General features: G+C 60.6%; 61 protein-coding genes, 4 tRNA genes, 1 pseudogene and 1 riboswitch (2 of these 67 running past the window's edge). Of the genes and pseudogenes, 47 read left to right on the top strand and 19 right to left on the bottom strand.

The genetic code is table 11. The features are described 5' to 3' along the window. Positions 1 to 307, top strand: the 3' portion of a protein-coding gene (locus tag I6J72_RS09630) for a demethylmenaquinone methyltransferase (RefSeq protein WP_204099019.1). 383 nt of this gene lie to the left of the window's left edge; only the last 307 of its 690 coding nucleotides appear in the window; its start codon lies off the left edge, out of view; its stop codon occupies positions 305 to 307. A gap of 21 nt (positions 308 to 328) precedes the next feature. On the opposite strand, the gene I6J72_RS09625 is transcribed toward I6J72_RS09630, so the two are convergent. Further along, positions 329 to 1,567 (bottom strand): geranylgeranyl reductase family protein, encoded by a 1,239-nt coding sequence (locus I6J72_RS09625; RefSeq protein ID WP_204099018.1) that lies wholly within the window; start codon positions 1,565 to 1,567, stop codon positions 329 to 331. Between the two features lie 94 nt (positions 1,568 to 1,661). Here I6J72_RS09625 and I6J72_RS09620 point away from each other — a divergent pair, with 94 nt between their 5' ends. The 9 genes from I6J72_RS09620 (at position 1,662) to rplA (ending at position 6,296) form a co-directional block, all read left to right on the top strand. Continuing rightward, positions 1,662 to 2,666, top strand: coding sequence for a polyprenyl synthetase family protein (locus I6J72_RS09620; RefSeq protein WP_204099017.1), 1,005 nt, complete (start codon positions 1,662 to 1,664; stop codon positions 2,664 to 2,666). 76 nt (positions 2,667 to 2,742) lie between these two features. Then, a tRNA-Tyr gene (locus tag I6J72_RS09615) sits at positions 2,743 to 2,824 on the top strand. A gap of 243 nt (positions 2,825 to 3,067) precedes the next feature. Next, positions 3,068 to 3,143, top strand: a tRNA-Thr gene (locus I6J72_RS09610). Between the two features lie 34 nt (positions 3,144 to 3,177). Then, positions 3,178 to 3,249, top strand: a tRNA-Met gene (locus I6J72_RS09605). 128 nt (positions 3,250 to 3,377) lie between these two features. Then, positions 3,378 to 3,453, top strand: a tRNA-Trp gene (locus I6J72_RS09600). A 24-nt stretch (positions 3,454 to 3,477) separates the two neighbouring features. Then, the gene (secE, locus tag I6J72_RS09595) at positions 3,478 to 3,804 is read left to right on the top strand and encodes a preprotein translocase subunit SecE (protein WP_204099016.1); all 327 of its coding nucleotides are present in this window, start codon (positions 3,478 to 3,480) and stop codon (positions 3,802 to 3,804) included. A 125-nt stretch (positions 3,805 to 3,929) separates the two neighbouring features. Beyond that, entirely contained in the window at positions 3,930 to 4,883 is a 954-nt protein-coding gene (gene nusG, locus I6J72_RS09590) for a transcription termination/antitermination protein NusG (RefSeq protein WP_204099015.1), read from the top strand. A gap of 165 nt (positions 4,884 to 5,048) precedes the next feature. Next, positions 5,049 to 5,492, top strand: coding sequence for a 50S ribosomal protein L11 (gene rplK / locus I6J72_RS09585; RefSeq protein ID WP_070520976.1), 444 nt, complete (start codon positions 5,049 to 5,051; stop codon positions 5,490 to 5,492). A gap of 99 nt (positions 5,493 to 5,591) precedes the next feature. Continuing rightward, complete coding sequence (gene rplA, locus I6J72_RS09580; protein WP_070821634.1) at positions 5,592 to 6,296, top strand: 50S ribosomal protein L1; 705 nt, start codon at positions 5,592 to 5,594, stop codon at positions 6,294 to 6,296. A 103-nt stretch (positions 6,297 to 6,399) separates the two neighbouring features. On the opposite strand, the gene I6J72_RS09575 is transcribed toward rplA, so the two are convergent. From I6J72_RS09575 to I6J72_RS09555, 5 genes and pseudogenes are all read right to left on the bottom strand, one after another. Next, a complete protein-coding gene (locus I6J72_RS09575) occupies positions 6,400 to 7,788 on the bottom strand; it encodes a Y4yA family PLP-dependent enzyme (RefSeq protein WP_204099014.1) in 1,389 nt (462 codons plus the stop codon). Next, positions 7,785 to 9,086 carry an FAD/NAD(P)-binding protein gene (locus I6J72_RS09570; protein WP_204099013.1) on the bottom strand — a complete coding sequence of 434 codons (1,302 nt, stop codon included), beginning with the start codon at positions 9,084 to 9,086 and terminating at the stop codon, positions 7,785 to 7,787. The genes I6J72_RS09575 and I6J72_RS09570 overlap by 4 nt, the downstream gene beginning before the upstream one ends. Then, positions 9,083 to 10,099: a pyridoxal-phosphate dependent enzyme gene (locus I6J72_RS09565; protein WP_204099012.1), complete on the bottom strand. Its 1,017-nt coding sequence runs from the start codon at positions 10,097 to 10,099 to the stop codon at positions 9,083 to 9,085. Before I6J72_RS09565 ends, I6J72_RS09570 begins: the two co-directional genes overlap by 4 nt. Before the next feature lie 40 nt (positions 10,100 to 10,139). Then, a pseudogene (locus tag I6J72_RS09560) lies at positions 10,140 to 10,409 on the bottom strand (FAD-binding domain-containing protein); the annotation flags it as partial. Positions 10,410 to 11,021: 612 nt separating this feature from the next. Continuing rightward, on the bottom strand, positions 11,022 to 11,816 hold the full coding sequence (locus I6J72_RS09555) for a siderophore-interacting protein (protein WP_204099011.1): 795 nt from the start codon (positions 11,814 to 11,816) through the stop codon (positions 11,022 to 11,024). A gap of 124 nt (positions 11,817 to 11,940) precedes the next feature. Between I6J72_RS09555 and I6J72_RS09550 the strand changes: the two genes are divergently transcribed. From I6J72_RS09550 to I6J72_RS09500, 11 genes are all read left to right on the top strand, one after another. Then, complete coding sequence (locus I6J72_RS09550) at positions 11,941 to 12,885, top strand: ABC transporter substrate-binding protein (protein WP_204099010.1); 945 nt, start codon at positions 11,941 to 11,943, stop codon at positions 12,883 to 12,885. After that, positions 12,886 to 13,953, top strand: a complete 1,068-nt coding sequence (locus I6J72_RS09545; RefSeq protein WP_239107311.1) for an iron ABC transporter permease — start codon at positions 12,886 to 12,888, stop codon at positions 13,951 to 13,953. Then, a complete protein-coding gene (locus tag I6J72_RS09540) occupies positions 13,950 to 15,002 on the top strand; it encodes an iron chelate uptake ABC transporter family permease subunit (RefSeq protein WP_204099009.1) in 1,053 nt (350 codons plus the stop codon). The genes I6J72_RS09545 and I6J72_RS09540 overlap by 4 nt, the downstream gene beginning before the upstream one ends. A 6-nt stretch (positions 15,003 to 15,008) precedes the next feature. Further along, a complete protein-coding gene (locus tag I6J72_RS09535; RefSeq protein ID WP_204099008.1) occupies positions 15,009 to 15,815 on the top strand; it encodes an ABC transporter ATP-binding protein in 807 nt (268 codons plus the stop codon). A gap of 332 nt (positions 15,816 to 16,147) precedes the next feature. Continuing rightward, positions 16,148 to 16,669, top strand: coding sequence for a 50S ribosomal protein L10 (rplJ, locus tag I6J72_RS09530; protein ID WP_039673585.1), 522 nt, complete (start codon positions 16,148 to 16,150; stop codon positions 16,667 to 16,669). Positions 16,670 to 16,757: 88 nt separating this feature from the next. Then, positions 16,758 to 17,144, top strand: a complete 387-nt coding sequence (gene rplL, locus I6J72_RS09525) for a 50S ribosomal protein L7/L12 (protein ID WP_039673587.1) — start codon at positions 16,758 to 16,760, stop codon at positions 17,142 to 17,144. A gap of 65 nt (positions 17,145 to 17,209) precedes the next feature. Further along, positions 17,210 to 17,590, top strand: coding sequence for a type II toxin-antitoxin system RelE/ParE family toxin (locus I6J72_RS09520; RefSeq protein ID WP_239107309.1), 381 nt, complete (start codon positions 17,210 to 17,212; stop codon positions 17,588 to 17,590). After that, complete coding sequence (locus I6J72_RS09515; RefSeq protein WP_239107307.1) at positions 17,568 to 17,912, top strand: HigA family addiction module antitoxin; 345 nt, start codon at positions 17,568 to 17,570, stop codon at positions 17,910 to 17,912. The genes I6J72_RS09520 and I6J72_RS09515 overlap by 23 nt, the downstream gene beginning before the upstream one ends. Positions 17,913 to 18,031: 119 nt before the next feature. Further along, positions 18,032 to 18,988, top strand: a complete 957-nt coding sequence (locus I6J72_RS09510) for a DUF3068 domain-containing protein (protein WP_204099005.1) — start codon at positions 18,032 to 18,034, stop codon at positions 18,986 to 18,988. A 294-nt stretch (positions 18,989 to 19,282) separates the two neighbouring features. After that, positions 19,283 to 22,762 (top strand): DNA-directed RNA polymerase subunit beta, encoded by a 3,480-nt coding sequence (locus I6J72_RS09505; protein WP_204099004.1) that lies wholly within the window; start codon positions 19,283 to 19,285, stop codon positions 22,760 to 22,762. A gap of 121 nt (positions 22,763 to 22,883) precedes the next feature. After that, a complete protein-coding gene (locus I6J72_RS09500; protein WP_204099003.1) occupies positions 22,884 to 26,879 on the top strand; it encodes a DNA-directed RNA polymerase subunit beta' in 3,996 nt (1,331 codons plus the stop codon). 436 nt (positions 26,880 to 27,315) lie between these two features. Here I6J72_RS09500 and I6J72_RS09495 read toward each other — a convergent pair whose 3' ends face one another. Next, positions 27,316 to 28,371 (bottom strand): acyl-CoA thioester hydrolase/BAAT C-terminal domain-containing protein, encoded by a 1,056-nt coding sequence (locus I6J72_RS09495; protein WP_204099002.1) that lies wholly within the window; start codon positions 28,369 to 28,371, stop codon positions 27,316 to 27,318. Between the two features lie 166 nt (positions 28,372 to 28,537). Next, positions 28,538 to 28,676: riboswitch (TPP riboswitch) on the top strand. Between I6J72_RS09495 and I6J72_RS09490 the strand changes: the two genes are divergently transcribed. From I6J72_RS09490 to I6J72_RS09450, 9 genes are all read left to right on the top strand, one after another. Continuing rightward, positions 28,665 to 29,294 carry an ECF transporter S component gene (locus I6J72_RS09490; protein WP_204099001.1) on the top strand — a complete coding sequence of 210 codons (630 nt, stop codon included), beginning with the start codon at positions 28,665 to 28,667 and terminating at the stop codon, positions 29,292 to 29,294. Its footprint overlaps the riboswitch before it by 12 nt. Before the next feature lie 32 nt (positions 29,295 to 29,326). After that, entirely contained in the window at positions 29,327 to 30,742 is a 1,416-nt protein-coding gene (locus I6J72_RS09485; RefSeq protein ID WP_204099000.1) for an ABC transporter ATP-binding protein, read from the top strand. Positions 30,743 to 30,836: 94 nt separating this feature from the next. Next, positions 30,837 to 31,559 carry an energy-coupling factor transporter transmembrane protein EcfT gene (locus tag I6J72_RS09480; RefSeq protein WP_204100495.1) on the top strand — a complete coding sequence of 241 codons (723 nt, stop codon included), beginning with the start codon at positions 30,837 to 30,839 and terminating at the stop codon, positions 31,557 to 31,559. Between the two features lie 57 nt (positions 31,560 to 31,616). After that, on the top strand, positions 31,617 to 32,195 hold the full coding sequence (locus tag I6J72_RS09475; RefSeq protein ID WP_204098999.1) for an isopentenyl transferase family protein: 579 nt from the start codon (positions 31,617 to 31,619) through the stop codon (positions 32,193 to 32,195). A gap of 219 nt (positions 32,196 to 32,414) precedes the next feature. Then, positions 32,415 to 32,786 (top strand): 30S ribosomal protein S12, encoded by a 372-nt coding sequence (rpsL, locus tag I6J72_RS09470; protein ID WP_039673673.1) that lies wholly within the window; start codon positions 32,415 to 32,417, stop codon positions 32,784 to 32,786. 6 nt (positions 32,787 to 32,792) lie between these two features. Beyond that, positions 32,793 to 33,260 carry a 30S ribosomal protein S7 gene (gene rpsG / locus I6J72_RS09465; protein ID WP_039673675.1) on the top strand — a complete coding sequence of 156 codons (468 nt, stop codon included), beginning with the start codon at positions 32,793 to 32,795 and terminating at the stop codon, positions 33,258 to 33,260. Between the two features lie 384 nt (positions 33,261 to 33,644). Then, positions 33,645 to 35,774, top strand: coding sequence for an elongation factor G (gene fusA, locus I6J72_RS09460; RefSeq protein WP_115021145.1), 2,130 nt, complete (start codon positions 33,645 to 33,647; stop codon positions 35,772 to 35,774). Between the two features lie 363 nt (positions 35,775 to 36,137). Further along, positions 36,138 to 37,328: an elongation factor Tu gene (gene tuf, locus I6J72_RS09455; RefSeq protein WP_115021146.1), complete on the top strand. Its 1,191-nt coding sequence runs from the start codon at positions 36,138 to 36,140 to the stop codon at positions 37,326 to 37,328. 100 nt (positions 37,329 to 37,428) lie between these two features. Further along, entirely contained in the window at positions 37,429 to 38,157 is a 729-nt protein-coding gene (locus I6J72_RS09450) for a hypothetical protein (RefSeq protein WP_204098998.1), read from the top strand. Positions 38,158 to 38,234: 77 nt separating this feature from the next. Here the strand turns inward: I6J72_RS09450 and I6J72_RS09445 are convergent, their stop codons facing one another. The 7 genes from I6J72_RS09445 to I6J72_RS09415 form a co-directional block, all read right to left on the bottom strand. After that, entirely contained in the window at positions 38,235 to 39,362 is a 1,128-nt protein-coding gene (locus I6J72_RS09445) for an HNH endonuclease signature motif containing protein (protein ID WP_204098997.1), read from the bottom strand. A gap of 87 nt (positions 39,363 to 39,449) precedes the next feature. After that, on the bottom strand, positions 39,450 to 40,016 hold the full coding sequence (locus tag I6J72_RS09440) for an alkaline shock response membrane anchor protein AmaP (RefSeq protein WP_204098996.1): 567 nt from the start codon (positions 40,014 to 40,016) through the stop codon (positions 39,450 to 39,452). Beyond that, on the bottom strand, positions 40,009 to 40,587 hold the full coding sequence (locus tag I6J72_RS09435; RefSeq protein WP_204098995.1) for a DUF6286 domain-containing protein: 579 nt from the start codon (positions 40,585 to 40,587) through the stop codon (positions 40,009 to 40,011). Before I6J72_RS09435 ends, I6J72_RS09440 begins: the two co-directional genes overlap by 8 nt. Then, positions 40,580 to 41,485: an Asp23/Gls24 family envelope stress response protein gene (locus tag I6J72_RS09430; RefSeq protein WP_239107304.1), complete on the bottom strand. Its 906-nt coding sequence runs from the start codon at positions 41,483 to 41,485 to the stop codon at positions 40,580 to 40,582. Before I6J72_RS09430 ends, I6J72_RS09435 begins: the two co-directional genes overlap by 8 nt. Next, positions 41,485 to 41,679 (bottom strand): hypothetical protein, encoded by a 195-nt coding sequence (locus tag I6J72_RS09425; protein WP_042529283.1) that lies wholly within the window; start codon positions 41,677 to 41,679, stop codon positions 41,485 to 41,487. The genes I6J72_RS09430 and I6J72_RS09425 overlap by 1 nt, the downstream gene beginning before the upstream one ends. A 9-nt stretch (positions 41,680 to 41,688) precedes the next feature. Next, a complete protein-coding gene (locus I6J72_RS09420; protein ID WP_070673484.1) occupies positions 41,689 to 42,024 on the bottom strand; it encodes a hypothetical protein in 336 nt (111 codons plus the stop codon). After that, positions 42,025 to 42,513, bottom strand: a complete 489-nt coding sequence (locus I6J72_RS09415; protein ID WP_204098994.1) for an Asp23/Gls24 family envelope stress response protein — start codon at positions 42,511 to 42,513, stop codon at positions 42,025 to 42,027. A 661-nt stretch (positions 42,514 to 43,174) separates the two neighbouring features. On the opposite strand from I6J72_RS09415, the gene rpsJ reads away from it, so the two are divergent. The 13 genes from rpsJ to I6J72_RS09350 all read left to right on the top strand — a co-directional run bounded on the left by rpsJ (position 43,175) and on the right by I6J72_RS09350 (position 49,046). Then, positions 43,175 to 43,480 (top strand): 30S ribosomal protein S10, encoded by a 306-nt coding sequence (rpsJ, locus tag I6J72_RS09410; protein ID WP_003848085.1) that lies wholly within the window; start codon positions 43,175 to 43,177, stop codon positions 43,478 to 43,480. A gap of 35 nt (positions 43,481 to 43,515) precedes the next feature. Further along, the gene (gene rplC, locus I6J72_RS09405) at positions 43,516 to 44,172 is read left to right on the top strand and encodes a 50S ribosomal protein L3 (protein ID WP_070673486.1); all 657 of its coding nucleotides are present in this window, start codon (positions 43,516 to 43,518) and stop codon (positions 44,170 to 44,172) included. Further along, on the top strand, positions 44,169 to 44,831 hold the full coding sequence (gene rplD, locus I6J72_RS09400; RefSeq protein ID WP_204098993.1) for a 50S ribosomal protein L4: 663 nt from the start codon (positions 44,169 to 44,171) through the stop codon (positions 44,829 to 44,831). Before rplC ends, rplD begins: the two co-directional genes overlap by 4 nt. Then, positions 44,831 to 45,136 (top strand): 50S ribosomal protein L23, encoded by a 306-nt coding sequence (gene rplW, locus I6J72_RS09395; protein WP_039673704.1) that lies wholly within the window; start codon positions 44,831 to 44,833, stop codon positions 45,134 to 45,136. Before rplD ends, rplW begins: the two co-directional genes overlap by 1 nt. A gap of 39 nt (positions 45,137 to 45,175) precedes the next feature. Next, the gene (gene rplB, locus I6J72_RS09390; protein ID WP_039673706.1) at positions 45,176 to 46,012 is read left to right on the top strand and encodes a 50S ribosomal protein L2; all 837 of its coding nucleotides are present in this window, start codon (positions 45,176 to 45,178) and stop codon (positions 46,010 to 46,012) included. Between the two features lie 13 nt (positions 46,013 to 46,025). Then, the gene (gene rpsS, locus I6J72_RS09385) at positions 46,026 to 46,304 is read left to right on the top strand and encodes a 30S ribosomal protein S19 (protein WP_010189646.1); all 279 of its coding nucleotides are present in this window, start codon (positions 46,026 to 46,028) and stop codon (positions 46,302 to 46,304) included. A gap of 3 nt (positions 46,305 to 46,307) precedes the next feature. After that, positions 46,308 to 46,670 (top strand): 50S ribosomal protein L22, encoded by a 363-nt coding sequence (gene rplV, locus I6J72_RS09380; RefSeq protein WP_039673710.1) that lies wholly within the window; start codon positions 46,308 to 46,310, stop codon positions 46,668 to 46,670. After that, a complete protein-coding gene (gene rpsC / locus I6J72_RS09375) occupies positions 46,670 to 47,416 on the top strand; it encodes a 30S ribosomal protein S3 (protein ID WP_070673489.1) in 747 nt (248 codons plus the stop codon). The genes rplV and rpsC overlap by 1 nt, the downstream gene beginning before the upstream one ends. A 3-nt stretch (positions 47,417 to 47,419) precedes the next feature. Beyond that, entirely contained in the window at positions 47,420 to 47,836 is a 417-nt protein-coding gene (gene rplP, locus I6J72_RS09370; RefSeq protein WP_070673490.1) for a 50S ribosomal protein L16, read from the top strand. Then, the gene (gene rpmC / locus I6J72_RS09365; RefSeq protein WP_005276944.1) at positions 47,836 to 48,066 is read left to right on the top strand and encodes a 50S ribosomal protein L29; all 231 of its coding nucleotides are present in this window, start codon (positions 47,836 to 47,838) and stop codon (positions 48,064 to 48,066) included. Before rplP ends, rpmC begins: the two co-directional genes overlap by 1 nt. A gap of 2 nt (positions 48,067 to 48,068) precedes the next feature. Beyond that, positions 48,069 to 48,350 carry a 30S ribosomal protein S17 gene (gene rpsQ, locus I6J72_RS09360; protein ID WP_039673717.1) on the top strand — a complete coding sequence of 94 codons (282 nt, stop codon included), beginning with the start codon at positions 48,069 to 48,071 and terminating at the stop codon, positions 48,348 to 48,350. A 93-nt stretch (positions 48,351 to 48,443) separates the two neighbouring features. Next, entirely contained in the window at positions 48,444 to 48,650 is a 207-nt protein-coding gene (locus tag I6J72_RS09355) for a CopG family transcriptional regulator (RefSeq protein WP_204098992.1), read from the top strand. Between the two features lie 6 nt (positions 48,651 to 48,656). Then, entirely contained in the window at positions 48,657 to 49,046 is a 390-nt protein-coding gene (locus tag I6J72_RS09350) for a type II toxin-antitoxin system death-on-curing family toxin (protein WP_204098991.1), read from the top strand. On the opposite strand, the gene I6J72_RS09345 is transcribed toward I6J72_RS09350, so the two are convergent. Continuing rightward, positions 49,043 to 49,426, bottom strand: a complete 384-nt coding sequence (locus I6J72_RS09345) for a hypothetical protein (protein WP_204098990.1) — start codon at positions 49,424 to 49,426, stop codon at positions 49,043 to 49,045. The two genes, I6J72_RS09350 and I6J72_RS09345, sit on opposite strands and share 4 nt — an antisense overlap. Positions 49,427 to 49,861: 435 nt before the next feature. Between I6J72_RS09345 and rplN the strand changes: the two genes are divergently transcribed. From rplN to rplE, 3 genes are read left to right on the top strand one after another with little or no spacing between them, the layout of a single operon-like run. Further along, positions 49,862 to 50,230, top strand: a complete 369-nt coding sequence (rplN, locus tag I6J72_RS09340; RefSeq protein ID WP_070673493.1) for a 50S ribosomal protein L14 — start codon at positions 49,862 to 49,864, stop codon at positions 50,228 to 50,230. A gap of 4 nt (positions 50,231 to 50,234) precedes the next feature. Further along, a complete protein-coding gene (gene rplX, locus I6J72_RS09335) occupies positions 50,235 to 50,549 on the top strand; it encodes a 50S ribosomal protein L24 (RefSeq protein ID WP_039673728.1) in 315 nt (104 codons plus the stop codon). 1 nt (position 50,550) lies between these two features. Beyond that, the gene (rplE, locus tag I6J72_RS09330; protein ID WP_070673494.1) at positions 50,551 to 51,102 is read left to right on the top strand and encodes a 50S ribosomal protein L5; all 552 of its coding nucleotides are present in this window, start codon (positions 50,551 to 50,553) and stop codon (positions 51,100 to 51,102) included. Positions 51,103 to 51,159: 57 nt separating this feature from the next. On the opposite strand, the gene I6J72_RS09325 is transcribed toward rplE, so the two are convergent. Genes I6J72_RS09325 through I6J72_RS09315 form a run of 3 tightly spaced genes read right to left on the bottom strand, consistent with a single transcriptional unit; the run spans position 51,160 to position 53,725 of the window. Further along, a complete protein-coding gene (locus I6J72_RS09325) occupies positions 51,160 to 51,732 on the bottom strand; it encodes a hypothetical protein (protein WP_204098989.1) in 573 nt (190 codons plus the stop codon). After that, positions 51,729 to 52,982: a hypothetical protein gene (locus I6J72_RS09320; RefSeq protein ID WP_204098988.1), complete on the bottom strand. Its 1,254-nt coding sequence runs from the start codon at positions 52,980 to 52,982 to the stop codon at positions 51,729 to 51,731. The genes I6J72_RS09325 and I6J72_RS09320 overlap by 4 nt, the downstream gene beginning before the upstream one ends. Continuing rightward, complete coding sequence (locus tag I6J72_RS09315) at positions 52,979 to 53,725, bottom strand: ABC transporter ATP-binding protein (RefSeq protein WP_204098987.1); 747 nt, start codon at positions 53,723 to 53,725, stop codon at positions 52,979 to 52,981. Before I6J72_RS09315 ends, I6J72_RS09320 begins: the two co-directional genes overlap by 4 nt. Positions 53,726 to 53,850: 125 nt before the next feature. Between I6J72_RS09315 and I6J72_RS09310 the strand changes: the two genes are divergently transcribed. Next, entirely contained in the window at positions 53,851 to 54,636 is a 786-nt protein-coding gene (locus I6J72_RS09310) for a formate/nitrite transporter family protein (RefSeq protein ID WP_204098986.1), read from the top strand. Here the strand turns inward: I6J72_RS09310 and fdhD are convergent. Further along, positions 54,605 to 55,191 carry the 3' portion of a formate dehydrogenase accessory sulfurtransferase FdhD gene (gene fdhD / locus I6J72_RS09305; RefSeq protein ID WP_204098985.1) on the bottom strand. It continues 265 nt past the right edge of the window, so only the last 587 of its 852 coding nucleotides appear in the window; its start codon lies beyond the right edge, outside the window — the gene reads right to left on this strand; it ends in the stop codon at positions 54,605 to 54,607. The two genes, I6J72_RS09310 and fdhD, sit on opposite strands and share 32 nt — an antisense overlap.

Raw genomic sequence — 55,191 nt, 5'->3', positions numbered from 1 at the left:
CGGCTTGCGCGAGATGGCCCGCGTGACCAAGCCAGGTGGGCGCTTGGTGGTGGCGGAGTTTTCCAAACCCGTCATCCCGGTCTTCGGAACGGTCTACAAAGAGTACTTAACTCGCCTGCTGCCGCCGATAGCGAAGGTAGTTTCCTCCAATCCGGAGGCCTACGTTTACCTTGCAGAGTCCATTCGCGCATGGCCGGAGCAGCACGAGCTGGCCGCAGCTATTAACCGCAATGGGTGGGAGCAGGCAGGTTGGCGCAACCTGACGTGCGGCATCGTGGCGCTGCACTCAGCGGTTAAACCTGCTTAAAGGGCCTAAGGCCCACAGGCCTTAGGCCCAGAGAGGGGTATCGCGGCGCAGCGCGGACACCGCGCCACCAGCTAAACGCCAAGCGCGGGCGATGAGGTCCTTGTCTTCTTCCGTGATGAGGTTGCCCATAAGGCGTGCGGCGGCAGGCATGAGCATGCGGCCGACCGGACCGCGCATGGCGATAGGTCCGGCAAGCGGCAGGAACTGCGGGTAGGTCAAAAGGCGCGCGGCCGTGCGAGCCAACAGGAAAGCTTCTCCGTACTCGGCGCGTAGGCGATCTGGCCAGGCCAAGGTGAGATCCTTCGTGCCGAGCATGTCGACGGCAAGAGCGGCCGTTTCCAAGCCATAGTCAATTCCTTCGCCGTTAAGCGGGTTGACGCAAGCAGCAGCGTCACCAATGAACGCCCAGTTCGCACCCGCGACACCAGAGACCGCTCCGCCCATGGGCAACATCGCCGAGGTGACGTCGCGGAGCTCGCCGAGGCCCCATTCACCGCGCTGCTGCTCGGCGTAGAAACTCAAGGCCTTCTTTGTGTTGAGGCGGGCCGGCCGGGCAGCCGTGGACAGTGCACCGAGGCCGATGTTGACCCCTTGCCCGAGCGGAAAAATCCAACCGTAGCCGGGCTGGACAACGCCATCTGAGTCCTTGAGCTCGACGTGGGAGTGCATCCACTCTTCACCATCGTGTGGGGAGTCGGCATAGGCGCGCGCAGCGATGCCGTAGACCTCATTGCGGTCCCACCGGCGGCCCAGTTGCTTGCCGAAGGTGGAACGCACGCCGTCGGCAACGATGACCCATTTAGCACTTACGCGCTGCTGGCCCACGGCGAAAGAGATGAGGCGGTTGCCTGTAAGTTGTGGGTCGGTAGCGGTGCCGGTGACAAGGCGCGCGCCCGCTTCCTGGGCGGCGGTGACCAGGAGCGCGTCAAACTCATAGCGCGGCAGGGCCGTTCCTTCCTGCGAGGGATACGTTGCCGGCCACGGCGCGGTGACTGACCCGCCAAAGCCATGCAGCTTCAGCCCACGGTTGCGGTAGGAGGCGTTGACCTCGATGCCGAGGAGATCCAGCTGATGCATGGCGCGTGGGGTGAGGCCATCGCCGCAGGTTTTATCGCGGGGGAAGGGGGAGGCGTCGATAAGCACGGTATCGTGGCCGGCTCGCGCGGCATGGATAGCGGCTGCGGCACCAGCGGGGCCCGCACCGACAACAGCGACGTCTGCATGGATGGAATCGATCTGCTCCGACATGGGGACTATCATTGCACGGGATAGTGGCCTTGAGTGTGTTGAGGGCCGTGCTATGGGCTACGGTAAGTAAACACTAGGATTTTTGAGTTAATAAGGAACGCGTTTAATGTCACACGGCCAAACTCACGCCAAGCACGTGAAATTGGGGGATGCGCAGCTCACCGAGCGTATCAACGCCGGGATGACTGCCGTTGAAGATCTGCTCAGCGCGGAGCTCGACCGCGGGCAGGACTTCCTCAAGGAGAAGGTACGTCACCTCTCGATGGCTGGTGGTAAGCGTTTCCGTCCGATGATGGCGCTACTGGCCTCCGAATTCGGTGAGCGCCCAGAGTCACCTGAGGTGATCAAGGCAGCCACGGCCGTGGAAATGGTGCACGTGGCCACGCTGTACCACGACGACGTCATGGATGAAGCTGACCGTCGCCGCGGTGTGGAATCCGCCAACTTCCGGTGGACAAATTCCGTGGCGATTCTGGCTGGCGACGCCCTTCTTGCGCATGCTTCCCGGCTGATGAGCCAACTGGATACGCACACCGTCGAGCACTTCGCCGAAACCTTTGAAGAACTCGTGACCGGCCAGATGCGGGAGACGATCGGCGCCGGTGAGGCCAATGCGGTGGAGCACTACACGGCGGTCATTCGGGAAAAGACGGCTGTGCTTATTGCCTCCGCCGGCTACCTGGGTGCTTATCACTCGGGTGCAGGCCCCGAGCAGTGCGAGGCCCTGCGTCAGATTGGCTCTGCCGTGGGCATGATTTTCCAGATTGTGGACGACATCATTGATATCTTCTCCGACCCTGAGGAGTCCGGAAAGACCCCAGGCACCGATTTGCGCGAGGGCGTTTTCACGCTCCCGGTGCTCTATGCCTTGGAGGAAGAAGGCGAGGTCGGCGACGAGCTGCGTGGCCTGCTCACGGGCCCGCTGACTGACGACGCCTCCGTGGACCGCGCCATCGAATTGTTGTGGAAGTCCACTGGCCGCGACAAGGCCATGGCGGATGTCAACGCCTACCTGCGCGTGGTGGAAGACCAGCTCTCGCTCTTGCCCGAGTGCACGGCGAGTGAAGCGCTGCGTCAGCTCGCGGATTACACGGTCCAGCGCGTGGGCTAATTGAGGCTCCTGCCAGCTGATTTGCATGTTGGGCGGTACTTCGTAGTAAAGTACATAACCGCACTCACGAGTGCATGCCAGGTTGCCCGAGCGGCCAAAGGGAGCGGACTGTAAATCCGCCGGCATTGCCTTCAGAAGTTCGAATCTTCTACCTGGCACAGAATGAATCCCGCAGACACAGAAATGTGCCTGCGGGATTTTGTGTTGCGCGGGGACGCGATCGCGGGCACACAGGGCTGGGTCGGGCAAGGGTGGCGTTGAGGGTGTGTTTAAACGCTTCTTCTAAAGGCTTAAAAACATTCACTATGCTGGCGATTTGTGTTGTTTGAGCGTTTCGGGTTAATCTTTTCAAGGCTTCAACGAGAGCACAGCGGAGATTCTCCGTGACTCACAGAGGCTGTGCCCCCTTAGCTCAGTCGGCAGAGCGTTTCCATGGTAAGGAAAAGGTCGACAGTTCGATTCTGTCAGGGGGCTCCATTCATGTTTCCAGACATTTCTGGAAGGTGAATATGGCGGTGTAGCTCAGTGGTAGAGCAAGCGACTCATAATCGCTGTGTCGCGAGTTCAATTCTCGCCATCGCTACCGGGAAGGAAAAGCGCCCGTGTTCAGGGCGCTTTTTTACTACCGACTCCCAGCCTTACACGGCAGGTGGTTTCCAACAGGGATCACCGTTCTGGTAGGGTTATGCGTTGTCCCAAAAGGGCACGCAAAGGGGCGTGGCGCAATTGGTAGCGCAACGGTCTCCAAAACCGTAGGTTGCAGGTTCGAGTCCTGTCGCCCCTGCCACATCACTTCAAGGAGGAAATCGCCGTGAGCGATGAAAAGCAGCCGAGCACCGGGGCAGCCCGCCCAACCGGCAAGCGTCAGCTCTCTGGCGCAGCGACCACCTCTACTGAGTCCTACACCGACAAGCGCGTTGTGCGCGTCGAGGACAAGAAGGAAGAATCTGCCGGTGGCTCCGTAGCCTCCTTCCCGGGTGAGGTTGCCTCCGAGATTAAGAAGGTTGTCTGGCCTACCGGTAAGGAGATGGTCCAGTACGTGCTCGTGACCTTCGCCTTCCTTGTCGTGCTGACCGCACTGGTCTGGGGCGTTGACACGCTGACCGGCCTTGGAGTTGAAGCCGTACTCGCGCCTTAGTAGAATCAACCGCATACTTTCATCCCGCCGAATCCCACTAGGGGAACGGCGGGATACTTTTTGCCCTAGCCACCCCGGGTACCCTGGTGGTGACTAGACGGATTAATACACAGATGGAGCACACAATGAGCGACGAAACCACCGGCACTTCTCTTGAACAGGCCATGATCGATAACGTCCAGGATCAGGCCGCTGAGGCAGCATCGGCAGCGGAGGCTGCCGACGAGGCCCTGGGCACGGCTGCCGTCGAGGGCTCCGAGGCCCCAGAGACTGCTGAGGAACAGCAGGAGGAGCTTTCCGCCGAAGAGAAAGAAGCAGCCGAGAAGGAAGCCGCTACCAAGGCAGCTGAAGCAGCGCTGGGTGGCGGTGCTGACGACGGTGACGAGGAGGCGTCGGAAAGCGCAGCGGCTGGTGCTGACGCCGCCGCAGTAGAGGCTGAGTACAAGACTCGCCTGCGCGCCTTTACTCGTGAGCTGAAGAAGCAGCCCGGTCAGTGGTTCATCATTCAGTGCTACTCCGGCTACGAGAACAAGGTGAAGACCAACCTGGATATGCGCGCCCAGACGCTTGAGGTGGAGGATTCCATTTTCGAGGTCGTCGTGCCGGTCGAGCAGGTCCTGGAGAAGAAGGACGGCAAGAAGAAGGTGGTGAAGCGCAAGCTGCTGCCGGGTTACGTGCTCGTACGCATGGAGCTTAACGACGCTGCCTGGTCCGTCGTCCGCGATACCCCGGGTGTGACGTCCTTCGTGGGTAATGAGGGCAACGCTACTCCGGTGAAGATTCGCGACGTAGCCAAGTTCCTTATGCCGAACGACGCGACCGTTACTCCGGAGAGCTCGGCTGCCGACGCTGACGGCGAGCAGGTCGTCGCCATGCCAGAGAAGGAAGTGGCCAAGGCTTATGCACACGACTTCGAGGTGGGCGAGGCTGTCACCATCCTGTCCGGCCCGCTAGCCTCTGTTTCTGCCACCATTTCCGAAATTGATCCGGAGACTGGCAAGATGCAGGGTCTGGTATCTATCTTCGGCCGCGAGACCCCGGTGGAGCTGTCCCCGACGGAGATCGAGCGTATCTCCTAAAAAGCGATTTTGAGCTGGGCGCACGGTGTTCTAAACTTGAACGCCGTGCGCTTTTGCGCATGTTGAAACGTTCATCCTCCGGTGGCCCACAACGCGTGAGCATCCGGACGGGGTGCTGTTATTCATCGTGGCGGCACCTCGGTACCACAGGAAAGAGGTAATTCGATGGCTCCCAAGAAGAAGGTTACTGGCCTGATCAAGCTCCAGATCGAGGCAGGCGCTGCTAACCCGGCTCCGCCGGTTGGTCCGGCACTCGGTGCCCACGGCGTCAACATCATGGAGTTCTGCAAGGCGTACAACGCTGCGACCGAGTCCCAGCGCGGCAACGTCGTTCCGGTGGAAATCACCGTGTACGAGGACCGCTCCTTCGACTTCAAGCTGAAGACCCCGCCGGCTGCAAAGCTTCTGCTCAAGGCTGCTGGCATCAAGAAGGGCTCCGGCGTTCCGCACACCGACAAGGTGGGCTCCGTGACCTGGGATCAGTGCAAGGAGATTGCACAGACCAAGTTCGAGGACCTCAACGCTCGTGACATCGAGAACGGCGCCCGCATCATCGCTGGTACCGCTCGCTCCATGGGCATCACCGTTGACGGCATCCCGGCTAAGTAAAAATCGAATCTTTAGTGCGCGGCACGTCGTGTGCCGCGCGTGGCAGGGCCAGCTCCGGCCCGCTATCACCACATCAATCCAAGAAAAGGAATTGCACTTATGAGCACCAAGTCCAAGGCATACAAGGCTGCCGCTGAGCTGGTAGACCGCTCCCGCCTGTACCGTCCGATCGAGGCCGCCAAGCTGGCCAAGGAGACCTCCTCCAAGAACTTCGACGCCACCGTGGACGTTGTCTTCCGCCTCGGCGTTGATCCGCGTAAGGCTGACCAGCTGGTTCGCGGTACCGTTTCCCTGCCGCACGGCACCGGTAAGGACGTCCGCGTGGCCGTCTTCGCTGAGGGCGACAACGCTGAGGCTGCTAAGGCTGCTGGCGCCGACATCGTGGGCACCGAAGAGCTTATTGCCGCTATCAACGAGGGCAACATCGACTTCGACGTTGCTATCGCTACCCCGGACCAGATGGCCAAGGTTGGCCGCGTTGCCCGCGTCCTGGGCCCGCGTGGTCTCATGCCGAACCCGAAGACCGGTACCGTGACCGCTGACGTGACCAAGGCTGTTGCTGACGTCAAGGGCGGTAAGATTTCCTTCCGCGTTGACAAGGCTTCCAACCTGCACGCCATCATCGGTAAGGCTTCCTTCGACGCTGAGAAGCTGGCTGAGAACTACGGTGCACTTTACGACGAGATCGTTCGTCTGAAGCCGTCCTCCGCCAAGGGCGTCTACGCCAAGAAGATCACCATCTCCACCACCTCCGGACCGGGCATCCCGGTCGACGCTTCCGTGGAGAAGAACTACACCGAGTAAATCGGTCTAGCGCATCGCGCTAAATGACAAAGGGCTTCGAGGTTTACCTTCGGAGCCCTTTTCATTTACCCAGCCAGTCCCGTGTAGATAGCGGCTGGGATCGCTAGGCGTCGATATCGTCCGGCACCCAGTCGCGGCTGTCTACGTCGAGGTAGACATTGCGCGCTAGCGGAATCTGGTGGGAGGCAGATTCCAAAATATGCATGAAGTAGCCGGCGGTGTTCGGGATAGCGAGGGTATCGCCCACCGCAATGCCCTCGGGGAAGTCGAGTTCGCGGCGCAGGATGACTTCATCTTCGATGCAATAGGCACCCACCACGAACCCGGTGCGCGGTTCGCGGTCTACCGCACCGCGGTCTCCGGCAGTGGGCACGAGGAGCGGGTCGAGCAAGATATCATCCGCCGCGGTACGGCACTGGGTGCGGTTCATAGCTGCGCCGATGAGGGGCAGGCCGTCGGAGCGCTTTTTGAGGAAGCTGACCTCAGCGAGAATGATGCCGCAGCCATCGAGCAGGCTGCGCCCTGGCTCCAAGTGAAGAGAAATATTCCGCTCGCGCAGTGCACGGGCGGCGGGGCCAAACCCGGCCACCTCACCAGAAAGGAGTTGGTCTAGCCACTGGCCGCGGGTGGGCGTCTGCCAGAAGGGGTAGGTATTAGAGAGCGGGTCGGACTTCCACGTAAAAGGCTCACCGGTGCCGGCGCGCTGGGCTGCGATGCGCTGCTGGTAATACCCCCATTGCTCGCGGGATTCGAGGTAGCTCATGGGAATACCGCCGCCGATATCGATGAAGGAAGCAGGCTGGCCAACTAAGCGCAGGTGCTCGATGAGGGCGATGGCCTCCGCGAGTGCGGTGCGGCGGTCCGATTCGCTATAACCATGCAGGTGTACGTGAACGCCGTCAGCGTGGATGGTTTCGGGCCAGGCATGGCTTTGCCATGCGTGAAGGAGCTCACCGAAGCGCGTCGGCGGAAGGTTATCCGGGTTGGGGGCAAGGCGCGGTGCGACGTGCGCGGTGTGGTGGAGGGCCTTGGCAAGGGCAGCGATGCGCTCGGCTTCCGCTCGCGAATCGCAAGAAATGGTGACTCCGCGGTCGATAGCTAGGCGCAGTAACGCGTCGGTCTTAATAGCCGCGCTGAGGATAATCCGCTCGGGCGCGAGTCCACGGTTAAGCACTTGGCGCAGCTCATTTTCACTGGCGACGTCCACGCCCAGGCCAGCCTCGCGGGCGGCGTCGACGAAGCACAAGGCTTTATTGGCCTTGCGAGCGAAAAACACCTGGGTGTCCACGCTATGAGAGGCGCCGGCATCGAGGAGCTCTTGGGCGTTGCGGCGCAGCGGTGCGGGGTTGAGCACATTAACGGGCGAGCCATACTCGGAGGTGAGGCGGGAGACTTGCTGTGGGTCAGCCACCAATTCTGACATCCATTCTTCCCACCGGGCGCGCAGCGCAACGGTGCCATGAACGGGTAACGGGGTGGTGTGGTTGGTCATGGGTTTACTACTTTCTCCGCCCAACGGGGGATGTCATCGTGCACGGAACGGTTCAACGAGTCATGGCCGGGAAGCTCAAGCTCATTCATGCGGCCGATTTCCACGACGCCGGGGACATCGTGGAAAGGGGAGGGGGTGGCTTGGGGAGCTACGGTGGCGTCGATAAGCAGGTCAATGTCACCTTGTGTGCGCCATAGGTCAACCTGGTCCGGGGCTACGAGGTAGCGGGTATCTACCACGCCTGTGCGGATGAGCTCGAGCAGGCGCCGCGCGGTGACTGGGGGTGGGCCAAAGGCCACGCGCTCGAGAGTGCGCGAGAGCTCACGGAATCCGGGCATGGGTCCATGAGCCTTGTGCCAGTCCACGCATTCTTGAAAGAGCCCCCGAAACGCCGCGCCCACAGCCGCCGCCGGGGTAAGGGGCCCTGTGCCCTCAGCGGCGTGGAGGGAGGCGTCCAGCTCCGCGACGGCATCGCCGGAAAAGTCGTGGCCGTCGAGCACTGCAGCGAGGTCCCCGGTGGAAAACTCACCCATCGATCCGGCGGCCGCTAGGAGGACGTCGCGCAATTCATCGGCATCTATCACGTCAGCACAGGCGCGCCTCACGTCGTCCGGAATCTCAGGCTGGGGCGCACTCGGAGCGGGCTTGACCTCCATGAAACGCCCGCTGCGGCTCACCGGGAAGATTACCTCGGCGGTATCGCCATACAATAGGCAGACATCGATGAAGCTCAAGGCAGCACCGCGCACCCCAATCCGTCGCGGGGCACTGGGCAAATCGGCGCCGAAGTAGAGTCCGGTGACCGGAACGCGGGAAGGCTCGTGGACTAAGGCGCCGGGGTGGAGGTGATCGTGGCCGGTGCAGACGAGGACTTCGTCGAAGGGCGAGCCATCGACGATGAACCCGCCGTCAGCGGCAGACACCGAACGCACACGCTGGGGTAGGTGTCGAATGCACACGTGCTGCGGGGCGCGGTGCAGGGCAGCAGCCCACGTATCGGCCAGGAATTGCCCCACCTGCGCGCGCGGCGGGAAGGCATCGGTGGTGGATTCCCCACGGCGGGTACGCCAAGCGTTGAAGCTATCGTGTGCGGTGGTGACGATGGCGCAATTGACGTTAAGGCGCCACTGCGGCGGCTGCTGCGGGCGATACACCGCGCCGGCGCCGGCGGGGTAGGGATCAAAGACGGTGATATCCAGGGGGTTGCGGGCGCGCTCGATGAGCTCTTCTACGGCCCACAGCCCGCGTGGGCCGCCGCCGATGACGGCGATGCGGCGGGAAGGTGTCTGCGGGCTCACTCTGAATCCCCTTCGACGCGCGCGGCGAGCTCGGCAGGAGAGATATCGAAGTACTCGTAGACCCAGGAATCGCTGTAGATGGTATCGAGGTAAGGCTGGCCACCGTCGTGGAGTACGGCCACGACCTCCGCACCGGACGGAAGGGTAGGCGCGAGACGCTGGAATGCCGCGATGACCGCGCCGCCGGAGGCCCCAGGCAGAAGGCCTTCGGCCTGGGCGAGGCGACGGGCTGCCACAATGGCATCCAGATCAGGCACACGCTCTACTGAGGACGGCGAGAATTTGGTGGATAGATCGGTGACAATGCCAGCACCATAGCCCGGCAGCATGCGGGTGCCGCGCTGGCCCCCAAACAGCACGGAGCCTTCGGCATCGACACCGATGGTCTCCGTATCGGCGCCAAGCTCAGTGAGCTTGCGCACGCAGCCGCCGAGAGTGCCGGTGGTGCTCATAGCGACGAGCAAGTGGGTGGGCGCCTGTCCGAGCTGGTCCACGATTTCCGTCATTGTGCCTTCGGCGTGGGCGTAAAAGGCGGCCTCGTTGGAGTACTGGTTGAGATTGAAAGAATCGGGGATCTCTTCTAGAAGCTCGGCTACGCGGGTGCGGCGAGCAGTGAGCCAATCGCCGGTTTCCGGGTCCGGGTGATCCAGCAATTCTACGTGGGCGCCGTAGGCCCGCATCGTGGCCACGGTGGAGGAATTGACGCGCGGATCGACCACGCAGTGGAATTTCATACCCGCAAGTGGGGCCTGGCGGGCCAGTGCCATGCCAAGGTTGCCCGAGGAAGACTCCACCAGGGTGGATCCGGGGCCTATGTCGCCGGCGTCAAGCGCGGCTTGGATGAGTGCGCGTGCGGTGCGGTCTTTGGCGGATCCGCCCAGGTTGAATTGCTCTAGCTTGAGGTAGAGGTGCACATCGGTACGGGGATTAATGGCGTCCACGCGCATCAGCGGGGTATGGCCAATAGGTGGTTGGGCTTGAGAATGAATCCGTGGGCTCATCATTAGCCCCATGGTAGACCTCTGCCTGCGGCTTTTGTTGCCGGCTTAGTCTTTAGATCTCCGCATAGGCATCGAGGGCAGCTTGGCGCGATTCCTTGAGATCTCCAATTGGCAGCGCGGACAAGGCGGGTGCCCAGCGGCGCACATAGTCGCCGTCGGGATCAAAGCGCTTGGCCTGCGTTTCGGGGTTGAAGATGCGAAAGAAGGGCGCGGCATCGGCATCCACCAAGGTGTCCCAAAACCATTCCTCGCATAAGTGCCAGTGAATGCCCAGGTTCTTCGGGAGGAACGAGCCCACCACCATGCGCACGCGGTTGTGCATATCAATGTTAACGGCATCAAGGCGCCCACTCGCTTGCGGGCGGGAGTCTTTTCCCGTTCCTAGTGCTGGATTTGTGCAGGGTAATGACACCTTTCTCACTAACAGGCAATTGGCAGGTTGGTGGTATGGCATTACAAGGAACCTGCCGCATAATATTCTTGTGCGTTTGAGAGAGGCGCATGAGAGATAGAGAGAACACCCTGAGTCTTGCAGGGCGGGCGGCGTGAGAAACCGCCTGATAGACAAGACCCCTTGCAACGCGGGTCCCGGATTTTCCCCGGGGCCCGCGTTGTGCTGTGCGCTGCGTGGGCCCCACGGCATCTTGGGGTTAAGGGTCAAAATGTGTGTCTTAGTCCGTAGCTCAAGGGGTGAAGCTTGGGGTACAGGCGAAGACGGGGGCTAGGGGACCAAACTAAAGACACCATTTGGGGTGCTGAATCAAGAAAAGTCCAGGTAAAAGCATACAAGGTTTGGCATAAGGTGCCAATGCTTTGGTCCTTCTTCTTCCTTCCAAGTAGCACCGGCTCCGTAGCGTCCTTCATGTCACTGAAGCATACGGGTCCACCTTAAAGTGGAACGATTGCTTTCCTGTTGTGACGCGTGCAGAGGGGGTTAAGGCCGCGGCTTTCCTTGAATCCAGTAGACGGACCAGATGACGTCCTCCCGCGGCACACCCCAGTCGTGCACAGCTATGGCGCGCACTGCTTTGGCGAGGTCCCCTTCGCCGGATACCCATACCGAATCGGGTGCAGTATCCGGGGTGAAACGAGAATCAAGGAGCTGTCTGGCGCGCGCAATGTGCTCCTCGTGCGGAGCGGAAATCATAGTGAGCGAGCGAACCTTGCCGCTCCACGTTTCCTCAAATCCATCCTCAATTTCGTCGTCGCTTGCGATCAGAGCAACGACGTCGACGCCGCCCAAGGCGTCCGGTGACAAAGCTTCGTAATGTTCCAGGATGTGCCACAGCGCCGGAAGAGCGGAGGCGTCTGCGAGTAGCAGTTGTGACTTCCTAGGTTCTTGCCACCGTGCTTGTCCCGTATATATTCCTGCGGTATCCCCAGGTTGTGCCTTGCGGATCCAGTGCGTGCCCGGGCCATTATCGCCATGGGTTACCACGTCGACGTCGATAGTGTGGGCGTCATGATTGAGCCTGCGAATCGTGTACCACCGCAATGCTGGGCGAATCTTGGCGGGCAATCCCGTGACGGCGGCGCGAACATTGGAATCTTCAACCGGAAATGGCGAAAACTCCTGCCCATCTTGGGGCATGAGGAGCCCAAAGTATTCGTCAGGCCCGGCTAAGGGGTAGGAACCAAACGCTGGTGAGTGAAAAGTTAGTCGGTGTAGCCGTGGCTTGAGGCGGGTATTCCCGGTGAGGGTAACGGGTAGTAGGCGGTGATGTGTCAAGGGGTGTGTTCCTAGGTAGGAGGGAGATTTGAAACCATCATAAAGTACAAGTTAGGCTAGCCTCAAATAAATTAGGGGTGCGTATGGTTACGTGCCCGTTCCCAGTGAAGGAAAGGTTTATTCCATGATTGCCATCAACCGGCGCGCGAAAGCCGTGCTTGCGATTGTCTCGGCGGTAGCGATTGCTCTGACGGGCTGCTCACGTGGAAGCGGCGATGACAGCGCGGGCGTGGCCGGCGCAGACGAGCCCAGGGTTGCAAGCCTTGGGCTGGGAGATGCCGATACCGTGCTGGCACTCGGACTCACTCCCGTTGCTGTGGCCCCCTGGGGTGCGAAAGGGGATGGTGATCCCTCCGGAGTTGGCCCATGGGCGAAGGAGCTTTTGGGAGATGCCCAGCCCGAGGTGATCTATAACACCGCCTCCGGTTTCACGGCCGAGGTTCTAGAGCAGGTCACTGCCTCGGACCCCACACAGATCATCGCCGTGAACCAGGCAGTGGACCAGGAGGCAAAGAAATCCCTCGAGGATATCGCTCCGCTGACCGTGAAGCCCGAAGATTTCGAGGACTGGCAGATCCCCTGGGATGAGCAAGTCAAGACCATCGCCGCTGCCGTCGATAAGGAAGAGGAGGGGGAGAAGCTCATTGACCAAGCAGAGGGCGCCTTTGAGCAGTTCAAGGACTCCCACCCGGAGCTGCAGGGCAAGCGCGCAGCCATCCTCATGCCCTATGACGGGAAGCTGGGCCTCTACACGGCAGAAGACGGCCGTGGCCAGTTCATCGAAGACCTCGGCTTTGAGATCCCCAAGGAACTGCAGGGTGATGGTTCCAGCTTCTTCGTGGACTATGCCCCGGAAAACTACTCCCAGCTCAACAATGTGGACTATCTGTTCGTCTTGGATTACAACGGTGCGGTCGATGAGCTGAAGAAGGATTCCACATTCCAAGGCCTGGACGTGGTCACGGATGGCCGTGTTCGCTACCTGGACACAGACACCGGCAATGCGATGAGCGTGCCGAACCCGCTGACTATTCCGTGGGCCGTCGACAAATTCGAAGAGAAACTATAAGTGCTTGCACTATCGAGGAAGGCTGGCGCTATCCACGGCGTTGCAGGGACGCAACGCGGAGGCAAGGCAGCCGCACTGGACTCGCGGGGGAGAAGCCTCGCACTGCTCACCACGGCACTGGTTGTGTCGACCCTTCTCCTTTTCCTGTGCTCACTGGTGGTGGGCTCTAGGGCTATCCCGTTGTCTGATATGTTTGTTGCCCTCCTTCACAGGGGCGAAGCAGATATCGAGAGCATCGTGTGGGATCTGCGCATCCCGCGCACGTTCTTGGCCTACTTCGCGGGAGCGGCCATCGCGGTATCGGGGGTTATCGCACAGTCTTGGACTAGAAACCCCTTGGCCGATCCGGGCTTCATCGGTATCACTGCGGGTGCCTCCTTCCTTGTTGCCCTCGGGACAGCAGTAGGAATCGCCACCTCAACCGGGATGCGGACTGCCCTGGCCCTCCTAGGTGCCGGCGTGGCCACAACATTGGTGCTGGGTGTGTCCCGCAGGTTTCAGGATCCCTTGACGCTGGTCTTGGTTGGCGCAGGGGTCGCTGCTGCTTTGAGCTCAGGTGCCATGCTGATCGGCCTGTACTCCACGGATGTCCTCGACAGTATGCGTCGGTGGACCATCGGCTCCACGTTCGGGCGCGGCCCTGAAGATGTCGCCATCGCGGGTATCGGATTGCTCGTCGGGCTTATCATTGCCGCACGTGTGGCACGCCCGCTCGATCTTTTGGCAATGGGGGAGGAATCCTCGGTTGCCTTGGGTGGCTCGCCCTCGCTAACGCGGCGCGGTGCGGCCTTGAGCATCGTTATCTTAGCGGGCAGCGCTACCGCAGCGACGGGACCTGTTGCCTTCGTCGGATTTGCCATTCCGCATCTGTTGCGCCGGCTTACGGGGCCAGAAGTCGCCGCAATGATCGCTCCTGCCGCATTACTCGGTGGTTGTTCCGTACTCGCTGCGGATATTCTCGGCCGCCTCATCGCGGGCCCTTCAGAGTTGGAGATGTCCATCGTCGTGGCCTTTGTCGGCGCACCATTTCTCATCTGGGCCGTGCACCGAGGGGAGTACAAACTATGAGTGGGCGGGTGAAGGGGGACGTCGTCAAGCATCTGCGTTCCCAAGAGCGGCAACGCCGGACATGGATATGGGTGGCCACCTGCTTTTTTGTTCTGGTCGCGGCAAGCTCCTATGTCCTCCTGCTGGGGCAGGGCCCAGTGGACTTGAGTCCGTGGCAGGTTCTCGAGATTCTCAACGGCGGGGGAAGCCGAAGTGAGATTCGCGTTGTCTGGGACCTGCGCATGCCCGTAGCGCTAGCGACCCTCATCGTGGGTGCCGCGCTCGGACTGGCGGGGTCGTGGACGCAGTCGATGTCGCGCAATCCGCTGGCTTCGCCGGACATCCTTGGCGTGACTGGTGGCGCGTCCGTCATGGTGGTCATCGGAACGGTGCTCTCCCGGCCTCTCCTCGCTGAGGGGCTTTCCATGTTCTGGTGGCGGGCGGGACTTGCGCTGCTGGGCGCGGTGCTAGCAGCCATCCTGCTCGTGGCACTTGGGGGAATCGGTACGAGCAACCGTATCGTCATCGTCGGAATCGCGCTGTCACTTCTGTTCCAAGCCCTCGTGGCATATCTGTTGCGCGCTGCCCAGCTCCTCCGTGCGGCGCAGTCCCAGCTCTGGTTGGCGGGAACCACAGGGTTTGTACGGATGGATGCCATCATTCCTCTGCTCGTGGGGTTGGCACCATTCGTAGTTCTCGGCCTGTGGTGTGCTCGGGAGCTACCACTCCTGGCACACGATGATCTTTCGGCCCTCTCCTTGGGGGTCAACATCACGCGCACACGTGCTCTCCTGTTAGTTGCGGCTACGGGCATTTGCGCGGTGACCGTTTCCGTGGCTGGGCCTATCGGCTTCATTGCGCTTCTGGCCCCGCATGTGGGGCGCATTGTTGCCCGGACGCCCACGCCTGTGCCGCTGGTCTCCTGCACTGCCGGCGCTGCCTTGTTGAGTGTGTGCGCTGTCATTGCTGGAATGCTTCCGATGGACGCTCCAGTGGGTGCGGTGTCTTCCATTATTGGAGGGTGCGCCCTGGTCATCTTGGTGTGGAATGCCGCACGGCGGAGAGGATAAAAGCTTGTGAATGATAGAGAAATTACGGCTACCGGCATTTATGCCGGCTATAAAGACGGGGAAGACATCCTGTCCGGCGTTGACCTGGTAGCCCGCCCGGGAGAAATCACCACGCTCATTGGGCCTAACGGCTGCGGAAAGTCCACGTTGCTGAAGACCTTGTCTAAGATTCTTCGCCCGCGGCAGGGACGTGTGCATATCGGCGAGATGGACGTGCACGCCATGAGCGCGAAGGAAGCAGCTACCCACGTGGCCCTTCTCCCGCAGCAGCCGACGGCGCCGGACGGGCTGCGGGTGGGCGAGCTCGTCGCGCGTGGGCGCTACCCGCACCTGGGCCGCGGTAGGGGCCTGTCCGCGGAGGACCGCGACATCATCGCGCAGGCCTGCGTGGAGACCGGTATTACTGACTTCATCGATCGGGATATCGCGGCGCTTTCGGGTGGGCAACGCCAGCGGGTATGGCTCGCGCTTGCCTTGGCTCAGGACACGCCAGTGCTGCTTCTCGACGAACCCACCACCTTCCTCGATCCAGCCCACGCCATCAGCGTGTTGGAGCTTGTGCGTGCACAAGCAGACGCCGGGAAAACGGTGGTCGTTGTGCTGCACGATCTCATGTTGGCCGGCCAGTACTCCGACACCATGGTGGTCATGAACAACGGCGAGGTCATCGCGCAGGGAAGTCCCCGGCAGGCGTTGACGAAAGAAGTGCTGGCAGCCGCCTATGGCATCGACGTCGAGATCTGGGATGACCCGCGAAGCGACGCCCCCGTCATCGTTCCGCGTGGGGTGCTCGGCACGTCAGCATCCCCATAAAGAAACCCCAGTGGAAAGCCCACAGGGGAGCGATTTGGAGTTTCGGCAGGACGGGTTGTAAAGTACCTAGCGAAGTTTGAACGGCCTGATGAGGCCGAGTCAAAGTTCACCGAAGACCGTCGGTCATCCGGGAGTCCGGATCGAAGGTTCCTCATCCTAGAGGACGGCCCACGCAGGAGACACTTTGCGATTAATCGCGGCATTCTCTTATGCCGCGCGCCCTGTGCTCTTGCACGGGGCTTTTGTTATTTCGGTTGTCCATTGGGCAAGCGGAGTAGGGAAGGCCCCGGCGGAAAACACAAGAGATGTTTCGAAAGGAGGCGAAGTAGAAAATGGCAAACCCGAAGAACACCGCAGACCTGGCAAAGCTGAAGGAGAAGCTCGATGGCGCTAACTCCATCGTGCTGACCGAGTACCGTGGCCTGACCGTGGGTCAGCTCCAGGAGCTGCGTAACAACCTCGGCTTTGACGTTGAGTACTCCGTCGCCAAGAACACCCTCTTCAAGATCGCTGCCAACGAAGCTGGCATCGAGGGTCTTGACGAGCACCTGACTGGCCCGACCGCTATCGCGTTCATCAAGGGCGAGGCAGTGGATGCCGCTAAGGTCATCAAGAAGTTTGCTGATGACAACAAGGCATTCGTCGTCAAGGGTGGCTACATGGACGGCAACATCCTGTCTGCCGACCAGGTTGCAGCCATCGCTGAGCTGGACAACCGCGAGACCACTCTCGCCAAGCTGGCTGGCGCCATGAAGGGTTCTATGGCAAAGGCTGCTGCCGTATTCAACGCTCCTGCTACCAAGATGGTCCGCACCGCTGCGGCCCTGCAGGACAAGAAGGCTGCAGAAGCTTAAGACGCCAATTACAGGCGCACAACTTAAACACACACACTTTTATCTGGCCGCCTAGGGTGGCTAGGAACACTGAGAAAGGATGCCAATCATGGCTAAGCTCACCAAGGACGAGCTCATTGAAGCTTTCAAGGAAATGACCCTCATCGAGCTCTCCGAGTTCGTTAAGGAATTCGAGGAGGTCTTCGACGTTGAGGCCGCTGCTCCGGTTGCTGCCGTTGCTGCTGGTGCCCCGGCTGCCGGCGGTGCCGCTGAGGAAGAGAAGACCGAGTTCGACGTCGTTCTGACCGACGCTGGCGCTAAGAAGATCGGCGTTATTAAGGCTGTCCGCGAGATCGTCTCCGGCCTGGGCCTGAAGGAAGCCAAGGAAATGGTTGAGGGTGCTCCGAAGGCTATCCTCGAGGGCGCTTCCAAGGATGACGCTGAGGCTGCTAAGGCTAAGCTCGAAGAGGCTGGCGCTTCCGTCGAGCTCAAGTAATTCACCTGAATTACTAAAGCTTTCCCGCGCAGCACATTCGCTGCGCGCCAACAACCCCGTTCCGCATGTGCGCGGTGCGGGGTTGTTCCCGTTTTGTCGGGACCCGGGATTCTAGACATTTCGTGTCAGATCTTGACACTAGGGTCAAAAAGAGACACTATTGGGGTGTGCAATTTCGGCGAAGAAGTCTCGAGCGGTTCCATCAGGATGGTGTGCCGCCGCGATATATTCCATCGGAATTGCGTTCGGTAGTGCGCCGTAAGTTACTTATGATTGGGCGGTCTGTAAATGTCACGGACCTTCGGATTCCACCAGCAAACCGGTTGGAGCGGCTCAAGGGTGACCTAGAGGGCTACTACTCAATTCGCGTCAACTCGCAGTGGCGCATCATATTCAAGTGGACACCCGAAGGAGCTGTTGACGTTGACTTTGTCGACTACCACTGACGTGCATACTCATGTTGATGTTGTTCCCGTTCCGCATCCTGGAGAAATTCTTCTCCTAGAATTCCTCAAACCCTGCGGTATCACCCAGTATCGCCTGGCTAGTGATATTGACACTACCCGTTCCCAAGTCTCCAAAATTACCCGTGGCGCGCTCGGTATCAGTGCCGATATGGCTTTGCGTTTGTCGGCCTACTTTGGGAACTCCGCCGAGTTCTGGCTCGGGCTCCAAGAGGAATACGATCTCTGGAAAGCTCGCCAGACCACGGATGTCAGCGCTATCGTTCCGTGGAATCACAAAGAAGAAGCTGACTCTCGTTCGTAGAGTTCGCTCAATCGCACTCAAGGCGGGGTTGAGGTTGCCCTGCCGCGTCGGAGTAAACTCGCAAATCGCCCCCTAGCGCGAGTGTGTATTGGGCAAATGAATCGGTAGGATAAGCCACCATGCTGCCCAAGTCCCGCATCTTCTCCGTCCTCCTGCTCGGCCTCGGCGTTGCGCTGATCGCGGCCGGCCTGGCGGCGGCGAGCTTCTTGAGCTTTAGCCCGCGCCTGCCGCTGGACATCGAGGACACCACGTGGACGATGCAGGATGAGAACGCCACCGCGCAGGAGCTGTCCGCAGAGGGCGTGTCGCAGTACGAGGGGCCGATGACTTATCAGCTCAACCTGGACATCCAGGATCCGGTGGACAAGGAGATAGCAACGCTGCGAGTCGGCGAATCCGCCATCCGCGGTGGCACGGGCAACGTGGAAGACTTAAGCTTTGCACGCGTGTGGAACTATCCCGTCGACCGCCTCAGCGGTGAGGCGACGGGCCCCGCGGCGCTTTCCCACACCATGGGCTCGCCCACGGCGGAGGTTCCAGTCGAGGGCTACTGGCTGAAGCTGCCGGCTGACGCCGAGCAGACCACCTACCCGGTCTTCGATCCGGTGCTGCGCAAAGCAGCCGACGCCGTGTTCGAGGAGTCCCTCGACATCGACGGCCGCACGGTCTACCGCTACCACCAGGAGATTGAACCCACCAACGTGGCTACCCTTTATGCCGGGAACACGACCACCACGCTGAGCAATGAGGATGGCTCCACCGAGCAGGGCTACCTCTTCCACGCCGCAACGCGGGACCTCTTTGTTGACCAGGCCACTGGACTCGTCGTGGGTATGGACGTCGATATCAAGGACTACTGGGCAGACCGCGAGGGCAATGAGCGCGAGGTCCAGTTCGCGTTTCAGGGTGCCACCGATGAGGAGTCCCGCGCGGAGCTGCTCCAGCAGGCCGGGCGCTTCCCACGGAGTGCTGTGGGCCAGTGGGTGCGCTGGGGCGGCGTTGGAGTCGGTGCCGTTCTGGTGTTGCTTGGGGCGCTGGGCGCTTTCCGACGTCCCACCAACCGCCACTCCCGCTAGCCACTCGCGCTAGAGGCCCGCGCGTGCGGTTCTCCGTAGCGACACGCCGCGTGCGCGTTTCGCCTTTACAAGGCTGCCATTATGCTATAGGCTAATTCGTTGCGCTGGAATCTGGATCTTTAGTGCACATTTAGCCTTTCGAGCGGTGATGGCAAAACCGACTTGACAAGGTGATTTTGTGCATTCTAAACCCAGTCACTCCACAGCAGACCGAATGCTAAATCTACCAGCGGTTTTGCACCTCACCGGCCAGGGTGGGGCCGCAATCCGCCAGAGGTACTGGAAGGACCCATCTTGGCAGTCTCCCGCCAGACCAAGTCAGTGGCCAACATCCCTGGAGCCCCGAAGCGATACTCCTTCGCTAAAATCAGCGAGCCCATCGCTGTCCCGGGCCTCCTTGATCTACAACTCGATTCTTACGCGTGGCTCATCGGTACCCCCGAGTGGCGCGAACGCGAGCAGGCAGAGCGCGGCGAAAACGCACGCGTGACGAGCGGCCTCGAGGATATCCTCGAGGAGCTTTCTCCGATCCAGGATTACTCGGGCAACATGTCCCTGTCCCTGTCGGAGCCTCGCTTCGAACCGGTGAAGAACACCGTGGACGAGTGTAAAGAGAAGGACATCAACTACTCGGCGCCACTGTACGTCACCGCAGAATTTATTAATAACGATACCCAGGAGATTAAGTCCCAGACCGTCTTCATCGGTGATTTCCCGATGATGACCGATAAGGGCACCTTCATCGTCAACGGCACCGAGCGCGTTATCGTCTCGCAGCTCGTGCGTTCCCCGGGTGTCTACTTCGATCAGACTATCGATAAGTCCACCGAGCGTCCGCTGCACTCCGTGAAGGTTATTCCTTCCCGCGGTGCGTGGCTCGAGTTTGACGTCGATAAGCGCGACACCGTCGGCGTTCGTATCGACCGTAAGCGCCGCCAGCCGGTGACGGTTCTGCTCAAGGCCCTGGGATGGACCGAGGAGCAGATTAAGGAGCGCTTCGGCTTCTCCGAGCTCATGATGTCCACCCTCGAGTCCGATGGCGTGGCCAACACCGACGAGGCTCTCCTGGAGATCTACCGCAAGCAGCGCCCGGGCGAGCAGCCCACGCGCGACCTTGCGCAGGCACTGCTGGATAACTCCTTCTTCCGTGCCAAGCGCTACGACCTGGCCAAGGTGGGCCGCTACAAGGTCAACCGCAAGCTCGGCCTGGGCGGTGACCACGACGGTCTCATGACCCTGACCGAGGAAGACATCGCCGTCACCCTCGAATACCTCGTGCGCCTGCACGCAGGTGAGCGTGAGATGAAGGCCCCGAACGGCGAGATGATCTCCATCCACACCGACGACATCGACCACTTCGGTAACCGTCGTCTCCGCACCGTGGGCGAGCTCATCCAGAACCAGGTCCGCGTGGGCCTGTCCCGCATGGAGCGCGTCGTCCGCGAGCGCATGACCACCCAGGATGCAGAGTCGATTACCCCGACCTCCCTGATTAACGTCCGCCCGGTTTCTGCTGCCATTCGCGAGTTCTTCGGTACCTCCCAGCTCTCGCAGTTCATGGACCAGAACAACTCCCTGTCTGGCCTGACCCACAAGCGCCGTCTGTCCGCGCTGGGCCCGGGTGGTCTGTCCCGTGAGCGCGCCGGCATTGAGGTGCGAGACGTCCACGCGTCGCACTACGGCCGTATGTGCCCGATTGAGACCCCTGAGGGTCCGAACATTGGTCTGATCGGTTCGCTGGCTTCGTATGCTCGCGTGAACGCCTTCGGCTTCATCGAGACCCCGTACCGCAAGGTTGTGGACGGCAAGGTCACCGACCAGGTCGAGTACCTCACCGCTGACGAAGAGGATCGCTACGCTATCGCCCAGGCCGAGGTAGAGAAGGATGCCGACGGCACCCTGACTGCCGACCGTATCGAGGTTCGCCTCAAGGACGGCGATATCGGCGTGACCGATGCCTCCGGTGTCGACTACGTTGACGTCTCCCCGCGTCAGATGGTTTCCGTGGCAACCGCCATGATTCCGTTCCTCGAGCACGACGATGCTAACCGTGCCCTCATGGGCGCGAACATGCAGCGACAGGCCGTGCCGCTGGTGCGCTCCGAGGCCCCGTACGTGGGCACCGGTATGGAGCAGCGCGCTGCTTACGACGCCGGTGACCTCATCATCACCCCGAAGGCGGGCGTGGTGGAAAACGTCACCGCGGACCTCATCACCATCATGGATGACGAGGGCCAGCGTGATACCTACATGCTGCGCAAGTTCGAGCGCACCAACCAGAACACCAACTACAACCAGACCCCGCTGGTGTCCCTGGGTGACCGCGTGGAGGCAGGCCAGGTGCTTGCCGACGGCCCCGGTACCCACAACGGTGAGATGTCCCTCGGCCGCAACCTGCTGGTTGCCTTCATGCCGTGGGAAGGCCACAACTACGAGGACGCCATCATCCTCAACCAGCGCATCGTGGAGGAAGACATCCTCACCTCGATTCACATCGAGGAGCACGAGATTGACGCTCGCGATACCAAGCTGGGCCCGGAGGAGATTACCCGCGAGATCCCGAACGTCTCCGATGACGTTCTGCGTGACCTCGACGAGCGCGGCATCGTCCGCATTGGTGCCGACGTCCGCGCCGGCGACATCCTGGTAGGTAAGGTCACCCCGAAGGGTGAGACCGAGCTGACCCCGGAGGAGCGTCTGCTGCGCGCCATCTTCGGCGAGAAGGCCCGCGAGGTACGCGATACCTCCATGAAGGTGCCGCACGGTGAGACCGGTAAGGTCATCGGCGTCTCCCGCTTCTCCCGCGAGGATGACGACGACCTGGCTCCGGGCGTCAACGAGATGATCCGCGTCTACGTGGCTCAGAAGCGCAAGATCCAGGACGGCGATAAGCTCGCCGGCCGCCACGGCAACAAGGGTGTTGTGGGCAAGATCCTCCCGCCGGAGGATATGCCGTTCATGGAGGATGGCACCCCGGTCGACATCATCCTCAACACCCACGGCGTGCCGCGTCGTATGAACATCGGCCAGGTTCTCGAGGTTCACCTCGGCTGGCTGGCGCACGCTGGTTGGAAGATCGATACCGAGGACCCAGCCAACGCCGACTTGCTGAAGAAGCTGCCGGAAGAGCTGTACGACGTCCCGCCGGAGTCGCTCACCGCAACCCCGGTCTTCGACGGCGCTACCAACGAAGAGATCTCCCGCCTGCTGGCTTCCTCCAAGCCGAACCGCGATGGTGACGTCATGGTGGATGAGCACGGTAAGGCCCGCCTCTTCGACGGCCGTTCCGGCGAGCCGTACATGTACCCGGTGTCCGTCGGCTACATGTACATGCTCAAGCTGCACCACTTGGTTGACGAGAAGATTCACGCTCGTTCCACCGGTCCGTACTCCATGATTACCCAGCAGCCGCTGGGTGGTAAGGCACAGTTCGGTGGCCAGCGCTTCGGTGAGATGGAGGTGTGGGCAATGCAGGCATACGGTGCTGCCTACACCCTGCAGGAGCTCCTGACCATCAAATCCGATGACGTCGTCGGCCGTGTCAAGGTCTACGAGGCAATCGTTAAGGGCGATAACATCCCGGATCCGGGTATCCCGGAGTCCTTCAAGGTCCTCCTCAAGGAGCTGCAGTCCCTGTGCCTCAACGTGGAAGTTCTCTCCACCGATGGCACCCCGATGGAACTGTCCGGCTCCGATGACGACGAGTTGGATGGCGCACCGTCCCTGGGCATTAACCTGTCCCGCGACGAGCGCTCCGACGCTGACATCGCCTAATAGCTGCCTAATTACTGTCTAGTTGCTTGGTCCGCCCCACATGGAGGGCGGGCATAGAAAATTACTAACTCATAAAAGCCATCAACTTCCCCCGCCACGGGGGATGAAAGGGAGACATTACGTGTTTGACGTAAATCTCTTCGACGAGCTCCGTATCGGTCTGGCCACCGCCGATGACATCCGCCGCTGGTCCAAGGGCGAAGTCAAGAAGCCCGAGACCATTAACTACCGAACCCTCAAGCCGGAGAAGGACGGCCTCTTCTGCGAGCGCATCTTCGGCCCTACCCGCGACTGGGAGTGCTCCTGCGGTAAGTACAAGCGTGTCCGCTACAAGGGCATCATCTGTGAGCGCTGTGGCGTCGAGGTGACCAAGTCCAAGGTGCGTCGTGAGCGCATGGGCCACATTGAACTGGCCGCGCCGGTTACCCACATCTGGTACTTCAAGGGCGTTCCTTCCCGCCTGGGCTACCTGCTGGACCTGGCTCCGAAGGACCTTGAGCGCATCATTTACTTCGCTGCCAACATCATCACCTCTGTGGACGAGGAAGCTCGCCACAATGACCAGTCCACTCTGGAAGCAGAAATGCTGCTGGAGAAGAAGGACGTGGAGGATGACGTCGAGGCAGAGATCGCTGAGCGCGCTGCCAAGCTCGAGCAGGATCTGGCTGAGCTGGAGGCCGCCGGCGCTAAGGCCGACGCCCGCCGCAAGGTTCAGAGCGCCGCCGACAAGGAGATGCAGCACATCCGCGAGCGCGGTGAGCGCGAGGTTGCTCGCCTCGACGAAATCTGGAACACCTTCATCAAGCTGGCTCCGAAGCAGATGATCATCGATGAGACCATCTACGAAGAGCTGGTTGACCGCTACGAGGATTACTTCACCGGCGGCATGGGTGCTGAGGCTATCCAGACCCTCATCCGCAACTTTGACCTCGAGGCTGAGGCTGAGGTTCTCAAGGAGATCATCAACAACGGCAAGGGCCAGAAGAAGATGCGTGCCCTCAAGCGCCTCAAGGTCGTCGCGGCCTTCCTGCGCTCGGGCAACGACCCAGCCGGTATGGTGCTCGACGCTATCCCGGTCATCCCGCCGGAGCTGCGCCCGATGGTGCAGCTGGATGGTGGCCGCTTCGCCACCTCCGACCTCAATGACCTCTACCGTCGCGTCATCAACCGCAACAACCGCCTCAAGCGCATGATCGACCTCGGCGCGCCTGAGATCATCGTGAACAACGAGAAGCGCATGTTGCAGGAGTCCGTCGACGCCCTCTTCGACAACGGCCGCCGCGGCCGTCCGGTCACTGGCCCGGGCAACCGCCCGCTGAAGTCCCTGTCTGACCTGCTCAAAGGTAAGCAGGGCCGCTTCCGCCAGAACCTGTTGGGTAAGCGCGTGGACTACTCCGGCCGTTCCGTGATTATCGTTGGTCCGCAGCTCAAGCTGCACGAGTGTGGTCTGCCGAAGCTCATGGCACTGGAGCTGTTCAAGCCCTTCGTCATGAAGCGTCTGGTGGAAAACGACTACGCCCAGAACATCAAGTCCGCCAAGCGCATGGTGGAGCGTCAGCGCCCTGAGGTGTGGGACGTCCTCGAAGAGGCCATTTCTGAGCATCCGGTGATGCTGAACCGTGCACCGACTCTGCACCGCCTGGGTATCCAGGCCTTCGAGCCGAAGCTCGTGGAGGGTAAGGCCATCCAGCTGCACCCGCTGGCTTGTGAGGCCTTCAACGCCGACTTCGACGGTGACCAGATGGCAGTCCACCTGCCGCTGTCCGCCGAGGCTCAGGCTGAGGCCCGCGTTCTTATGCTGGCCTCCAACAACATTCTGTCCCCGGCGTCCGGTAAGCCGCTGGCTATGCCGCGCCTGGATATGGTTACCGGCCTCTACTACCTCACCATGGACAAGGGCGAGGACGAGATCGGTGGCGCGGGACGCTACCGTGAAGCTACCGAAGACCAGCCTGCACAGGGCGTCTACTCCTCCTACGCGGAGGCCATCATGGCTCGCGACCGCGGCGTGCTGGGCCTGCAGGCCCCGATCAAGGTGCGCATCTCGCACCTGCGCCCGCCGGCAGATATTGAGGCCGAGCACTTCCCGGACGGTTGGCAGAAGGGCCAGGCCTGGATGGCGGAGACCACCCTGGGCCGCATCATGTTCAACGACCTGCTGCCATGGAACTACCCGTACCTTGAGGGCGTCATGGTCCGTAAGGGCGGCGCCGGCAACAAGATGCTGCTCGGTGACGTCATTAATGACCTCGCCGCGAAGTACCCGATGATCACCGTTGCCCAGGTTCTGGACAAGATGAAGGACGCTGGCTTCTACTGGGCCACCCGCTCCGGCGTGACCATCACTATGGACGACGTTCTGGTTCTCCCGAACAAGCACGAGGTGCTTGAGTCCTACGAGAAGGAAGCAGAGCGCATCGAGCGTAAGTACTGGGAGCAGGGTGCTCTTACCGAGCGCGAGCGCTACGACCGCCTCGTTGAGCTGTGGAAGGACGCTACCGATACCGTCGGTGAGGCCGTCGAGAACATGTACCCGGATGACAACCCGATTCCGATGATCGTGAAGTCCGGTGCTGCCGGTAACATGCGTCAGATCTGGACCCTGGCCGGTATGAAGGGCATGGTTGTGAACTCCAAGGGTGACTACATCACCCGTCCGATTAAGACCTCCTTCCGTGAGGGCCTGTCGGTTCTGGAGTACTTCAACAACTCCCACGGTTCCCGTAAGGGCCTGGCGGATACCGCCCTGCGTACCGCCGACTCCGGTTACCTCACCCGTCGTCTCGTGGACGTGGCACAGGATGTCATCGTCCGCGAGGAAGACTGTGGCACCCGTCAGGGCGTGCGCGTCCCGCTCGGCGTCGAGATCGCCGAAGGTTCCTACGACCTGCACGAGCTGTGGGAGACCTCCGCGTCCGGCCGCGTCGTGGCTAACGACGTCAAGGATGAAAACGGCGAGGTTATCGCTGAAGCCGGCGCCGATCTGACTGAGGAGCTCAGCCGCAAGATCGTCAACGCTGGCGTTCTGGAAATCAAGGTCCGCTCCGTGCTGACCTGCCAGACCCCGGCTGGTGTCTGTGCCAAGTGCTACGGCAAGTCCATGGCCTCCGGCCAGCTCGTCGACATCGGCGAGGCCGTCGGAATCGTGGCTGCACAGTCCATTGGTGAGCCGGGTACCCAGCTGACCATGCGTACCTTCCACCAGGGTGGTGTCGGTGGCGATATTACCGGCGGTCTGCCGCGTGTTCAGGAGCTATTCGAGGCCCGCAACCCGAAGAACCGCGCGCCGATCGCTTCTGTCGACGGCACCGTGTCCCTGTCGGACGAGGGCAACTTCTGGACCCTGACCATCACCCCGGATGATGGCTCTGACAATGTGGTCTATGAGAAGCTGTCCAAGCGTCAGGGTCTGGCTCAGGTCCGCCGCCCGATGGAGTCCAACCCGGATGCCATGATTGAGCGCTCCCTGCGCGATGGCGACCACGTGGAGACCGGTGACCGCCTCATGCGCGGTGCTGCTGACCCGCACGACGTGCTGGAGGTCCTCGGCCGCCGCGGTGTGGAGAAGCACCTCATCGACGAAGTCCAGGCCGTCTACCGTGCACAGGGTGTGGCTATCCACGATAAGCACATCGAGATCATCATCCGTCAGATGCTGCGTCGCGGTACCGTCATCGACGCTGGTACCACCGACCTGCTGCCGGGTAACCTCATTGACCTCTCTGAGGCCAAGCAGGTCAACGCCGCACAGGTTGCTGAGGGTGGTCAGCCGGCTCAGCTGCGCAGTGAGATCATGGGTATCACCAAGGCCTCGCTGGCTACGGAGTCCTGGCTGTCTGCGGCTTCCTTCCAGGAGACCACGCGTGTGCTTACCGACGCCGCTATTAACAAGCGCTCGGATCAGCTCATCGGTCTCAAGGAGAACGTCATCATCGGTAAGCTGATCCCGGCCGGTACCGGTATTTCCCGCTACCGCAACATCAGCGTCAAGCCGACTGAGGCCGCACGCAATGCTGCGTACTCCATCCCGACTTATGGTGATTCCATCTACGGCGACGATGGCTTCGGTGAGTTCACCGGCGCTTCCGTGCCGCTGGAGGAGGATTACACCTACTAAGGCTTCGATTCTGAAGTTCCGCTAAGGACCCGATTCCCCACCTGCCACAGTGCAGCAGGTGGGGAATCGGGTCTTTTACCATCAGCGAGCATGGGCGAGTTGTTCGTTCGGCTAGTTCTTATTTCTTCTTAAGGAAGATTTCCACCCTTTCGGGCTGAGCTTCCTCAATTTCGCGGGTTAACGGTGTTAAGTTGCGCTTGAACGCCCATCTCATTAACCTGAGCGAAGGATAAGGTAATAGTCATTTTGTTCATACAGAGAGTTGGCTGCGCACACGACCGCACTAGCATCTCTATCCAGGCTTGGGGGCTCGCGATGAAGCTTTTCCTTTCCTTAAGCAGTAGGCGAGAGTCCCCTTGGGGGTCGGTGCACTAAGGGCCGGCCTCAGTGTGCCCCGCCGTGGAGGTCAGAGACCACGGCGGGGCACTGCGCAGTTTTACGGGGCCGCAGGGGCTGGGCCGTGCCATTGCGCAAGGCTGTTAAGGAGGATCTCGTCAGAAGCGCGCTTGGCCTCACGGTTGGCCTCCACGGTACCGCCCATCATGACCTCCCAGGAGGGGCCGACGAGCTCATCAATGTTCTCGTGAAAAAGGTGGCCGGCGCCCTCGTAGATGTGAGGTTCAAGGTCGTCGTTCTGCTCGTTCAGAGCCTTGGCGGCGACATCGGCTTGCCACATTGCGTCCTCCGTCCCGGCGAAGAGGAGTCCATGACCATCGAACTGGCTGAGGTCAATGACGGTTTCTGGGTCGGCAGCGGCGGCGATGGCTTCATAGCCAGCGCGATAGGACACCGGCAGACCAAGGGCCAAGCGTGTCATGAGTTTGCCAAACTCGGCTCCCTGCTCAGCGGCAAATTTGCCAAACTCGGCTCCCTGCTCAGCAGCAAAGGGGACGGGTTCGCCCTTCCATGTAAAGCTGCTCCGTGTGCCGGTATCACGCTGGTAGTTGAGGTTGCCGTACGTGTGATCCGCAGGGGTGTAGAGCACAATGTTGCTGATCTCTGGGTAACGAGCCGCCAAGTTTGCAGTGAGCTCCGCGCCCTTTGAGGTGCCGATGACGGTCAGCGGTTGAACACCATTGCCCTTCTCGTTGGCATAGGCAATGACCTCATCAAAGAATTCGAGTGGGACTTCATCAATAAATTCCTTTTGGCCGGGTTGTCCAAAGAAGTAGAGGTCGAGCACATCGTAGCCGTTATCGCGGAGGAGTTGAGCCTGTTCCACGTTGGCGCCGCCGTCGGAGCCACCGAAGACGACGACCGTGCCGGGGTGGGCGTCACCGAGCGGCGAGAGGTGGAACCCCTTCATGTAGTCGCCGTTGATTTTCTCCACGCCGTTCTCGCTGAGAATTCGATCATCCCCGCCCTCGGGGTTTTCGGGGATTGCATAACGATTGGTGTTGATGGAACGGGCAATCCATACACCCGCGATCAGGAGGACCAAGCACAGGAGAATAATCCCTAAGATCGTGAGAATAGCTTTGATAGATCGCATGGCGGATGTCTCCTTTATTTCCTGATGTGATGTGCGCCGCTACCTCCATTGTATTGCGTGGGAGTGCTGAAGGTGCTGGATGTGCCCTTATCGGGACTGCTTGCTAAGCTGTCACTGCTTTTAAGCTTTCTGTGGCAGCACTGTGAAGAGCTCGCCGCTTTCAACTGCACATCGTCACGGGTGCTTCCTGTCTGCATGCTGCTTCGCAGCGCCCGGGAGGAGGCTGAGATGCCGCCGAGGTAGCGGCGAACCGTTGAACCTGATCCGGGTAATGCCGGCGAGAGGGAGGAAAAATGAATTCTGTATCCACGTCCGGTGCAGGTGTTTCTGGCGCTGCACCGCGGAGCCTGAACTGGCGCATCGTGGACATCGTGGTGGCATCCGTATTGGGTGTGGCCTGTGGTTTCGTGTTCCTGGTGTGGAACACGGTGGGCTATGCCTGGTTCCAAGCCATGGATGCGCTCACGCCGGGACTTGGTGGTATTGCCACGGGTATCTGGCTGATTGGTGGTGTCATCGGCGGGCTTGTGATCCGCAAGCCGGGTGCAGCACTCTACGTGGAGCTGATAGCTGCCATCGTGTCCACCTTGCTGGGCTCGCAGTGGAGTATTAGTACTGTCTACTCAGGTATCGCGCAGGGCATTGGCGTGGAGATCGTCCTCGCCATCTTCCTCTACCGCCGCTTTGGTCTGGGCGTTGCCATGCTCGGTGGCATGGCAGCCGGTTGGGGCGCATTTGTGCTCGAGCTTTTCACCTCCGGAAACCTGGGCAAGACCCTGCAGTTCAACATCATCTACTTCGTCACACTGAGTATCTCCGGTGCTATTTTGGCCGGTGCGGTGGGCTACTTCGTGGTGAAAGCCCTGGCTAAGACCGGTGCTCTTGATCGCTTCGCGGTTGGCCGCGAACAGCATTCCGCCTAGTTGCTGAGTGCTGGTGAGGTTATTTTCGCAGCATGAGTGAGATAGGTGCCGTAGGCGCGGGCGCCACGAAGGTGACTGCCCGCGGCTATGGCTGGACCCACGCGGGCCGCGCCGCGGCAGCCCTAGCGGATATTGACTTTGTCATTGAACCGGGGGAGAAGGTGCTGCTGTGCGGCGATTCCGGTTCGGGCAAATCCACGCTGTTGGCTGCCATTGCTGGCGTGCTCGGTGGAGATGATGAAGGAACTCGTGTGGGGGAGATTCTTCTCGAGGGTGCTGATGGAAATGTTGAGCAGCCCGGCCGGAGCATCCCGGTGGGTTTGGTGCTCCAAGACCCGGATTCCCAGGTGATTGCTGCGCGGGTGGGCGATGACGTGGCTTTTGGCTGCGAGAATCTGGCTTATCCCCGCGAGGAGATCTGGCAGCGCGCGATTGCCGCGCTGGAGATGGTGGGGCCTTATGTTGACCTTAGCTTTCCCACCGAGCAGCTTTCTGGCGGGCAGAAGCAGCGCCTCGCATTGGCAGGTGTCATTGCGATGGGCGCGGGCGTTGTGCTTCTCGACGAGCCCACGGCGAACCTGGACCCAGAAGGCGCCCGCGATGTCATCGAAGCCGTGTCCACTATGGTGGAACGCACTGGCGCTACCCTCATCGTGGTCGAGCACCAGCACGCGGCGTGGAAAGGCGTGCTGGACCGAGCTATTGAGCTCAAGGACGGGCGCATCGTGGCGGATGGGCCGCTTGACAGCGTCGTGGCGAACCGTACCGTGGCTGACCTGCCGGAGGCGAGGGGCGTCGCCAAGCACAGCGAACCCGCCCTGTGGAGTACTGATCTGGTCACGCGCTTCGGCCCACCACGTAGTTTTGAGCTGCCTCGCGGGGCGTCAACGGTGATCACGGGTCCGAATGGTGCGGGTAAGACTACCTGGATGATGACCGTGGCAGGGCTCCTTCCTGCGGAGTCGGGTGAGATTGGTGTTGCGGATTTCGTGCGGCGCGGGCTGAAAGGCTCGCCGCTGGAGTGGAAGTCCCGGGAGCTGGCTGACCGCATCGGTTTCGTCTTCCAGAACCCCGAGCACCAGTTCGTCGCCCGCACTGTGGCTGAGGAGCTGCGCGTGGGGCCGAAAGTTATGCGTCGTGAAGTCCCCGAGGCGCACATTGCCGAGCTTGTCGACGCCCTCCGCTTAGGCCACCTCCTCAACGCCAACCCATTCACGTTGTCGGGAGGGGAGAAGCGCCGTCTGTCCGTAGCTACGGCACTGGTGAGTGCGCCGGAGGTGCTGCTGCTCGACGAACCCACCTTCGGCCAAGATCCCCACACCTTCAGCGAGCTGGTGTGGCTATTGCGACGCATGGCCGATGAGGGAACGACGATTGCCTCCGTGACGCATGACCCGCTCTTTATTTCCGCCTTGGGTGATCACCGCGTGGAGGTGACTCGTGCCTAATCTTTCTTCGTCTCGTCCCTCCTCGGTGAGTACACAGGGCGCGCCCTCCGCCGGCCTCTTGAGCGGAGTTAATCCGCTGACCCGTATCTTCCTCATGTTCGTGTGGGTAACCCCCTTGTTGCTCTCCGTGGACGTGGTGTCCGGGGGAGTATCACTAGCGCTGACCATGCTCCTTGCCCCGCTGTGTGGGGTGTCGTGGCTGCGCATGCTGAAGGCGGGCTGGTTCCTTTTCCTTATCGCTCCGATATCTGGCATTTCCATGCTGCTCTATGGTGCCCCGGGTGGGCGCGAATACTTTACGCTGTGGCTTATTACGGTGAGTGATAACTCGATTGAGCTCGCCATCGCCATTACCCTGCGAGTATTTGCGGTAGCGCTGCCCATGGTGGTGCTCGCCCGCGCTATCGATCCCACTGAGCTGGGGGATGCCCTTTCGCAGATTCTCAAACTTCCGTCCCGCTTCGTCATTGGTGCCGTGGCCGGTGTGCGCATGATGACGCTGTTTAAGTCGGATTGGCAGTTCCTCGCCATGGCGCGGCGCGCGCGTGGGCTTACCGACGAAGGCCGAGTCAAGCATCTCATCACCATGTCCTTCGGGTTGCTTGTTCTTGCCTTGCGCCGCGGCGGCAAGCTTGCCACGGCGATGGAGGCGCGCGGATTCGGCCGTACTCCGCCCGGAGGTGGCCAGCGCACATGGGCCCGCCCTTCGCGTCTTGTGCAACGAGACTGGCTGGTGATGGCCGCGGGTGTGATCCTCGCTGCACTTCCGGTGGTAGTTTCGGTGCTAAGTGGTTCGTGGAGGTTCTTCGGTCTCTAAAGCCTCCACGGCACCGAGACTGCACACGCAAACCCAGAAGTGGTGAAAAGAAAACTCATGCAGGAGACACAGGACGTCCAGGACGTTGACTACAACAGCCAGATGGAACGGCTCTTGGAGGACGTGGTCAAGCTCTCAGCTTCCCGCAAGCGCCCGCTCAAGCCAGTAACCGTGCTTATCGACGGCCCCTCGGGCGCCGGCAAAACGTGGACCTCAGTGGCCTTGGCTGAGCGTACTGGCTGGCGCGTGGTCCACCTCGACGAGTTTTATCCCGGCTGGCGTGGACTTGAAGCAGGCTCCGTCATGGTTGCCGAACAGGTTCTGCGCGAGAACAATCCGGGCTACTGGCGCTGGGATTGGGACACGAATGCGCCGAAGGATTGGGCTAGCCTTGATGCACGCGATGACCTCATCGTGGAAGGCGTTGGTTCCGTCACCGCAGAGAATATTGCAGCCGCGAAAGAGCGCGGATCCGTCGTGACCGTGCGCATCGATGGGCCGCGCGAGCAGCGCCGCAAGCGTGCCCTGGAGCGCGACCCGGCTTATGAGGAATGGTTTGAAACCTGGGAGAACCAGGAGAAGAACTACTTCGCCGACATTGCGGTGGATGCCGACCTCACCTGGGAGTGGACGTAGCCAAAAAGGGGGATTTTGGCAGATCAGGGGGCTGGTGGTAATCTAACCGACGGTTTCATCTTTGTCTGAGATGAAAAGTCTGATCAGTTTCTCGGCCACATACGGTCGAGGGAAGTTCTGGACATGCGGAAGGGCCCCGGAGAAGAGCCCCTATTTTTGCATGTTTGACTCACCTTCCTTGATCAGTTGAAGCCGAAGTCATACAGAAAGACTAGATTTATGCCAACTATTCAGCAGCTGGTCCGCAAGGGCCGCCACAGCAAGAAGGCCGAGGTCGCTACGGCAGCCCTCAAGGGTTCCCCGCAGCGTCGCGGCGTGTGCACTCGTGTGTACACCACCACCCCGAAGAAGCCGAACTCCGCTCTCCGTAAGGTTGCTCGTGTTCGTCTGACCTCCGGTATCGAGGTTTCCGCCTACATTCCGGGCGAGGGCCACAACCTGCAGGAGCACTCCATGGTGCTCGTCCGCGGTGGTCGTGTGAAGGACCTCCCGGGTGTTCGCTACAAGATTATCCGTGGCGCACTGGATACCCAGGGCGTGAAGGACCGTAAGCAGGCTCGTTCCCGCTACGGCGCAAAGAAGGGACAGTAATCAACAATGCGTAAGAATGCTGCACCGAAGCGTCCTGTAGTCAAGGACCCGGTTTACAACTCCGAGCAGGTCACCATGCTGGTGAACAAGATCCTCAAGGACGGCAAGAAGTCCACCGCTGAGCGCATCGTGTACGGCGCTCTCGAGGCTTGCCGCGAGAAGACCGGTACCGACCCGGTCGGCACCCTGGAGAAGGCTCTGGGCAACATTCGCCCGGACCTCGAGGTTCGCTCCCGCCGTGTGGGTGGCGCTACCTACCAGGTCCCGGTTGAGGTTAAGCCGGCTCGTTCCAACACCCTGGCACTGCGTTGGTTGGTGACCTTCACCCGCCAGCGTCGTGAGAACACCATGATCGAGCGTCTCGCTAACGAGATTCTGGACGCATCCAACGGCCTGGGTGCTTCCGTTAAGCGTCGTGAGGATACTCACAAGATGGCTGAGGCTAACCGCGCCTTCGCCCACTACCGCTGGTAATTCCTGCGGAATACTGTTGCCACATGGCTTCCTGACCCGAACAACGACATCATTGTTTACCTGCGCTGATAGCGTGAGGGACGTCCTTGAAGAATGGACCCCGCCACGCGCACAGTGCAGAACACAACTTTAATAGCGTTGTTCGGGTCATTTTTGTGTACTGGGCAGATGTATGCCCTGCGTGCACAGTCAAAAACGTCATGCAGTAACATGCACAGCGGGACAGTGGCAGCCCATATGTGAGGTGCCCTGAGTTCCTCACGCTGCCGCGCTAGCCTAGACGTGGCAAAATAGATCAAGACCTATCCATGAAGACGTCTTTGTAATGTGAGTCAGTGCCGAGCTGGCTCCGGCGTCGACGACAATTAAGTTGGGGTATAAACCGTGGCACAACAAGTGCTTAAGGATCTGAACAAGGTCCGCAACATCGGCATCATGGCTCACATCGATGCCGGTAAGACCACCACGACCGAGCGCATTCTCTTCTACACCGGTATCAACCGTAAGGTCGGCGAGACCCACGACGGTGCTTCCACCACTGACTGGATGGAGCAGGAGAAAGAACGCGGCATTACCATTACGTCCGCTGCTGTGACCTGTTTCTGGGATAACAACCAGATCAACATCATTGACACCCCGGGCCACGTGGACTTCACCGTTGAGGTTGAGCGCTCCCTGCGTGTTCTCGATGGCGCCATTGCCGTCTTCGACGGTAAAGAGGGCGTTGAGCCGCAGTCTGAGCAGGTGTGGCGTCAGGCTGCTAAGTACGACGTGCCCCGTATTTGCTTCATCAACAAGATGGACAAGATGGGTGCGGACTTCTACTTCACCGTTGACACCATCATCGAGCGCCTCGGTGCCAAGCCGCTGGTTCTGCAGCTTCCAATCGGCGCAGAGGATGACTTCGACGGCGTCGTCGACCTCATCGACATGAAGGCCATCACCTGGCGCGGCAAGGTCGAAACCGGTACCGAGGGCACCATCGAGGAGATCCCGGCTGACCTCCAGGAGAAGGCTGAGGAGTACCGCGAGAAGCTGCTCGAGTCCGTCGCTGAGTCCGACGAAGAGCTCATGGAGAAGTACTTCGGTGGCGAGGAGCTCACCAAGGAAGAAATCCAGGGCGCCATCCGCAAGATGACCGTCAGCTCTGAGGTCTTCCCGGTCATGTGTGGTACCGCCTACCGCAACAAGGGCATCCAGCCACTGCTTGACGCTGTCGTGGCTTACCTGCCGAACCCGCTCGACATCGGCGAGATCCAGGGCCACGCTGTCGGTAACGAGGATGAGGTCATCACTCGTAAGCCGTCCGTAGAGTCCCCGTTCTCCGCTCTTGCCTTCAAGATTGCTGCTCACCCGTTCTTCGGCCAGCTGACCTTTACCCGCGTGTACTCTGGCCAGGTTGTTCCGGGTACCGAGGTTATGAACTCCACCAAGGGTAAGAAGGAGCGCATCGGTAAGCTCTTCCAGATGCACGCCAACAAGGAGAACCCGGTTGAGCAGGCAGATGCCGGTAACATCTACGCCGTCATTGGTCTGAAGGAAACCACCACCGGTGACACCCTCTGTGACAAGGATGACCAGATCATCCTCGAGTCCATGGACTTCCCAGACCCGGTTATCAAGGTCTCCATCGAGCCGAAGACCAAGGCCGACCAGGAGAAGCTGGGTACCGCTATTCAGAAGCTCGCTGCTGAGGACCCGACCTTCACCGTTGAGCTCGACGAAGAGACCGGCCAGACCGTTATCGGCGGTATGGGCGAGCTCCACCTCGACGTTCTGGTTGACCGCATGAAGCGCGAATTCAAGGTTGAGGCGAACATCGGTAACCCACAGGTTGCTTACCGCGAGACCATCCGCAAGAAGGTCGAGTCCCTGGACTACACCCACAAGAAGCAGACCGGTGGTTCCGGCCAGTTCGCAAAGGTCATCGTTACCATCGAACCGTACAACCCGGAGCCGGAGGAGCTGGAAGAGGGCGAGTCCGCAACCTACAAGTTCGAGAACGCCGTCACCGGTGGCCGCGTGCCGAAGGAGTACATCCCGTCCGTCGATGCTGGTATCCAGGATGCTATGCAGTACGGCTACCTCGCCGGCTTCCCGCTGGTGAACATCAAGGCCACCCTTGAGGATGGCGCGTACCACGACGTTGACTCCTCTGAGATGGCCTTCAAGCTTGCTGGCTCCCAGGTCCTCAAGGAGGCCGTTGCCAAGGCAAAGCCGGTTCTGCTGGAGCCGGTCATGGCCGTCGAGGTTGTTACCCCGGAGGAGTACATGGGTACCGTGAACGGTGACATTTCCTCCCGCCGTGGCCAGGTCTTCGCTATGGAGGACCGCTCTGGTGCCAAGGTGGTTAAGGCTAAGGTGCCGCTGTCCGAGATGTTCGGCTACATTGGTGACCTGCGTTCTTCCACCGCTGGCCGTGCAAACTTCACCATGGTCTTCGATTCCTACGCTGAGGTTCCGTCCTCCGTGGCCCAGGAGATCATCGAAGAGCGCACCGGCACCAAGGCCTAAGCGGCCCCGCCGTTTAGCCCGCAAAGCGGGGCTGGTAATCTTCGCCAGTAGACCGCCAGCTCCCTGCGCTGGGGGTAGCGGTCGGCTGAACGCGCAGGCACATGTGTGCGTGTTGAGCCGGCCGTTACCCTCCCAGGATCCTTTAAATTGATTCTTGTCGAGGGTCAACGACCGCACGTTATGCGCGGGGTTACCTCCTATTGAGGCAGTTTGAAAAAACTGCGGCATAAATCTAGGATCGTGTAACTGGCACGTAAAGAAAGCGTCATTAGCGCTTATGGGCTTCGGCTCGAAGTGCCAATGGCAATACAAACCACGTGGCTGCGAAATACGTAGCCGCCATAGAGTCCAGGAGGACAAACAGTGGCAAAGGAGAAGTTCGAGCGTACGAAGCCGCATGTGAACATCGGCACCATCGGACACGTCGACCACGGCAAGACCACCACCACCGCAGCGATCACCAAGGTTCTGGCTGACGCTTACCCGGAGGAGAACACCGCTTTCGCCTTCGACATGATCGATAAGGCTCCGGAGGAGAAGGAGCGCGGTATTACCATCAACATCTCCCACGTTGAGTACTCCACCCCGAAGCGCCACTACGCACACGTGGACGCCCCGGGCCACGCCGACTACATCAAGAACATGATTACCGGTGCTGCTCAGATGGACGGCGCTATCCTGGTTGTTGCTGCAACCGATGGCCCGATGCCGCAGACCCGCGAGCACGTTCTTCTGGCCCGCCAGGTTGGCGTTCCGTACATCCTCGTTGCACTGAACAAGTGTGACATGGTTGACGATGAGGAAATCATCGAGCTCGTTGAGATGGAGATCCGTGAGCTGCTCGCTGAGCAGGACTACGACGAGGACGCTCCGATCGTTCACATCTCCGCTCTGAAGGCTCTTGAGGGCGACGAGAAGTGGGCACAGTCCATCGTTGACCTGATGCAGGCTTGCGATGACTCCATCCCGGATCCGGAGCGCGAGCTTGACAAGCCGTTCCTGATGCCGATCGAGGACATCTTCACCATTACCGGCCGCGGTACCGTTGTTACCGGCCGTGTTGAGCGTGGCTCCCTGAACGTTAACGAGGACATCGAGATCATCGGTATCAAGGACAAGTCCATGTCCACCACCGTTACCGGTATCGAGATGTTCCGCAAGATGATGGACTACACCGAGGCTGGCGACAACTGTGGTCTGCTTCTGCGTGGTACCAAGCGTGAAGAGGTTGAGCGTGGCCAGGTGTGCATCAAGCCGGGCGCTTACACCCCGCACACCAAGTTCGAGGGTTCCGTCTACGTCCTGAAGAAGGAAGAGGGCGGCCGCCACACCCCGTTCATGGACAACTACCGTCCGCAGTTCTACTTCCGCACCACCGACGTTACCGGCGTCATCAAGCTGCCGGAGGGCACCGAGATGGTCATGCCGGGCGACAACGTTGAGATGTCCGTCGAGCTGATCCAGCCGGTCGCTATGGACGAGGGCCTGCGCTTCGCTATCCGCGAGGGCTCCCGTACCGTCGGCGCTGGCCGCGTTACCAAGATCCTCGACTAATTCTCAGTGATTAGCGGGATGTTGTAACATCCTGAAGCCGCTCAATCCCAGTAGGGATTGGGCGGCTTTTGTGATCGGGGGGAGACTAGGCTGGGGAGTCATGTTTGATCCGACTCGTATCGATCGCACTCTCGCTGCTCTTCGCGCCGCCTGGGAGGGCCAACCGGACCTGCCCCTGGGCACGCTTTTCGGCATGCTTGCAGCGGAAGGCTATGGCTGGGGCGTGTCCGACGAGGATCTCACGCGGCGTCTGGAGGCGATGGCCCAGGTCCATCCCCCGCTCCTGCCGCTTTCCGACGCCGCCCTCATCACCCACGGCCTCTGGCTCACCGTCACCGAAACTCACCGCGTGACGCTCTCACCTGGATCCTCATCGGAGACGTCCCACGCTGTAGTTCGCCCCATTCCAAAGGAAGGGGTGAAGGGACAGCCAGTCGCGTGGTCAGTGTCCGCTTTACGGCCCGTCGGCCCGGGCCGCCCCTTAGTCATTGCCGACAGCGAAGGTTTCGAGCACCGCTTCGGTATCGTTCACTCGGTTACCCGGCTGAAGGAAGATAGGCGCTCGTTGGACGGTCTCAAACGTCGCAGCGTCGGCGACCGCGTATGGTTCATCCGGACCGCAGCCGAGACCATCATCCTTGACCACGGTCTCCATGTCATCGAACGTAAGAATCGCGAGCTCGCACGCGCCGACTTCTCCTGGGACCGTATCGAGAAGTGCGAGCCCGGCTCACCACTCGGCGTTCACCTATCCCGCGGCACACAGCACTCATTTGGCGTCGTCGAGGACATCATTCTCGTCGAAAGCGAGCCGTGGTCTCCGTCCTAGATGCCGAGGATCGCCGGTGTGCCCGCTGACCGTGGTGTGGTTGGCGGGTTTCAGCGTTGCGGCGCGGGTGCGAAGCTTCAGCTCGCACCCGGCGGGTCGGGTGGTTGGATTGTTCCTGGCGGCGGGTCGGGTGGTTGCCCTGTTGTTTGTTCGGCGGTGAGTCTGGCTATGGCTTCTTGGTATTCGGGCATGGCGGTAATCGGTACACCCCAGGGCGGGATGTAGCTCACCCCGGTATTCAGCCGGAACATGTAACCGCGCCCGGTGGGCCGTTTCGGGTCATCGTCGTTAATGCCGTTGTGGTAGGCGCATAGGAAGGTGAGGTTTTTAATGTTGGTAAAACCTCCTGCTTGCCAGGGGATGAGGTGGTGGACTTCGCAGTAGTCAGCTGGTTTGTTGCAGCCGGGCCTAGAGCAGGTTTGGAATTCAGCAGCCAGGCTGATGCGTTGTTTCCAGCTGGCATGCCGCTTAATCCTATAAGAGTTAATGGGCCCTTCAAGGGGGTGGATGATGGTGGCGTAGCCAATCTCGGCAAACTTATAGGCTAAGAAGTCTGCGCCTGTCATGCGTGCGCCGTTGGTGAGGTTAAGTTCGATTTCCTCCCCATCACCGTTAATAATTTGGTCGAGTTCGTTGAGGGTGACTACGACTTGGGCATGTACGGCAGGTTTGGTGCCGATACCGCCGGTGACAATGACGGTGCGGGCAGCCTCAAGTAGGTTTGTTTTATTAACGGATTCTAGCGTTCCGCGGATATCAGCGATGACGGTGGGGGTGTCGGTGATGGTGATGGAGTTCGGTCCTTTAGACCGGTAGGTGAAGCGTACTCCGGGTTTAGCTACCCGTTTGGCACGAAGCTCCTTTAAACGCTTGGTGGCGACGTGGCGGATTTTGTGGGCGGGGGTGCCGGCAAGCTTGATGCGTAGGTTCCACGCGTCGAGGTCTTTGGTGACTTTGGAGGTGTAGGACTCAATCAGGGTAAGAACGCTAAGGCTATGTTGTTGTGCCACTGCGGCGGCACGGGCTTTGCGTTGTTTGCCGGTAAAGCGAGTCTGCCCGAAGTAGGTGCGGTGAAGGTGGGCAAGTTCAGTAGCGTCATTGGCGTCGGCGCCGAGTGTGCGGAGCTCATCGGGTGAGCCTGTTGCTTGTTCCACTAGCGCGATCCCCGAGTTGCGGTAGTGGAAGTAGGTTTCTAATACCCCCATGGCCACGAAGCTTAAAACAGGCCCAAAGGCCCCGCAACCGGAACGAGTAAAGGCCCTCGTCACGAGGAGCTTAACTCAAAAGCCTACTTATGCGATGGCGCTGCGAACCTTGGTGAAGTGCACTTTGTAAGTGGTATCCAGGTCCGCGTCTGGGAAGGCCGCACGGAAATCGCTGTCATTGACCTCAATGGCATCCTTGATGCGCATAAGCGGGGTATCCGGATCAGCGAGAACCTCGTATTGCAGCGTTGGGCGGCCACGGTCATAGGCAACCAAGCGCGAGACCTTCTCTACGCCCTCGACGTTGGACAACGTATCGGCCACCGCACCCGCAATGGCATTCATGCTGGTCTTAATGGCGCCGTCCTCATTGGAGGCGTCAGAATGCACGGTATTGAACCGGTGGTGACGCAGATTCGCAATGATAAGCCACAACCCCATCAACGCCAACACCACCGTGGCGGCAGCCAAAACATAGACCCACCAGGATTGCTCCGGCAGCCCAGCCCACGTGTCGTGGTCAACCCATTCCGCCAAGTAGGTAGCGAAGTCCACGTTGAAGTGAATGAGAATCGGCCACGCACCTAACGCGATGAGCACAATGCCCAGAATGGCAAGAATAGTGCGGTCCACGCCGGCCAGCTTCTTAGACATTGGCAATCGCCTCCTGATCGTTTTCAATGACAACGGTGAGTGTGGGGGTTGGGGAGACGTCGGCAAGCGCGGCTTCTACCGCATCGGTGACGCGTTCCTTGAGCTGTGCATCCTCTAGGTCACCCGTGGCCGTGACAATAAGGCTGGCGCGGTTGGCGGATATCTTGGCCCGGCTGCGCGCGGCACTAGCACCCGGAACGCGGCGAGCGGCAGCAGAGGCAATACGCGCGATGTCCACCGCGCGCAGCCACATGGACGCCTCCGACGAGGCGATCCGCACATGCGTCGTCTTACGCGGCGCGCAGGCCGCCCACAGCAGTATGAGACCCACCACAATGCCGATACCACCGCCGATAAGCATCCATGTCTCAACGTCGGGTTTCGACATGACGTCGATAAAGGGCTGCAGCCAGGACTGCCCGCCCTCGTCCGCGCCGACTACCCAGGCCTCCCGGCCCGCAACTACGGCGGCGGCAAGCAACACGATGCCCAAGATGACAGTCCACGTACGCGCCGGCGGTGAGGCCTTCGGGCGCTGGCCTAACGTGACCGGCAGAGTCTTCTCACTCATGGTGGGCTCCTTCGCCGAACGGGGCAATGGTAATGGCACGCAACGGGGCCGGACGGGGAACGTCAACCCGGCGGGTGAAGTCCGCCGACGGACGAATCTCCACCGGCTGCAGCGCAGTCGGTTGCGGTGCGGACACGCGGCGCGGCTGCACTGGGTGGGGTGCCTCGACCGAACGCGGCTGGACCGGACGAGGAGTCTCAACGCGCTGCAGGCGGAATTCACCAGGCATCTCCACCGGCCGCACGGCTACCGGCGGGGGAGTGTGGACGTTGCGCAGGCGTTGCTGGGGAGCAGCGCTAATTGGCCGCAACGACTCGTAGCGCTGCGTCGAAGGAGCAAAGCCGGAGGCCCGCACGGGGACATCGCCCAGCAAGCCCACCGACCGTACCGTCGTTTCCACTGGCGCCTCAACGCCCCGCACAGAGGCTGGGGTAGGAGTAGCAATCTGGCGAACAGCCACGCCACGCGAGGTCGTCACGGGCTTGAGCTCACGGGGCGTCACGGAGGCCGGAACGCGTGCAGCGAGCGGCCTGCGCGCAGCTACTTCAAGCGCGGAGGTGCGTTCACCGGCCACCGCGCCACCAACGGTCACGTTGACGCGGGTCGTGCGAAAGCCAGTAAAGTCCAGCACGGCCTGCGATACCGCGGTGCGCACTGCCGACGCCACATCCGTCACCGGCGACGGCCAGTACACGGCAATGTCAGCATCAACCGCCACGACCTTCGTATCCGGATCCATCTGTGCCATGACGCGCGGAAAGGCTCGGCCAGCAAGGCCGGCTAGTTTGGCGTCGACAGCCGCGGTTCCCGGCACACTGGCAATGGCGGAGCTAATGACCTTTTCCATCGCTCGCAGTGAGAACTGGGTGCGGCCTGTGTCGTCGAACGGAGTCGTCACTAGCCTTGGCCTCTATCCTGGCCAACCACGCCTTTCCATACGGCGGTGAGGTCGATGCGGCCATCGAAGTGCGCGCCAACCACGCCGCCAATCGCGGCTAGAAGCACCGCGAGAACGACGTACCAGACGCCGAGGTAGATGAAAAAGGCGAGAACCAAGCCGGCGAGAACGCCGAGGGAGGTGTAATTCTTCATGGTTTTCCTTTAGTTCTGTGGGGAGGCAGCAGAGTCAACTGCATCGGCGAAGACGACGTCAACGGTACGTGCGGCGGGCCAGGTGCTGCGGACGGTGTCGCGGATGGCGTCGCCAAGCTCGGCGAGGACGACGTCACTACTGACATCAACGACAACGTGCAGCTCAAGGTAGGTATCATCGCGCGGTGTGGGCCGGGAGATGCCGTGGATACGCTCGCCCGGGAAGAGCAGGGCCACTTCGCCGAAACGGCCGGGGCTGAGCTTGGCGACGCCCCTCAGTCCCGTCACCGCCTCCACAATCGCCCGCGCGGCCTCCGCCGTGAGTTGTGGGGTCTGCTGGCTCACTTAAGCCTGGCCCTGCGTGACGGCCGGAGTGGTGTCCTCGGATTCCTGCTCCTCGCGCGGCAGCTTGACATCGTGAACCACCACGTCGACGCGGTCAACGGACAGGCCGGTCATGCGCTCTACAGCATTCATGATGTTGCGGCGAATAGCCTCGGCCAGCTCGTGGATAGCCACGCCGTACTCAGCGATGATGGCGATATCAATGGAAGCGGTGCCATTAGCAACCTCCACGGAGACACCCTGGCGGACATCCTCGGAGGCACCGAAGGACTCGCGGATGGATCCCATCATGCGGGCACCGCCACCGCCCAGGGCGGCCACGCCGGAGACCTCGCGGGCGGCGATACCAGCGATCTTGGACACCACGACGTCGTCAATGCGGGTGGTGCCGAACTCCGTCTCGAGGTTCTTGTTGCGCTCTGGGGCAGGAGCCGGGGTAGTAGCTTCGGTCTTCTCAGCAACGTCCTTCGGGGTGGTGTTGTCAGCCATGGTGAAACCTTCTCAATTCTTGGGTTGGGTGATTAGTCGAGCGGCATGTGGTCGCTGTCCCCGAGCTTATCGCTGAACTCGGACCCTGTGGGGTGGGGGAGACAAACTTTGGCTGAAACGTGACTTTGGGCACGGTTTTCGTAGCGGTTTGGAAAACGGGAGGTTACATGCTTAAATACAGGGGTTGCTTTAACACAGCAACGTAGCCGCAGGCACAAGCTTGTAGGGCGTTGTTGCTGGTAAAGCGAACATGACACCTTTGTTGTGAGGCTTCAACGAGTCACACTCGAAGGTCATCTGATCGGGCTAGGTCCGCGTTTGAGCAGAGACACCCCCGAGACGATGGACCGGAGAAGGAGCATGGCAAATAAACAGCGGCAGTATATGAATAAGACTTTGGTTGCAGATCTGTGATCGAACGCCCCAGTCTTCTTCCTATTGACTTTGACTACGGGTCTTGTACCCCGTCATGAGCACTGCACGGGCTGGGCATTTGCCTAGCGCTGTATCTCATGGTCGTCATGACAGTCAGACAACTGGCGTTGTGCCAAGGCTCCATGCCCGGACAACGTTATAGAGAAATCGAGAAGCAATTTCCCACCGCTTCACGCCCCGGAAAGGCCGGGAATGTGAAAGTGGGGAAGCGAGGAAGAGGATAAGCGTGGCGGGACAAAAGATCCGCATTCGGCTGAAGGCCTACGACCACGAGGCTATCGACGCTTCTGCAAAGAAGATCGTTGAGACCGTAACCCGTACGGGTGCTCGTGTTGTTGGTCCGGTGCCGCTCCCAACCGAGAAGAACGTATACGCCGTTATTCGTTCTCCGCACAAGTACAAGGACTCTCGCGAGCACTTCGAGATGCGCACTCACAAGCGCCTCATCGACATTCTCGACCCGACCCCGAAGACCGTTGACGCTCTTATGCGCATCGACCTTCCGGCAAGCGTCGACGTGAATATCCAGTAAGCGATCGACACAACGTATTTGGTGGAGAACTAATTATGAGTGAAAACGAGATCAAGGGCATTCTGGGCACCAAGCTCGGCATGACCCAGGTCTTCGACGAGGAGAACCGCGTTGTGCCGGTCACCGTCGTCGAGGCTGGGCCGTGCGTGGTTACCCAGATCCGCACGAAAGAAACCGATGGCTACGACGCCATCCAGATTGCCTTCGGTGAGAAGGACCCGCGCAAGGCCAACAAGCCGGCCGCTGGTCACTTCAAGAAGGCTGGCGTGACCCCGCGCCGCCACGTGGCTGAAATCCGCATGGATGACACCTCTGCATACGAGGTGGGTCAGGAGGTCAAGGTGGATATCTTCGAGGGCGTGACCTTCGTTGACGTCACCGGCACCACCAAGGGCCACGGCTACGCCGGCGCCATGAAGCGCCACGGCTTCGCAGGCCAGGGCGCTGCCCACGGTAACCAGGCTGCTCACCGCCGCGTCGGCGGTATCGGTGGCGCTTCGTTCCCGGGCCGCGTCTTCAAGGGTAAGCGCATGGCTGGCCGCATGGGCCAGGACCGCGTGACCACCCAGAACCTGAAGATTCAGAAGATTGATGCCGAGTCCAACCTGCTGCTCATCAAGGGCGCTGTCCCTGGTGCGCGCGGTGGCCTCGTCACCGTTAAGACCGCAGTGAAGGGCGGTGCACACGCATGAGCAACCTCAAGCTAGACGTCCAGACCGCTGACGGTAAGACCAACGGCTCTGTTGAGCTGCCGGCCGAGCTCTTTGACACCGAAGCATCCATCGCTTTGATGCACCAGGTTGTCAACGCTCAGCTCGCTGCTGCTCGCCAGGGCACCCACAAGACCAAGACTCGCGGCGAGGTTCGCGGCGGTGGCCGTAAGCCGTTCCGCCAGAAGGGCACCGGTCGCGCCCGCCAGGGCTCCATCCGTGCACCGCACTACACCGGCGGTGGCACCGTGCATGGCCCGGTTCCGCGCGACTACTCCCAGCGCACCCCGAAGCGCATGATCAAGGCTGCTCTCTACGGTGCACTGTCTGACCGTGCACGTAACGAGCGCATCCACGTCATCGAGGAGCTCGTCCCGGGTCAGACCCCGTCCACCAAGCAGGCCAAGGCCTTCATCGAGCGCCTCACCGACCGCAAGAACGTTCTTCTGGTCATCGGCCGCGAGGACATTAATGCTCGCCGCAGCGCCAACAACCTGCCGAACGTCCAGATCCTGGACGCCGGCCAGCTGAACACCTACGACGTTCTCTACTCGGACGACGTTGTGTTCTCCGTTGAGGCTCTGCACACCTTCGTCGAGCGCGCCACCGGCGGCGCCGAGGAAGCTAAGGAGGAGAAGTAATGGCTAAGCTCGCTAACCCGCGCGACGTCATCATCGCACCGGTTGTGTCCGAGAAGTCCTACGGCCTGATGGAGCAGAACGTCTACACGTTCTACGTCTCCACGGACTCCAACAAGACCCAGATTAAAGATGCCGTAGAGCAGATCTTCGGCGTGAAGGTTGCTTCCGTCAACACCGTCAACCGTGCAGGTAAGCGTAAGCGCACCCGCACCGGTTACGGTCAGCGTAAGTCCACCAAGCGCGCCTACGTGACGCTCCGTGAAGGCAGCGACTCCATCGACGTCTTCGGCGGTTCTGCTAGCTAGCAGAACGGCTTAAAGAGCCGATAAGGAAAAGGAAGAATTATGGCTATTCGTAAGTACAAGCCGACAACTCCGGGTCGCCGCGCATCCTCCGTGTCTCAGTTCGAGGAAATCACTCGTTCCACTCCGGAGAAGTCCCTGCTGCGCCCGCTGAGCAAGACTGGTGGTCGTAACAACTACGGCCGCATCACCACCCGCCACATCGGCGGTGGACACAAGCGCCGTTACCGTCTCATCGACTTCCGTCGTACCGACAAGGACGGCATCCCTGCAAAGGTCGCTCACATCGAGTACGACCCGAACCGTACCGCTAACATCGCCCTGCTGCACTACGCAGATGGCGAGAAGCGCTACATCATCGCCCCGAAGGGCCTGAAGCAGGGCACCGTCGTCGAGTCCGGCCCGAACGCAGATATCAAGGTGGGCAACAACCTGCCGCTGCGCAACATCCCGACCGGTACCACCATCCACGCTGTGGAGCTCAAGCCGGGCGCTGGCGCTAAGCTGGCTCGCTCCGCTGGTGCCTCCATCCAGCTGCTGGGTAAGGAAGGCAAGTACGCAATCCTGCGTATGCCGTCCTCCGAGATCCGTCGCGTCGACATCCGTTGCCGCGCCACCGTCGGTGAGGTTGGCAATGCCGAGCAGATGAACATCCGCTGGGGCAAGGCCGGCCGTATGCGCTGGAAGGGCGTCCGCCCGACCGTCCGCGGTGTCGTTATGAACCCGGTCGACCACCCGCACGGTGGTGGTGAGGGTAAGACCTCGGGTGGTCGCCACCCGGTGTCGCCGTGGGGCCACAAGGAAGGCCGCACCCGCAACCCGAACCGTTACTCGAACAACATGATCGTGCGCCGTCGTCGCCCGAACAAGAAGCGCTAAGAGGAGGTAAACAATGCCACGCAGCCTGAAGAAGGGCCCGTTCGTCGATGAGCACCTCCTCAACAAGGTAGATGCTCAGAACGAGGCCGGCACCAAGCAGGTCATCAAGACCTGGTCTCGCCGCTCCACCATCCTGCCCGACTTCATCGGTCACACCTTCGCCGTCCACGACGGCCGCAAGCATGTGCCGGTGTTCGTCGAGGACTCCATGGTTGGTCACAAGCTTGGCGAGTTCGCACCCACCAAGACCTTTAAGGGTCACGTCAAGGACGACAAGAAGGGACGTCGATAAGCGATGAGTGACACCATCACCTCCGCATCCGCAACGGCTCGCTACGTCCGCGTTACCCCGATGAAGGCACGCCGCGTCATCGACTTGGTTCGCGGAAAGTCCGTATCCGAGGCACTTGCAATCCTGAAGTACGCTCCGCAGGGCGCCGCTAAGCCGGTTGCCAAGGTTGTTGCATCTGCAGCTGCCAACGCTGAGAACAACTTCGGCCTGGACCCGCGCACCTTGGTCATCTCCGAGGCCTACGCCAACGAGGGTCCGACCATGCGTCGTTTCCAGCCGCGCGCACAGGGCCGCGCATTCATGATTCGTAAGCGCACCAGCCACATCACCGTGGTTGTCGAGAGCCAGAAGGAAGGGGCCAAGTAATGGGCCAGAAGATCCATCCTCACGGCCTACGTTTGGGCATCACTTCCGACTGGAAGACCCACTGGTACGCCGATAAGGACTACGCCAACTACGTAGCCGAAGACATCAAGATCCGCCAGTACCTGGAGAAGGGCCTCGACCGCGCCGGCATTGCCGACGTCGTCATCGAGCGCACCCGCGACCGCGTCCGCGTCGACATTCACACCGCCCGCCCGGGCATCGTGATCGGCCGCCGCGGTGCTGAGGCTGACCGCATCCGCCGCGAGCTCGAGAAGCTCACCGGCAAGATGGTTGCCCTCAACATCCTCGAGGTCAAGCAGGTTGACGCCAACGCAACCCTGGTTGCGCAGTCCGTCGCCGAGCAGCTGGTAAACCGCGTGGCCTTCCGCCGCGCAATGCGCAAAGCCATCCAGTCCGCTATGCGCCAGCCGCAGGTTAAGGGTATTAAGATCCTCCTGTCTGGTCGTCTGGGCGGCGCTGAGATGTCCCGCACCGAGCGCTACCACGAGGGTCGCGTTCCGCTGCACACCCTTCGCGCCGAAATCGACTACGGCACCGCAGAGGCCCACACCACCTTCGGCCGCATCGGCATCAAGGTGTGGATCTACAAGGGTGACGTCGTCGGTGGCGTGCGCGAGTCCGAACTGAACGCTCCGGCGCAGGGCCGTGGCCGCGGTGACCGTAACGGTCGTCCGCGTCGTGGTGGCCAGCGTCGTCAGCGCGCACAGCAGAAGCAGGAGGGCTAATCCATGCTGATTCCTAAGCGCGTCAAGTACCGTCGCCAGCACCGCCCGAACCGCTCGGGTGTGTCCAAGGGCGGTAACCGCATCAACTTCGGTGACTACGCCATCCAGGCTCTTGAGCCGGCGTACATCACCAACCGTCAGATTGAGGCCGCACGTATCGCCATCAACCGCCACGTCAAGCGTGGCGGTAAGGTCTGGATTAACATCTTCCCGGACCGCCCGCTGACCCAGAAGCCGCTCGGTGTTCGTATGGGTTCCGGTAAGGGCCCGGTCGAGAAGTGGGTTGCCAACGTTAAGCCGGGTCGCGTCCTCTTCGAGATGACCTACCCGAACGAGGAAACCGCCATCGAGGCACTGCGCCGCGCTGGTCAGAAGCTTCCGTGCAAGGTCCGCATCATCAAGAAGGAGGACCAGTTCTAATGGCTACCGGTACCCCCGCCCACGAGTTCCGTGAGCTCGACAACGCTGAGCTGGAGACCCGCCTGAAGGACGCGAAGGAAGAGCTCTTCAACCTTCGTTTCCAGAAGGCCACCGGCCAGCTGACCAACAACCGCCGCATCGGCACGGTTAAGCGCGACATCGCCCGCATCTACACCGTTCTGCGCGAGCGCGAGCTGGGCCTGTCCGTTGCTCCGGGAGCTGAGGCTTAATCATGAGTGAGGCAAACGTGAACACTAAGAAGGAAAAGGGCGCTCGCAAGACCCGCACCGGCATCGTTGTCTCCGACAAGATGGACAAGACCATCGTTGTCGAGCTCGAGGACCGCAAGCAGCACGCCCTTTACGGCAAGATTATGCGTACTAACAAGAAGGTTAAGGCGCACGACGAAGAGAACACCGCCGGCATTGGCGACCGCGTTCTCATCTCCGAGACTCGCCCGCTGTCCAAGGACAAGCACTTCCGTCTCGTCGAGATCGTGGAGAAGGCTAAGTAAAACCTAGCCCTCTTACGATGCACGAACCCCGGCACCTTGCGGTGCCGGGGTTTTGCGATCCCAAGCGCGGTGCCATTGTGGTATCACTGAGATATGTCAATCAACCTGAGGCTTACGGAAGAGCAAGCGAAACATCTGACGCTGCTGGCTGGTCAGGCCGGTCTTTCTAAGCAGCAGTACATGGTGTCGATTATTGAGAAAGAATTCGAGAAGCTGGTAGCTAGAGACTACGTAGCCCGCCATTTTGCGGATATCTCTGAGTACCGTTCCGAACTACTAGAGCGTCTCAAGGATGCTTAAGGGCTAATGGACATCAGGCAGGTCTTCTCGCTCGAGGTAATCAAACCCTTGCTTGAAGAGTTAGGGTTTGTCGCCCGAGATTGGGGGCTGGTCGATGCTGCACTTCAACGTCCGTTTTCGACCTTTGGCGGACATGAGTTCTACCCAGATGCTTTTTCAAAGACAGCTGCGCTTATCTCCTCTATTGAAGACGGACACCCGTTTATTGATGGAAATAAGCGAGTAGACCTCTACCTTGCAACGCTGATGCTGAAGGCCCACGGTCTCGATTCCTTTAGAGTCCCGGACGATGAGTTCTTCGACATTCTCTGTAGGAGTGCTCGGGGAGAACTTGATGTTGGAGAGATTGCAGCGCTGCTGCGACGCCATTTCCCTAGTACGCCAGGCTGGTCTTAGCGCTTGATGGACGCGATGGCGATGCAGAACACGCTGAGCACCGCGCCTACCCCAAGTAGGAAAGTGCCGATGCGGTAGGGGGTAGCTGCTGTGGCGTCGATAGTGCTGTAGAGGTGGTTCCACACCAGCCAACCCGCTATGAGGACGAGGGCGCCGAGCGCTGAGTTCAAGCGCAGCCCGCGCGTGGGACGCTGGGTGGGGGAAAAGGCGTGGAAGGAGGCGTCGACAAGCGCGAGGCCAGCAACAACCACCGAGGTCCACGCAGCAACTGGCACCGGTAACAGAGCGCCGGCTCCGAGGATGACCGGCAGGATGAACGACACCGCAACGAGGGCAAAAAGAAGGCCATGCAGGATGGCTGTGCGCAGTGAATACGTCATAGTTGTCGCTCCTCCTTGGCCCGAGTGGTCACCACAACGAGTCCTTCTCTACACACGATGCTGTTCATAGAGCCCATAGTATCGAGGGAATGCATTCTCGATGCGCATTTCCACAGGTGCAGACCTGAAGGGCGGTGGATAGCCTGGCGCGGAGGACGTGGGTGGCCTGGCGCGGAGGGCGTGGGTGGTCCGGGGCGGGGGAGAGCGCGTGGCGCAGACGCGTGATTTGGGGAAATGGGGTAGGGCATGGTTGAATAAACGGGTTGCATATGGCCGGTCGGTGCAGCGCGATGCGTTTCCGAATCGCCGCACCGAGACCCTTCGACCGCTGTCAACAGCGCGTTCGTCGCACAACCTATGCCACGTAAGTAAGTAGACCAGGTGCGTCAAGGACGGAAATCTTGACGCACGTTAATCCAGGTCAGGAGACCCATAGTGATTCAGCAAGAATCGCGTCTGCGCGTCGCCGACAACTCCGGTGCACGAGAGATTCTCGTCATCCGCGTTCTCGGTGGCTCCGTTCGACGTTTCGCTGGCATTGGTGACGTTGTTGTCGCCACTGTCAAGGAAGCCACCCCGGGTGGCAACGTAAAGGAAGGCGATGTCGTCAAGGCTGTCGTCGTCCGCGCCAAGAAGGAGACCCGTCGCCCGGACGGCTCCTACATCGCATTCGATGAAAACGCCGCAGTTATTCTCAAGGGTGACAACGAGCCGCGCGGTACCCGCATCTTCGGCCCGGTTGCTCGCGAGCTTCGTGACAAGAAGTTCATGAAGATCGTTTCTCTCGCACCGGAGGTGATCTAGTCTTATGAAGATTCATAAGGGCGATATGGTGATTGTTATTTCGGGCCCGGACAAGGGCGCGAAGGGCAAGGTCATCGAGGCATACCCGAAGCGTGAGAAGGTCCTCGTTGAGGGCGTTAACCGCGTTAAGAAGCACGTTGCTAACTCCGCTACCGAGCGTGGCGCCGAGTCCGGCGGAATCGTAACCCAGGAAGCTCCGATCCACGTGTCCAACGTTGCGATCCTGGACTCCGAGGGCAACCCGACCCGCGTGGGCTACCGTTTCGATGAAAACGGCAAGAAGGTCCGCATCGCACGTAGCAACGGGAAGGACATCTAAAATGAGCGAGAACTACACTCCGCGTCTGAAGACCCGCTACCGCGAGGAAATCAAGAAGGCTCTCAACGAAGAGTTCAAGTACGACAACGTGATGCAGATTCCGGGCGTCACCAAGGTCGTTGTCAACATGGGTGTGGGCGACGCTGCCCGCGACTCCAAGCTGATCAACGGCGCTATCGAGGACCTCACCGCGATTACCGGCCAGAAGCCGCAGGTACGTCGCGCCAAGAAGTCCATCGCTAACTTCAAGCTCCGTGAGGGCATGCCCATCGGCGCACGCGTCACCCTGCGTGGCGACCGCATGTGGGAGTTCCTGGACCGCCTGCTGACCATCGCGCTGCCGCGTATTCGCGACTTCCGCGGTCTCTCCGACCAGCAGTTCGACGGCCACGGCAACTACACCTTCGGTCTTACCGAGCAGACCATGTTCTACGAGATCGACATCGACAAGGTGGACCGCCCGCGTGGTATGGACATCACCGTCGTGACCTCCGCTACCAACGACGAAGAGGGCCGCAAGCTCCTGCGCGAGCTCGGCTTCCCGTTCAAGTAAATAGCGCTTGAGGCAATCCCTCGGCACTCCGAAAGGAGTCCGGGGGATTGTTGCGTTTTAGTGGCGAAGCCACGTAGCCGCGCCTGCCACGAAGAGGGCGGCGCACACGATGGCAACGATGGGAGACATACCTTGGCCGAGGGAATTGCCCAGCGGCGTGGTCTCGCCCACGTACCAGGGGAAAAGGGGTGCCAGCAGCGACAGTGGGAGCGCAATTCCCGCAGAGGGCTTCGAGCTCAGGCGGCTACGCAGCGCTAGTACGAGGCCAACCACAGCGAGGCAGAAAAAGATCGTGGATACAGAATGAATCGGTACCACCCCAAGGAACAATCCGATTCCAAACACTGCAGTCCACGCTGCGGCAGCCGAGCCCAACAAGGTAACTTTCTCCTTGCGCAGCGAACGGGCGGTGCTTGCGGCCTCGTATCTCTCGTCCCACGAACTGCTCAGCAACGCCAGTATGGAGCCTGCGACGAGCAGTGGCAGCAGGTTGAAAACGAACACGGGACGGTTCAGTGGCGCTCCGAAGAGCTGTGGTACGGCCAGGTTATCTAGGAACTGCGCTACCACGCCAAGGCTGAGGATTAAGAAGAACTCCGGCCAACGGCGAAGTCTCAGGTAAGGGTTCATTGTGCAACCCCCAGTGGCGGTAGCTCGGAGCCGCACGTCTGTATGGTGTGAACAAAGGGAGCCAGAGCCCTGGCTTGTTCCGCGGGCGAACGGTGCGACAGGTCGTTCTCAATCCAGGCACGCGCGGGAGTAGTTGAGCCTTGCGCGCTGAGGGTAGAAAACCTGTCGTCCTGCGTTCTGAAGGCATACGTGGCCCAGTCCGAGAGCACCTGGTGTGCGTTGCGAGAGGCAGCGGTTTCTTCGCAGGGGCGCTGAGCGCGCAGCGCCGCAGCTTGCGCTTCATAAACGCGGGTATACAGGGCCGCTGGGCTAGTAACTGTGTGGGATAATTCCGTGGAGTGCTCCGAGCCAGGTTGACCGTATGTGCCGGTGAGGGGAGGAAGGCCGGCGTCGACAAGCACCTGCGTGAATTCCTGCCAGTGCGCGTCTGCAGCTACGACAAGCGCGTGGTCCTCCGGCCAACTGCAGTATCGCTGTGTGTTCGCATCCCGAGTGCAGCTTGCCGACGCCTCCGTGGTGTCCCGTGCCCGCGTACCCTGCGGCCCCACTGCCGCGGAGCCAACAGCGGCGACGGTGATGATGACTAGAAAACTCAGCGCGGTGTAACGCGGGGCAGGGTGGTGGCGTGTCAGTGCAGCAAGGACACAGGCACTGAGGGCTACCACCATGACGGCAGAAATTGCGGCCGAAGCCACCCGTGGCTGCCGAGCGATCAGCTCGTACCCATTGCCGGGGAAGAAAAGAAAGCGTGGGCAAGCCGGTATGGAATCCGCACACGCCGATACCACGCACAAAGCTAGCGTGAGGAGTGCTGCGAGTAACGCGGTGAGAAGCCGGCGTCGGACAAGGACGCCCAAGCCTGCGCCGAGAACCGCACATAGCACAACCCACACAAGGCTGCTGATGATGACAAGGAACCACGGCGAGCCTCCCACGGGCGCGGTATACACAAACCCTGCCAGGATTATGAAGCCGATAAGAATGCTGGCCAGTCCCCACGCCAACGCCGGGCCGACGAGAAGTGCTGCTGTGCGAGCGCGCGAGGTGGATGTGGAGCGCAGAAACGTAGCGTCCTGGCTTCCTGAGTCCCATGCAGCAATACTTGCGAGAAGTACGCCTGTAGCCGCGGCGACAACCACACAGATTGCGGTGGCCTCTGGCCAGGAACCGGCGACGTTACTGCCCCGCGCAGAGGCAAAACTCAGCAGCGCGGTGAAGAGTACAACAGGAATGAAGCGAAGGCGTCTCACACAGCAGCCCCTCCCTGTGTCCCGTCGGTAGCTTGTTCGGTGACGGTACAGAATCCTTGCTCTACGGAGTCATACCTTTCGATGAAATCTGCAACAGAAGAATCGGCTGCGATGCACCCACGATGAAGAATGAGCGCGCGATCGGCGGAGTCCATATCAGCCGCGATGTGCGTAGACATGAGGACACTGGTGCCGTTCGAGGCCATGTCACGCAGTGCGCGGATGAGCGAGGACCGATGGTGTGGGTCGAGGCCTGCGGTGGGTTCGTCGAGAAGCAGCACATCTGGCTCGTGGACAATGCCCGCCGCGACCATGGCGCGGCGCTGCATTCCACCGGAAATCGCGCGTAGGCGAGTAGTGCTGTGTTCCTCCAAGCCCATTATCCGCAAGGCGTTGACCGCGTGGTGGCGTGCTGTTGCGCGGTCCAGTCCGCGCAGCCATCCAACGTCTGCTACGAAATCCACTGCGCGTTGCGCCGGATCAAAGACACTGCGTTGCGGAACCCAGCCGATGCGCTGCCGCCACGAGTCGGAACGGCGGACGTCTTCACCACCCACGAAGATGGTTCCTGTCGGCGGGCGTAGCTCACCGGCGATGAGCTGCATGAGTGTGCTTTTCCCCGCGCCATTTGCGCCGAGGAGGACGGTGAGCCCTGGGGCGAGGTCGAAGGATATATCGCGAACAACCTCAGCGCGGGCGGAGTAGCCGTAGCTGAGGTGCTGGACAGACAGGAAGGGTGTCATCCCACAAGGTTTTCATAAGTGAAAAGTGATTGCAATTGTTCATTGTAGGTCAGTGATTGACCTGCGGCGCGTGCGGAGGAGTACGATACAAACGTCTCTGAAATCTCAATCGTGCGAGGTAATCGATGTCCTTGAATGATGCTGCTGCGGCGGCCGTGACGAAGAAGGTCACGCTCCTAGATCAGTCCTTCTCCCGCTTTGCTGTCCGCTCTACCTTGGCGGGCGTGTACCTGGCCATCGGTACGGCGTTTGCGGCGGTGCTGGGAATGGGCGTCGAGAAGCATATGGAAGGCATGGGCTCGCTCGTCTTTGCCTGCCTATTCGGCTTGGGCCTGTTTGCCATCGTCATTCTGGGCGCGGACCTGGCTACCGGCAACATGATGTACATGGTCTATGGCGCCGTGAACAAACACGTGAGCTGGGGCAAGGGCATGTGGCTCTTGGTCGTCACCACCCTGTTTAACTTGGTGGGCGTCGTGCTCTTTGCCGCTGCCATGGGGGTGTCGGCGAAGCTGGGCGGTATGGATCCGAATCACCTCATTGCCACGCTATCGATGGGCAAGCTGACCAAGGGCCCGGGCGGTATGTTCGTGGAGGCCATCCTGGCTAACTTCGTGGTCAACATGGCGATTGTGGGTGGCGTCTTTGCCAAGGACATCGTGTCCAAGTTTTTCGTCATCGTGCCTATCATTGCCTGCTTCGTGGGCTTGGGCCTGGAGCACGTGATTGCGAACTTCTGCCTCATGCTGCTGACCTTCTTCTGCGCCAGCCCGCTGCCGGAGGGCTTTACCCTCGGCGCGGTGCTGCTCAACTGGTCCATCGTGTGGGTCGGCAACCTTATCGGCGGCGGCTTCCTTATTGGTGGCGTGTATGCCTGGCTTAACTCCGGCCCGGAAGCGTACCGCGACTAAGCTCGCCCGAATAGAGGTTGAAGCGGTCACCGCGGGCAAAGCCCACGAGCGCCATGCCGGTCTCCCGCGCGGTCTCAACCGCCAGCGATGAGGCTGCGGAGACCGCGACGAGCATGCCGAAGCCGGCCATCGCTGCCTTGTTGACGAGCTCGAAGCTGGCGCGCGAGCTCATGACCAGGATGAGGTCGCTGGCGGGGAGCATATCTTCCATGAGCAGGTGGCCAATGACCTTGTCGGCGGCGTTGTGGCGGCCCACGTCCTCGCGGACGACGACAGGTTCGCCGTCAAGGGTAAACGCGCCCGCGGCGTGGATGCCGCCGGTCTTGCGGAACTGCCTCTGCTCTTGTTTGAGGGTGTCGGGAAGCTGAGCGACGACCCTCGGGTCCACCGGCACGTGCGGAATCTCGTAGCGCGATTGCTTCATGAGCGCCTCAATAGAGGAGGTGCCACACACGCCGCAGGCAGAGGTGGTTGTGGTGAGGCGAAGATCTGCAAGGGTTAGCGCATGGGGGTGGGCGAGCTCCACGTCGAGAAGGTTATAAGGATTGCGGCCAT

This window comes from Corynebacterium sp. FDAARGOS 1242, from assembly GCF_016889985.1.
Classification (GTDB): domain Bacteria; phylum Actinomycetota; class Actinomycetes; order Mycobacteriales; family Mycobacteriaceae; genus Corynebacterium; species Corynebacterium minutissimum_B.
This window is presented reverse-complemented; position numbering and strand designations above follow the sequence as displayed.

Bases quoted from the DNA above. Each gene is read 5' to 3' on its own strand.
- rplJ (WP_039673585.1), top strand. From the start codon at position 16,148: ATGGCAAACCCGAAGAACACCGCAGACCTGGCAAAGCTGAAGGAGAAG.
- I6J72_RS09625 (WP_204099018.1), bottom strand. From the start codon at position 1,567: ATGATAGTCCCCATGTCGGAGCAGATCGATTCCATCCATGCAGACGTC.
- rpmC (WP_005276944.1), top strand. From the start codon at position 47,836: ATGGCTACCGGTACCCCCGCCCACGAGTTCCGTGAGCTCGACAACGCT.
- rpsC (WP_070673489.1), top strand. From the start codon at position 46,670: ATGGGCCAGAAGATCCATCCTCACGGCCTACGTTTGGGCATCACTTCC.
- nusG (WP_204099015.1), top strand. From the start codon at position 3,930: ATGAGCGACGAAACCACCGGCACTTCTCTTGAACAGGCCATGATCGAT.
- I6J72_RS09510 (WP_204099005.1), top strand. From the start codon at position 18,032: ATGCTGCCCAAGTCCCGCATCTTCTCCGTCCTCCTGCTCGGCCTCGGC.
- I6J72_RS09450 (WP_204098998.1), top strand. From the start codon at position 37,429: ATGTTTGATCCGACTCGTATCGATCGCACTCTCGCTGCTCTTCGCGCC.
- I6J72_RS09620 (WP_204099017.1), top strand. From the start codon at position 1,662: ATGTCACACGGCCAAACTCACGCCAAGCACGTGAAATTGGGGGATGCG.
- rplK (WP_070520976.1), top strand. From the start codon at position 5,049: ATGGCTCCCAAGAAGAAGGTTACTGGCCTGATCAAGCTCCAGATCGAG.
- rpsL (WP_039673673.1), top strand. From the start codon at position 32,415: ATGCCAACTATTCAGCAGCTGGTCCGCAAGGGCCGCCACAGCAAGAAG.
- rplX (WP_039673728.1), top strand. From the start codon at position 50,235: ATGAAGATTCATAAGGGCGATATGGTGATTGTTATTTCGGGCCCGGAC.
- I6J72_RS09475 (WP_204098999.1), top strand. From the start codon at position 31,617: ATGCAGGAGACACAGGACGTCCAGGACGTTGACTACAACAGCCAGATG.
- I6J72_RS09540 (WP_204099009.1), top strand. From the start codon at position 13,950: ATGAGTGGGCGGGTGAAGGGGGACGTCGTCAAGCATCTGCGTTCCCAA.
- I6J72_RS09315 (WP_204098987.1), bottom strand. From the start codon at position 53,725: ATGACACCCTTCCTGTCTGTCCAGCACCTCAGCTACGGCTACTCCGCC.
- rplA (WP_070821634.1), top strand. From the start codon at position 5,592: ATGAGCACCAAGTCCAAGGCATACAAGGCTGCCGCTGAGCTGGTAGAC.
- I6J72_RS09325 (WP_204098989.1), bottom strand. From the start codon at position 51,732: ATGAACCCTTACCTGAGACTTCGCCGTTGGCCGGAGTTCTTCTTAATC.
- rplE (WP_070673494.1), top strand. From the start codon at position 50,551: ATGAGCGAGAACTACACTCCGCGTCTGAAGACCCGCTACCGCGAGGAA.
- rpsQ (WP_039673717.1), top strand. From the start codon at position 48,069: ATGAGTGAGGCAAACGTGAACACTAAGAAGGAAAAGGGCGCTCGCAAG.
- I6J72_RS09435 (WP_204098995.1), bottom strand. From the start codon at position 40,587: ATGAGTGAGAAGACTCTGCCGGTCACGTTAGGCCAGCGCCCGAAGGCC.
- I6J72_RS09550 (WP_204099010.1), top strand. From the start codon at position 11,941: ATGATTGCCATCAACCGGCGCGCGAAAGCCGTGCTTGCGATTGTCTCG.
- I6J72_RS09575 (WP_204099014.1), bottom strand. From the start codon at position 7,788: ATGACCAACCACACCACCCCGTTACCCGTTCATGGCACCGTTGCGCTG.
- I6J72_RS09310 (WP_204098986.1), top strand. From the start codon at position 53,851: ATGTCCTTGAATGATGCTGCTGCGGCGGCCGTGACGAAGAAGGTCACG.
- rplD (WP_204098993.1), top strand. From the start codon at position 44,169: ATGAGCAACCTCAAGCTAGACGTCCAGACCGCTGACGGTAAGACCAAC.
- I6J72_RS09445 (WP_204098997.1), bottom strand. From the start codon at position 39,362: ATGGGGGTATTAGAAACCTACTTCCACTACCGCAACTCGGGGATCGCG.
- I6J72_RS09355 (WP_204098992.1), top strand. From the start codon at position 48,444: ATGTCAATCAACCTGAGGCTTACGGAAGAGCAAGCGAAACATCTGACG.
- rplP (WP_070673490.1), top strand. From the start codon at position 47,420: ATGCTGATTCCTAAGCGCGTCAAGTACCGTCGCCAGCACCGCCCGAAC.
- I6J72_RS09520 (WP_239107309.1), top strand. From the start codon at position 17,210: ATGTGCGCGGTGCGGGGTTGTTCCCGTTTTGTCGGGACCCGGGATTCT.
- I6J72_RS09565 (WP_204099012.1), bottom strand. From the start codon at position 10,099: ATGGGGCTAATGATGAGCCCACGGATTCATTCTCAAGCCCAACCACCT.
- rplL (WP_039673587.1), top strand. From the start codon at position 16,758: ATGGCTAAGCTCACCAAGGACGAGCTCATTGAAGCTTTCAAGGAAATG.
- I6J72_RS09480 (WP_204100495.1), top strand. From the start codon at position 30,837: ATGTTCGTGTGGGTAACCCCCTTGTTGCTCTCCGTGGACGTGGTGTCC.
- rpsG (WP_039673675.1), top strand. From the start codon at position 32,793: ATGCGTAAGAATGCTGCACCGAAGCGTCCTGTAGTCAAGGACCCGGTT.
- rplC (WP_070673486.1), top strand. From the start codon at position 43,516: ATGAGTGAAAACGAGATCAAGGGCATTCTGGGCACCAAGCTCGGCATG.
- I6J72_RS09440 (WP_204098996.1), bottom strand. From the start codon at position 40,016: ATGTCTAAGAAGCTGGCCGGCGTGGACCGCACTATTCTTGCCATTCTG.
- rpsS (WP_010189646.1), top strand. From the start codon at position 46,026: ATGCCACGCAGCCTGAAGAAGGGCCCGTTCGTCGATGAGCACCTCCTC.
- I6J72_RS09415 (WP_204098994.1), bottom strand. From the start codon at position 42,513: ATGGCTGACAACACCACCCCGAAGGACGTTGCTGAGAAGACCGAAGCT.
- rplB (WP_039673706.1), top strand. From the start codon at position 45,176: ATGGCTATTCGTAAGTACAAGCCGACAACTCCGGGTCGCCGCGCATCC.
- rplV (WP_039673710.1), top strand. From the start codon at position 46,308: ATGAGTGACACCATCACCTCCGCATCCGCAACGGCTCGCTACGTCCGC.
- I6J72_RS09350 (WP_204098991.1), top strand. From the start codon at position 48,657: ATGGACATCAGGCAGGTCTTCTCGCTCGAGGTAATCAAACCCTTGCTT.
- I6J72_RS09490 (WP_204099001.1), top strand. From the start codon at position 28,665: ATGAATTCTGTATCCACGTCCGGTGCAGGTGTTTCTGGCGCTGCACCG.
- I6J72_RS09425 (WP_042529283.1), bottom strand. From the start codon at position 41,679: ATGAAGAATTACACCTCCCTCGGCGTTCTCGCCGGCTTGGTTCTCGCC.
- I6J72_RS09485 (WP_204099000.1), top strand. From the start codon at position 29,327: ATGAGTGAGATAGGTGCCGTAGGCGCGGGCGCCACGAAGGTGACTGCC.
- I6J72_RS09495 (WP_204099002.1), bottom strand. From the start codon at position 28,371: ATGCGATCTATCAAAGCTATTCTCACGATCTTAGGGATTATTCTCCTG.
- I6J72_RS09345 (WP_204098990.1), bottom strand. From the start codon at position 49,426: ATGACGTATTCACTGCGCACAGCCATCCTGCATGGCCTTCTTTTTGCC.
- rplW (WP_039673704.1), top strand. From the start codon at position 44,831: ATGGCTAAGCTCGCTAACCCGCGCGACGTCATCATCGCACCGGTTGTG.